At 39.4% G+C, this 50,000-nt stretch carries 41 protein-coding genes, 2 rRNA genes and 3 riboswitches (2 of these 46 running past the window's edge); of the genes, 35 read left to right on the top strand and 8 right to left on the bottom strand.

What is annotated here, in order from left to right; all coding sequences use genetic code 11:
- From MHH44_RS19435 to tsaD, 8 genes are all read left to right on the top strand, one after another.
- Positions 1–2,567, top strand: a 23S ribosomal RNA gene (locus MHH44_RS19435); it begins 362 nt to the left of the window's first position.
- 245 nt (positions 2,568–2,812) lie between these two features.
- Positions 2,813–2,928 (top strand): 5S ribosomal RNA (rrf, locus tag MHH44_RS19430).
- Between the two features lie 132 nt (positions 2,929–3,060).
- Positions 3,061–4,152 (top strand): NADH-dependent flavin oxidoreductase, encoded by a 1,092-nt coding sequence (locus MHH44_RS19425; protein WP_014822542.1) that lies wholly within the window; start codon positions 3,061–3,063, stop codon positions 4,150–4,152.
- Positions 4,153–4,302: 150 nt separating this feature from the next.
- The gene (locus tag MHH44_RS19420) at positions 4,303–4,641 is read left to right on the top strand and encodes a hypothetical protein (RefSeq protein WP_087618576.1); all 339 of its coding nucleotides are present in this window, start codon (positions 4,303–4,305) and stop codon (positions 4,639–4,641) included.
- 264 nt (positions 4,642–4,905) lie between these two features.
- The gene (gene tsaE / locus MHH44_RS19415) at positions 4,906–5,358 is read left to right on the top strand and encodes a tRNA (adenosine(37)-N6)-threonylcarbamoyltransferase complex ATPase subunit type 1 TsaE (protein WP_008408477.1); all 453 of its coding nucleotides are present in this window, start codon (positions 4,906–4,908) and stop codon (positions 5,356–5,358) included.
- Positions 5,355–6,059 (top strand): tRNA (adenosine(37)-N6)-threonylcarbamoyltransferase complex dimerization subunit type 1 TsaB, encoded by a 705-nt coding sequence (gene tsaB, locus MHH44_RS19410; RefSeq protein WP_008408478.1) that lies wholly within the window; start codon positions 5,355–5,357, stop codon positions 6,057–6,059. The genes tsaE and tsaB overlap by 4 nt, the downstream gene beginning before the upstream one ends.
- On the top strand, positions 6,059–6,502 hold the full coding sequence (rimI, locus tag MHH44_RS19405; RefSeq protein WP_008408479.1) for a ribosomal protein S18-alanine N-acetyltransferase: 444 nt from the start codon (positions 6,059–6,061) through the stop codon (positions 6,500–6,502). Before tsaB ends, rimI begins: the two co-directional genes overlap by 1 nt.
- A complete protein-coding gene (gene tsaD / locus MHH44_RS19400) occupies positions 6,502–7,515 on the top strand; it encodes a tRNA (adenosine(37)-N6)-threonylcarbamoyltransferase complex transferase subunit TsaD (RefSeq protein ID WP_014822546.1) in 1,014 nt (337 codons plus the stop codon). Before rimI ends, tsaD begins: the two co-directional genes overlap by 1 nt.
- Positions 7,516–8,090: 575 nt before the next feature.
- On the opposite strand, the gene MHH44_RS19395 is transcribed toward tsaD, so the two are convergent.
- A complete protein-coding gene (locus tag MHH44_RS19395) occupies positions 8,091–10,031 on the bottom strand; it encodes an ABC-F family ATP-binding cassette domain-containing protein (RefSeq protein ID WP_340799387.1) in 1,941 nt (646 codons plus the stop codon).
- A 245-nt stretch (positions 10,032–10,276) separates the two neighbouring features.
- Between MHH44_RS19395 and MHH44_RS19390 the strand changes: the two genes are divergently transcribed.
- From MHH44_RS19390 to tatC, 3 genes are all read left to right on the top strand, one after another.
- Positions 10,277–10,912 carry a redox-sensing transcriptional repressor Rex gene (locus tag MHH44_RS19390; protein ID WP_008408482.1) on the top strand — a complete coding sequence of 212 codons (636 nt, stop codon included), beginning with the start codon at positions 10,277–10,279 and terminating at the stop codon, positions 10,910–10,912.
- 78 nt (positions 10,913–10,990) lie between these two features.
- Positions 10,991–11,218, top strand: a complete 228-nt coding sequence (gene tatA / locus MHH44_RS19385) for a twin-arginine translocase TatA/TatE family subunit (RefSeq protein WP_008408483.1) — start codon at positions 10,991–10,993, stop codon at positions 11,216–11,218.
- Positions 11,219–11,235: 17 nt separating this feature from the next.
- The gene (tatC, locus tag MHH44_RS19380) at positions 11,236–12,060 is read left to right on the top strand and encodes a twin-arginine translocase subunit TatC (RefSeq protein WP_065216311.1); all 825 of its coding nucleotides are present in this window, start codon (positions 11,236–11,238) and stop codon (positions 12,058–12,060) included.
- A gap of 91 nt (positions 12,061–12,151) precedes the next feature.
- On the opposite strand, the gene MHH44_RS19375 is transcribed toward tatC, so the two are convergent.
- A complete protein-coding gene (locus MHH44_RS19375; RefSeq protein WP_008408485.1) occupies positions 12,152–12,880 on the bottom strand; it encodes a CPBP family intramembrane glutamic endopeptidase in 729 nt (242 codons plus the stop codon).
- A gap of 276 nt (positions 12,881–13,156) precedes the next feature.
- Between MHH44_RS19375 and groES the strand changes: the two genes are divergently transcribed.
- The 3 genes from groES (at position 13,157) to MHH44_RS19360 (ending at position 16,696) form a co-directional block, all read left to right on the top strand.
- The gene (gene groES, locus MHH44_RS19370; RefSeq protein WP_008408486.1) at positions 13,157–13,441 is read left to right on the top strand and encodes a co-chaperone GroES; all 285 of its coding nucleotides are present in this window, start codon (positions 13,157–13,159) and stop codon (positions 13,439–13,441) included.
- Positions 13,442–13,557: 116 nt separating this feature from the next.
- Positions 13,558–15,189 (top strand): chaperonin GroEL, encoded by a 1,632-nt coding sequence (gene groL / locus MHH44_RS19365; protein ID WP_008408487.1) that lies wholly within the window; start codon positions 13,558–13,560, stop codon positions 15,187–15,189.
- Between the two features lie 133 nt (positions 15,190–15,322).
- Complete coding sequence (locus MHH44_RS19360) at positions 15,323–16,696, top strand: S-layer homology domain-containing protein (protein ID WP_340799386.1); 1,374 nt, start codon at positions 15,323–15,325, stop codon at positions 16,694–16,696.
- Between the two features lie 144 nt (positions 16,697–16,840).
- Here MHH44_RS19360 and MHH44_RS19355 read toward each other — a convergent pair whose 3' ends face one another.
- Positions 16,841–17,587: an alpha/beta hydrolase gene (locus MHH44_RS19355; RefSeq protein WP_008408489.1), complete on the bottom strand. Its 747-nt coding sequence runs from the start codon at positions 17,585–17,587 to the stop codon at positions 16,841–16,843.
- A 187-nt stretch (positions 17,588–17,774) separates the two neighbouring features.
- On the opposite strand from MHH44_RS19355, the gene MHH44_RS19350 reads away from it, so the two are divergent.
- From MHH44_RS19350 to MHH44_RS19305, 10 genes are all read left to right on the top strand, one after another.
- Positions 17,775–18,662, top strand: coding sequence for a LysR family transcriptional regulator (locus MHH44_RS19350; RefSeq protein ID WP_008408490.1), 888 nt, complete (start codon positions 17,775–17,777; stop codon positions 18,660–18,662).
- Positions 18,663–18,667: 5 nt separating this feature from the next.
- Entirely contained in the window at positions 18,668–19,510 is an 843-nt protein-coding gene (locus MHH44_RS19345) for a tetratricopeptide repeat protein (protein WP_340799385.1), read from the top strand.
- Between the two features lie 142 nt (positions 19,511–19,652).
- Positions 19,653–20,144: a chemotaxis protein gene (locus MHH44_RS19340; RefSeq protein ID WP_340799384.1), complete on the top strand. Its 492-nt coding sequence runs from the start codon at positions 19,653–19,655 to the stop codon at positions 20,142–20,144.
- Between the two features lie 147 nt (positions 20,145–20,291).
- Positions 20,292–21,677 carry a protoporphyrinogen oxidase gene (hemG, locus tag MHH44_RS19335; protein ID WP_340799383.1) on the top strand — a complete coding sequence of 462 codons (1,386 nt, stop codon included), beginning with the start codon at positions 20,292–20,294 and terminating at the stop codon, positions 21,675–21,677.
- 86 nt (positions 21,678–21,763) lie between these two features.
- Positions 21,764–21,861, top strand: a riboswitch (SAM riboswitch).
- A gap of 102 nt (positions 21,862–21,963) precedes the next feature.
- Positions 21,964–23,808, top strand: a complete 1,845-nt coding sequence (locus MHH44_RS19330; protein ID WP_340799382.1) for a bifunctional homocysteine S-methyltransferase/methylenetetrahydrofolate reductase — start codon at positions 21,964–21,966, stop codon at positions 23,806–23,808.
- Positions 23,801–27,232, top strand: a complete 3,432-nt coding sequence (gene metH / locus MHH44_RS19325; RefSeq protein ID WP_340799381.1) for a methionine synthase — start codon at positions 23,801–23,803, stop codon at positions 27,230–27,232. The genes MHH44_RS19330 and metH overlap by 8 nt, the downstream gene beginning before the upstream one ends.
- A 69-nt stretch (positions 27,233–27,301) precedes the next feature.
- On the top strand, positions 27,302–27,814 hold the full coding sequence (locus tag MHH44_RS19320; RefSeq protein WP_340799532.1) for a GNAT family N-acetyltransferase: 513 nt from the start codon (positions 27,302–27,304) through the stop codon (positions 27,812–27,814).
- 129 nt (positions 27,815–27,943) lie between these two features.
- Positions 27,944–28,975 (top strand): fatty acid desaturase, encoded by a 1,032-nt coding sequence (locus MHH44_RS19315; protein WP_340799380.1) that lies wholly within the window; start codon positions 27,944–27,946, stop codon positions 28,973–28,975.
- 88 nt (positions 28,976–29,063) lie between these two features.
- A complete protein-coding gene (locus tag MHH44_RS19310) occupies positions 29,064–30,200 on the top strand; it encodes a sensor histidine kinase (protein ID WP_008408498.1) in 1,137 nt (378 codons plus the stop codon).
- A complete protein-coding gene (locus MHH44_RS19305) occupies positions 30,197–30,811 on the top strand; it encodes a response regulator transcription factor (protein WP_008408499.1) in 615 nt (204 codons plus the stop codon). Before MHH44_RS19310 ends, MHH44_RS19305 begins: the two co-directional genes overlap by 4 nt.
- A gap of 94 nt (positions 30,812–30,905) precedes the next feature.
- Here MHH44_RS19305 and MHH44_RS19300 read toward each other — a convergent pair whose 3' ends face one another.
- From MHH44_RS19300 to MHH44_RS19290, 3 genes are all read right to left on the bottom strand, one after another.
- The gene (locus MHH44_RS19300; protein WP_340799379.1) at positions 30,906–31,877 is read right to left on the bottom strand and encodes a proline dehydrogenase family protein; all 972 of its coding nucleotides are present in this window, start codon (positions 31,875–31,877) and stop codon (positions 30,906–30,908) included.
- A 358-nt stretch (positions 31,878–32,235) separates the two neighbouring features.
- The gene (locus MHH44_RS19295) at positions 32,236–33,594 is read right to left on the bottom strand and encodes an ammonium transporter (RefSeq protein ID WP_340799378.1); all 1,359 of its coding nucleotides are present in this window, start codon (positions 33,592–33,594) and stop codon (positions 32,236–32,238) included.
- 27 nt (positions 33,595–33,621) lie between these two features.
- Entirely contained in the window at positions 33,622–33,963 is a 342-nt protein-coding gene (locus MHH44_RS19290; RefSeq protein WP_008408502.1) for a P-II family nitrogen regulator, read from the bottom strand.
- Between the two features lie 360 nt (positions 33,964–34,323).
- Here MHH44_RS19290 and MHH44_RS19285 point away from each other — a divergent pair, with 360 nt between their 5' ends.
- The 9 genes from MHH44_RS19285 to MHH44_RS19245 all read left to right on the top strand — a co-directional run bounded on the left by MHH44_RS19285 (position 34,324) and on the right by MHH44_RS19245 (position 46,554).
- The gene (locus MHH44_RS19285; protein ID WP_340799377.1) at positions 34,324–35,793 is read left to right on the top strand and encodes a nicotinate phosphoribosyltransferase; all 1,470 of its coding nucleotides are present in this window, start codon (positions 34,324–34,326) and stop codon (positions 35,791–35,793) included.
- An 18-nt stretch (positions 35,794–35,811) separates the two neighbouring features.
- A complete protein-coding gene (gene nadE / locus MHH44_RS19280) occupies positions 35,812–36,636 on the top strand; it encodes an ammonia-dependent NAD(+) synthetase (RefSeq protein ID WP_340799531.1) in 825 nt (274 codons plus the stop codon).
- Positions 36,637–36,789: 153 nt separating this feature from the next.
- Complete coding sequence (locus tag MHH44_RS19275) at positions 36,790–37,731, top strand: AAA family ATPase (protein ID WP_008408505.1); 942 nt, start codon at positions 36,790–36,792, stop codon at positions 37,729–37,731.
- Entirely contained in the window at positions 37,731–38,918 is a 1,188-nt protein-coding gene (locus MHH44_RS19270; RefSeq protein ID WP_340799376.1) for a DUF58 domain-containing protein, read from the top strand. Before MHH44_RS19275 ends, MHH44_RS19270 begins: the two co-directional genes overlap by 1 nt.
- Entirely contained in the window at positions 38,915–41,065 is a 2,151-nt protein-coding gene (locus tag MHH44_RS19265; RefSeq protein WP_340799375.1) for a DUF4129 domain-containing transglutaminase family protein, read from the top strand. The genes MHH44_RS19270 and MHH44_RS19265 overlap by 4 nt, the downstream gene beginning before the upstream one ends.
- Before the next feature lie 31 nt (positions 41,066–41,096).
- A riboswitch (purine riboswitch) is annotated at positions 41,097–41,198 on the top strand.
- A gap of 118 nt (positions 41,199–41,316) precedes the next feature.
- Positions 41,317–42,870 (top strand): glutamine-hydrolyzing GMP synthase, encoded by a 1,554-nt coding sequence (gene guaA / locus MHH44_RS19260; RefSeq protein WP_041865823.1) that lies wholly within the window; start codon positions 41,317–41,319, stop codon positions 42,868–42,870.
- Positions 42,871–43,234: 364 nt separating this feature from the next.
- Entirely contained in the window at positions 43,235–45,295 is a 2,061-nt protein-coding gene (locus tag MHH44_RS19255; protein WP_340799374.1) for a bifunctional diguanylate cyclase/phosphodiesterase, read from the top strand.
- On the top strand, positions 45,273–45,422 hold the full coding sequence (locus MHH44_RS19250) for a hypothetical protein (RefSeq protein WP_008408510.1): 150 nt from the start codon (positions 45,273–45,275) through the stop codon (positions 45,420–45,422). Before MHH44_RS19255 ends, MHH44_RS19250 begins: the two co-directional genes overlap by 23 nt.
- Positions 45,423–45,666: 244 nt before the next feature.
- Positions 45,667–46,554, top strand: coding sequence for a DUF2382 domain-containing protein (locus tag MHH44_RS19245; RefSeq protein ID WP_340799373.1), 888 nt, complete (start codon positions 45,667–45,669; stop codon positions 46,552–46,554).
- Between the two features lie 287 nt (positions 46,555–46,841).
- On the opposite strand, the gene MHH44_RS19240 is transcribed toward MHH44_RS19245, so the two are convergent.
- Together MHH44_RS19240 and MHH44_RS19235 are read right to left on the bottom strand one after the other, a co-directional pair.
- On the bottom strand, positions 46,842–47,243 hold the full coding sequence (locus MHH44_RS19240) for a hypothetical protein (RefSeq protein WP_008408513.1): 402 nt from the start codon (positions 47,241–47,243) through the stop codon (positions 46,842–46,844).
- Between the two features lie 82 nt (positions 47,244–47,325).
- A complete protein-coding gene (locus MHH44_RS19235; RefSeq protein ID WP_340799372.1) occupies positions 47,326–47,733 on the bottom strand; it encodes an NUDIX hydrolase in 408 nt (135 codons plus the stop codon).
- A gap of 200 nt (positions 47,734–47,933) precedes the next feature.
- A riboswitch (purine riboswitch) is annotated at positions 47,934–48,035 on the top strand.
- A 143-nt stretch (positions 48,036–48,178) separates the two neighbouring features.
- Between MHH44_RS19235 and MHH44_RS19230 the strand changes: the two genes are divergently transcribed.
- Both MHH44_RS19230 and MHH44_RS19225 read left to right on the top strand, forming a co-directional pair.
- Positions 48,179–49,513, top strand: a complete 1,335-nt coding sequence (locus tag MHH44_RS19230; protein WP_014822570.1) for an NCS2 family permease — start codon at positions 48,179–48,181, stop codon at positions 49,511–49,513.
- Positions 49,514–49,610: 97 nt separating this feature from the next.
- Positions 49,611–50,000, top strand: partial view of a GNAT family N-acetyltransferase gene (locus tag MHH44_RS19225; RefSeq protein WP_065216324.1) — the 5' portion only. 87 nt of this gene lie beyond the right edge of the window; only the first 390 of its 477 coding nucleotides appear in the window; its start codon is at positions 49,611–49,613; its stop codon lies off the right edge, out of view.

The following is a 50,000-nucleotide window of genomic DNA, read 5'->3' as shown; positions in this document are numbered from 1 at the left end:
AAACAAGGTAAAAGCCCTGTAGTCAAAAGTTCATTCCCTCCAGAGTGGATCCTGAGTACGGCGGAACACGTGAAATTCCGTCGGAATCCGGGAGGACCATCTCCCAAGGCTAAATACTACCTAGTGACCGATAGTGAACCAGTACCGTGAGGGAAAGGTGAAAAGCACCCCGGAAGGGGAGTGAAATAGATCCTGAAACCGTGTGCCTACAAGTAGTTAGAGCCCGTTAATGGGTGATAGCGTGCCTTTTGTAGAATGAACCGGCGAGTTACGATTACGTGCGAGGTTAAGTTGAGAAGACGGAGCCGCAGCGAAAGCGAGTCTGAATAGGGCGAATTAGTACGTGGTCGTAGACCCGAAACCAGGTGATCTACCCATGTCCAGGGTGAAGGTGAGGTAACACTCACTGGAGGCCCGAACCCACGCACGTTGAAAAGTGCGGGGATGAGGTGTGGGTAGCGGAGAAATTCCAATCGAACCTGGAGATAGCTGGTTCTCTCCGAAATAGCTTTAGGGCTAGCCTCGTGATTGAGAATACCGGAGGTAGAGCACTGTTTGGACTAGGGGGGCATCTCGCTTTACCGAATTCAGACAAACTCCGAATGCCGGATATTTATACACGGGAGTCAGACTGCGAGTGATAAGATCCGTAGTCAAGAGGGAAACAGCCCAGACCACCAGCTAAGGTCCCCAAGTAATCGTTAAGTGGAAAAGGATGTGGCGTTGCTTAGACAACCAGGATGTTGGCTTAGAAGCAGCCATCATTTAAAGAGTGCGTAATAGCTCACTGGTCGAGTGACGCTGCGCCGAAAATGTATCGGGGCTAAACGATTCACCGAAGCTGTGGATGCATACTTTGAGTATGCGTGGTAGGAGAGCGTTCTAACAGCGTTGAAGTCAGACCGGAAGGACTGGTGGAGCGGTTAGAAGTGAGAATGCCGGTATGAGTAGCGAAACATGGGTGAGAATCCCATGCACCGTATGACTAAGGTTTCCTGAGGAAGGCTCGTCCGCTCAGGGTTAGTCGGGACCTAAGCCGAGGCCGATAGGCGTAGGCGATGGACAACAGGTTGATATTCCTGTACCACCTCCTCACCGTTTGAGAAATGGGGGGACGCAGTAGGATAGGGTAAGCACGCCGTTGGTTGCGCGTGTTCAAGCAGTAAGGCGTGTATGTAGGCAAATCCGCATACTATAACGTTGAGCTGTGATGACGAGCTCGTATGAGCGAAGTTCCTGATTTCACACTGCCAAGAAAAGCCTCTATCGAGGTGAGAGGTGCCCGTACCGCAAACCGACACAGGTAGTCGAGGAGAGAATCCTAAGGTGTGCGAGAGAACTCTCGTTAAGGAACTCGGCAAAATGACCCCGTAACTTCGGGAGAAGGGGTGCTTCTTTGGGTGCATAGCCTAGAGAAGCCGCAGTGAATAGGCCCAGGCGACTGTTTAGCAAAAACACAGGTCTCTGCAAAACCGTAAGGTGACGTATAGGGGCTGACGCCTGCCCGGTGCTGGAAGGTTAAGAGGAGCGGTTAGCGCAAGCGAAGCTGTGAATTGAAGCCCCAGTAAACGGCGGCCGTAACTATAACGGTCCTAAGGTAGCGAAATTCCTTGTCGGGTAAGTTCCGACCCGCACGAAAGGCGTAACGATCTGGGCACTGTCTCAACGAGAGACTCGGTGAAATTATAGTACCTGTGAAGATGCAGGTTACCCGCGACAGGACGGAAAGACCCCGTGGAGCTTTACTGTAGCCTGATATTGAATTTTGGTACAACTTGTACAGGATAGGTAGGAGCCAGAGATCTCGGAGCGCCAGCTTCGAAGGAGGCGTCGGTGGGATACTACCCTGGTTGTATTGAACTTCTAACCCATGCCCCTTAGCGGGGTAGGAGACAGTGTCAGGCGGACAGTTTGACTGGGGCGGTCGCCTCCTAAAGAGTAACGGAGGCGCCCAAAGGTTCCCTCAGAATGGTTGGAAATCATTCGTAGAGTGTAAAGGCATAAGGGAGCTTGACTGCGAGACCTACAAGTCGAGCAGGGTCGAAAGACGGGCTTAGTGATCCGGTGGTTCCGCATGGAAGGGCCATCGCTCAACGGATAAAAGCTACCCCGGGGATAACAGGCTTATCTCCCCCAAGAGTCCACATCGACGGGGAGGTTTGGCACCTCGATGTCGGCTCATCGCATCCTGGGGCTGTAGTCGGTCCCAAGGGTTGGGCTGTTCGCCCATTAAAGCGGTACGCGAGCTGGGTTCAGAACGTCGTGAGACAGTTCGGTCCCTATCCGTCGTGGGCGTAGGAAATTTGAGAGGAGCTGTCCTTAGTACGAGAGGACCGGGATGGACATACCGCTGGTGTACCAGTTGTCTTGCCAAAGGCATCGCTGGGTAGCTATGTATGGACGGGATAAGTGCTGAAAGCATCTAAGCATGAAGCCCCCCTCAAGATGAGATTTCCCATTACGCAAGTAAGTAAGACCCCTGAAAGACGATCAGGTAGATAGGTTCGAGGTGGAAGTGCGGTGACGCATGCAGCTGACGAATACTAATCGGTCGAGGACTTAACCACATTTTATTGCTCAATTCAATGAAACGTTTATCCAGTTTTGAAAGAATGATCTTTCTAAGGGTTTCAAGACACAAGCTAGTCGAGGAAACGACTGAGTGATTGAAGGAGCGTACTTAAGTACGTGACTGAAAGAACGAGGGAAGTTGACGAAGGATAGCGCCGTGAATTGGAAGCCGAATTAAGGAACGTCTACTAAAAGCACCACGTCCTGTGGTAACGTAGACGCCAGCACATCCATGTGCAAGTGAAGTGATGATGGCAAAGAGGTCACACCCGTTCCCATACCGAACACGGAAGTTAAGCTCTTTAGCGCCGATGGTAGTTGGGGGCTTCCCCCTGTGAGAGTAGGACGTCGCTTCGCACACGCAAAACCACTGAGGAATCAGTGGTTTTTTTTGTTTTAAAAACCTCATTTAAATTTATGAGGAGCTCTAACTTGAAAATAAAATGCAGTTTCGTTAAAGTACATACATAGCAAAAGGGAGGAATTGTAATGAAAGCACTTTTTGAAAAGTTTAAATTGAATGAACAGGTTGAGTTACGTAATCGTTTAGTAATGGCACCTATGACAACTTACTCTGCAAATGAAGATGATACAGTTTCCGATGAGGAAATCACATATTATAAAGAACGTGCTGAAGGAGCAGGAATGATCATTACAGCATGCGCATATGTTGCAGCAAACGGAAAAGCATTCCCAGGACAAATCGCCGCTCATGAAGATCGCTATATTCCAAGCTTGCGAAGAATTGCACAGGCTATTCAACAAGGCGGTGCTAAAGCGGTTTTACAAATTCATCATGGAGGCCGACAATCACTACAACATTTAGTACCAAATGGAGATGTTGTTAGTGCAAGTACAGCTGTTACAATTGAGAAAAAAGAAGCACGTGCATTAACTCTTGAAGAAACAAAAGAAATGGTTAAAGCATATGCTGAAGCAACAAGAAGAGCTGTTGAAGCAGGTTTTGACGGCGTTGAAATCCATGGTGCAAATACGTATTTAATTCAACAGTATTTCTCTGCGTTTACAAATAAAAGAACAGATGAATACGGGGGAACATTTGAAAATAGATTGCGTTTCCCATTGGAAGTTGTAGAGGAAGTAATTAAAGTAAAAAACAAATATGCTGATGAAAAATTTATTGTCGGTTACCGTTTCAGCCCGGAAGAGCCTGAAGAAGATGGTATTACGATGGATGATACAGTAAGATTAGTAGACGAATTAGCGAAAACAGCGCTAACATATTTGCATATTTCACTTGGAGATTTTAAATCTGAAACACATCGTTATAAAAACGGCCAACAAAATCGTATTTCTGTAATTCACAGCTTGTTAAATGGCCGTAAACCATTAATTGGTGTAGGATCAATTTATACTCGTGAAGAAGCAGATCAGGCATTACAGTTAGGAGCAGATTTAGTAGCACTTGGTCGTGCCTTATTAATTGAACCTCATTGGGTGGAAAAGGTACAGAATGGGGAAAGTGTAGTAACAGCTTATGATAAGAAAATCGATACTGTAATTCCAGGTCCTTTAATGGAGAAAATACTGTCAAGACCAGGTTGGATTCCCGGTATATAAGTTAATAAAGGCTAGTTGATGAATACAAGAATTTAAGTTTATTTAAATAAGGAGGATGCGAATACGTTCGTATTCTCCTTTTCATTTTAGTAATGTTTGAACCACTTAATTTCGGGAATGGTTTTATAAGGATAATTGAGGGGGATACAAATGAATAAAAAGGGTTTTTATGTCTTCCTATCTATTTGTCTCGTTATGTTGCTGACAATGCTAATAACAGCTTGTCATGATGAAGTTTTAGAGATAGAAGAAAGCAATACATACGTATGGCAAAAATACATGAATGAAGAAGAGTATAAAGAAGTAAAAGAAGGGATGTCTTATTTAGACGTAGTACGTATTTCCGGGGGTGCCGGTCAGCAAATTAATAACGGTACTTATGAATGGAATGATGAAATTCTTCTGACGAAAGGATATCGCCTAAAATTTGAGGATGATGTATTGGTAAAAAAAGAAATAGTGGAACGCAAAGGAAAATCAAAGCGTTAGTGATTACAGCAAATGAGGTTAAATGTATGTATTCTCATAATACTTCTTAACTATCCTTATTGTTCCAGATAATGAAAATCAAATAAAGGGAAGTTCAGGAACATTCACTTTTTCTCAGAAAAAATGAGTGTTTTTCTTTTTTTCGCAGCTACTTTATACTAACGTTATTGAGTATGGTCAATATAAAAGTGATACATTTTGAACAATTGCCTCAGTTCAAGTAAACTAGAGATAATGGATTTTTTTGTGGAAGGAAGCAATCAAATGATATTTGAAAAAGATATAAATACGCTGGAAGAAACGCAAGCACTTGCGATGAGACTGGCAGAATTAGTCGAGCCACAATATACGATTACACTTGAAGGTGATTTAGGGGCGGGCAAAACGACATTTACACAGAGCTTTGCAAAAGGGCTTGGAGTAAAACGAACGGTCAATAGCCCGACATTTACGATTATGAAGCAATATGTAGGACGTATTCCACTTAATCACCTGGATGTATATCGTCTGGAAGATAGCGATGAAGATTTAGGCTGGGAAGAAATTTTTTATGGGGATGCTGTAACAGTTGTGGAATGGGCACATCTTATTCAGGAAGATTTGCCTGAAGAGCGTTTAGCAATTGAAATTATACGCATCGACGAAACGAAACGTAAATTTGTATTGAAACCGATAGGCGAAAAATATGTTCGTCTTTGTAAGGAGTTATTAAAATGATTTGGTTAGGAATAGAGACAGCAAATGCACCGCTTTCTGTCGCCATAGTACAAGATAATAAAGTAATTGCAGAAGTCGTGCAAAATATAAAATTAACACATTCGGTTGGTGCCATGCCGGCAATTGAAGAAGTAATGAACAAGGCAGGCATTACACCGGTACAGATTGATGCAATTGCCGTTTCTGAAGGTCCCGGCTCTTATACAGGAGTGCGTATTGGTGTCACTCTTGCCAAAACTTTGGCATGGTCACTGCAAAAACCATTGGTAGGCGTATCAAGCTTGAAAGCATTGGCTGCGAATGCCCGTACTGCTAATTATGCAATCTGTTCAATAATCGATGCCCGTCGTCAAAATGTATATGCCGGTATATATAAAGCAGATACTATGGAACCGATTATTGAAGATCACCATGATCATATAGACGGATTATTACAGAAGCTTCAGCAATTACAACAGCCAATATTCTTTGTCGGAACAGATGTCGATTTGTACATGGGAAAAATTCAGCAAGTATTAGGTGATTTCGCTATCCGTGCTCCATTTACGATGGATTTACCGCGTGCGTCCGAATTAATTGCTTTGGCACAACAAATGCCATTACCGACAATTGAGGCTGTTCATGCTTTTGTTCCCCAATATCGCCGTATTGCAGAAGCAGAAGCGAATTGGATAAAGGAACAGAAAAAGGAGCAACTTTAATGGTACGGTATCGCAGAATGACAATAGATGATGTTCAGGCCGTTCATAAAATTGAGCTCGCATCATTTCCTACACCATGGACATTGGATTCGTTTTATTACGAAATGACGGAAAACCAGTATGCACATTATTTAGTCGCTGAAGACGAAACAGGTGAAATTATCGGCTTCTGTGGAATTTGGCTTGTTATTGATGCAGCACAAATTACAAATGTAGCGGTTGTAAAGTCTGTACGTGGTCAAGGCATTGGTGAAACACTTATGCGTGAAGCCATGCGAGTAGCGAAAGAAGCTAATATGGATGTCATGAGTTTAGAAGTACGTGTAACGAATACTGTTGCACAAAATTTATATCGCAAACTTGGTTTCCTAGACGGAGGTCTTCGTAAAGGCTACTATACGGATAACCAGGAAGATGCGTTAGTAATGTGGGTGAATTTATAATGGATAACTATATATTAGCAATTGAGACAAGTTGTGATGAAACAGCAGCGGCCATCATTAAAAATGGCACGGAGATTATTTCGAATGTAGTATCATCGCAAATTGAGAGTCATAAGCGTTTTGGCGGGGTTGTCCCGGAAATCGCATCACGTCATCATGTTGAACAAATGACAATTGTTTTAGAAGAAGCATTAAAACAGGCAAATATGGAACCGAAAGATTTAACCGCTGTTGCCGTAACAGAAGGGCCGGGGTTAGTCGGTGCATTGTTAATCGGTATTAATGCGGCTAAGGCTTTCGCTTTTGTACACGGATTGCCATTGATCGGGACACATCATATTGCCGGGCATATTTATGCGAATAATCTAGTACAGCCAATGGAATTTCCGCTGTTGGCACTCGTTGTATCAGGTGGACATACAGAGCTTGTCCTAATGCGTGAACATGGTTCTTTTGAAGTTATTGGTGAAACGCGTGATGATGCGGCAGGTGAAGCATATGACAAAGTAGCCCGTGTCTTGAATATGCCATATCCAGGTGGTCCTCATATTGATCGTCTTGCCCATGAAGCAACAGAAGCCGTGCCTTTCCCTCGTGTATGGTTAGAGGAGGATTCATACGACTTTAGTTTCAGTGGCTTAAAATCTGCAGTGATTAACTATAAACACAATATGGACCAGCGCGGTGAAGAAATTATTGCCGAGCATGTTGCAAAAGGCTTCCAAGACAGTGTAGTGGAAGTATTGACGGGTAAAACAGTACGAGCAGCACGTGAGTTTCAGGTAAAACAAGTAATTGCAGCTGGCGGTGTATCAGCGAATAAAGGATTACGGACAGCATTGGAAAAAGCCTTTAAAGAAGAAGGTATTCCATTTTATGTGCCACCTTTAAAATTATGTACAGATAATGCTGCAATGATTGGTGCAGCTGCGTATGAAATGTATGAAGCAGGGATTCGTGGGAATTTAGCAATGAATGGGCGACCTGGGATGGAGCTCATGAGCTGGAAATAGGGTATAGAAGCATGGTGAAAGGATGTAGCAGTATATCCTTTCACCATGCTTTTTTTATAGAGAAAATAAAAAATTATTTAATTTGTTTTCTTTCAATAATATAAAAAAGTCGAATCTAGTAATTTATGATGGATAAATCTCATTTATAACAAGTTTTTATTGACTGTTCAACTTTTCTGAAAATTATCCACAGATAAAGTTAAATACCCACAAAAAAACTTGCGAACATGCGTACTTATACACAAAGTGTGAATAACTTGTGGGTAACATGTGACTTATCTATATATAGTAGTGTCTTTTTCACACAGCAATGTGCATAACTTTGATTTTAAATGTGGATAATGTGGAAAACTATGTTGATATGTTGATATTACTAGATTTATATTGTGAATAAAATTGTGGAGAAATTTGTTGAAATTTGGCGTATTGACCTATATATATGATTATTATGTAGATTGGATGATAGAAAGGGTTAATATTATACAATAGCAATACAAAACATAAGTTTTTGGAGAAACAAGCTTTTCGTCTGCCTCTAAAAAAAGAGTGCCCATATGTTGATGGACACTCCAAAATTATAGCTGTTCGAGCTCTTCGTTTAGTTCAAGCCATTCCATTTCAAATGATTCATGCTGTTCTTTCAAATCATTCAGCTCAGATTGAATCGATAATGTCTTTTCATGATCTGAAAAAATGGCAGGATCACAAAGTTGTTCTTCAAAGACGGCGATTTTTTCATCTAAAGCCCCCATCTGCTTTTCAATATCTTCAATAGCACGACGAATTTGACGTTCTCTTTTTTTCGCGTCCTTATCAATCATCGATGTAGACTTTGATTGAACGGTCGATTCAGTAGTATTTTTTTCAATGGCTGCTGCTTTCATTGCAGCTAATTCTTCAAGTTCCTCTTTCTTTTCAACATAATAATCATAGTCACCTAAATATTCGAACGAACCCGTGCTTGATAGTTCAACAACTTTAGTGGCAATACGATTAATGAAATAACGGTCATGTGAAACGAATAGCAACGTTCCAGGATAATCAATTAAAGCATTTTCCAATATTTCTTTACTATCCAAGTCTAAATGGTTCGTCGGCTCATCAAGTACTAGGAAATTTGATTTTTGCATCATTAATTTTGCAAGTGCAAGACGTGCTTTTTCTCCACCAGATAGGGAGCTCACTGTTTTTGACACATCATCCCCGCTAAAAAGGAAGCGGCCTAAGATGTTGCGGATATCCTTTTCATTTAATAACGGCCATTCATCCCAAAGTTCATTAAGAACAGGTTTATTTGAATGAAGTTTCGCCTGTTCCTGGTCATAGTAGCCAATTTGCACATTCGTACCGTAACGGATATCTCCGGCAAGTGCCTCGATATCTTGAACGATTGTTTTCAATAAAGTAGATTTCCCAACACCGTTTGGACCGACAAGTGCAATACGGTCTTCTCTAAAGGCACGCATTCCAATATTTTCGGAAATCGCCTTGTTCGTGAACCCAATTGTTAAATCATCCACCGACAGTACATCATTTCCGCTTTGGCGCTCAATTGTAAAGCCGAAGTTGGCACTTTTTTCATCGCCATCAGGAGATTCCATCCAACTAGTCTTTTCCAACACTTTGCGACGTGACTGTGCCATCTTTGTAGTTGAAGCCCGGGCAAGGTTTTTTTGAATAAACGTTTCGAGCTTGGCTTTTTCATCCATTTGACGTTCATACATTTTTAAATCACGTTCATAGTTCTTCGCCTTTTCATCTAGATAAGCACTGTAGTTCCCTGCATATTTCGACACTTTTGTTCTGGATACTTCATAAACGATCGACACGACCTGATCTAGGAAATAACGGTCATGTGAGACGATTAAAATAGCTCCATCATAACCTTTTAAATAGCCTTCCAGCCATGACAGTGTTTCAATATCAAGATGGTTGGTCGGCTCATCTAAAATAAGGAGGTCGGGCTTTGACAAAAGAAGCTTTGCGAGGGCCAGTCGTGTCCGTTGTCCCCCGGATAGAGAACGAATCGGCTTTTGATAATCTTCAGGGAAAAATTGCATACCATGCAAAACAGAACGGGTATCGGCTTCATACTGATAACCGCCTGCATCTTTGAAATCATGCTGCAACTGGTCATACTCTGCCATGATACGTGCATATTGTTCGCTATCTTCATAAATGGCAGGATCGGCCATTTGCTGTTCAAGTTGACGCAGCGTTTGTTCCTGGTTTTGCAAGTTTGCGAAAATTGTCATCATTTCGTCCCAAATTGAAAGTTCAGAGTCGATACCTGCATGCTGCTCCAAATAGCCGACTTGAATATCTTTTGGAATAATAATTTCACCAGAGTCGTAGCTCATTTGTCCGGCAATTATTTTTAATAATGTGGACTTGCCGGCACCGTTTCGCCCTACTAATGCCACACGATCACGGTGCTGAACTTCTAATTTTACACCGCTTAATATTTCATCTGTAATAAAGGATTTATATAATTGATTTACTTGTAAGACAATCATTGTTTACACCTCAGTTTCTCCTATTTAGTTTAATGGATGGGAACATTGTACGCAACGATGGATACTTTACTTGTCGCTCCTTGTTTAGTAAGATTAACTTGCTTCTGCACAAAGAGTGGAGTTTATGTTAAGCGTGCCATATCGCTTGGCGACAACTACTTGATCAAATCGAGCAGGTCATCTCGACACGTTATACAGAGGCATTATTTGAAAAAGATTTCCAAATGTACATAGGAGGAGAATGTGTGAAACAAGAAGTAAAAATTCCACAAGCAACAACAAAAAGACTTCCTCTTTATTATCGATTTTTGAAAAACTTCGCAACTGAAGGTAAAAAGCGTATTTCTTCACAGGAATTAAGTGATGCGATGAAAATAGATTCTGCTACGATTCGACGTGACTTTTCTTACTTTGGGGCACTCGGTAAAAAGGGGTATGGATATGATGTCCAGTACTTACTGGAGTTTTTCCGACAAACTTTAGACCAGGACGAGGTAATGAATGTTGCATTAATAGGAGTCGGGAATCTGGGGAATGGCTTACTAAAGTATAACTTCCAAAAAAATCACAACACGCGTATCGTTGTTGCATTTGATTCGAAAGCACCGATGGAAGGAACGACGATAAGTGATATTCCAGTATTCCATCCAGATCGTTTGGAGGAAATGTATGAGGAATTTGGCGCGGAGTTAGCAATATTAACGGTTTCTTCCCGCTCAGCACAAATGATGACAGACCGACTCGTTAAAATAAATGCAAAAGGTATATTAAATTTCACACCAGTACGATTATCTGTTCCTGACACGATTAAAGTGATGAACATAGATCTATCGGTAGAATTACAGGCACTTACGTATTTAGTACGAAACTCAGGTAAGTAACAAAATGTTCATTACTATAAATAGCAAATTCTAGTTAATTAATGTAAAATATACATAATAATAGAGGAGGTGGCTATAGTGATTGTACATTTAAATGCGATTACACCTGTGAGCCTAATAATCATTGGACTGATTGCTTTGCTAATATTCGGTCCCAAAAAATTGCCATCATTAGGTCGTGCAATGGGGACAACTTTACGTGAATTCCGTAGCGCTACGAAAGGCTTGACAGACGACGACGACGATTTTGATACAAAGAAAAAAGTGATTGAACATAAAGAGAACGAAAAAAACGAAGTTAAGTAAAATAAGGATGTATTGCTATGAATTCAAGAGAATTAACCGTAGTTGAACATATGGAAGAGCTTAGAAAGCGCTTATTTTTCGTGGCGATTTTCTTCGTGATGGCTCTTTTCGTCGGATTCTATACGGCGAAACCACTTATTCGATACATTCAACGCAGCGATTTAGCTGCCAGTTTTTCGATGAATGCATTTAGTCCGGCAGATCCTTTAACCGTGTATTTACAAGTTACATTTATTGTAGCTGCCGTTATTGTATCGCCAATACTGCTATACCAGCTATGGGCTTTTATAACACCTGGTTTGCATGAGGCTGAACGTAAGGCAACATTGAAATATATTCCGTATGCTTTTGCACTGTGTATAGGGGGAATAGCCTTTGCTTATTTTGTGTTATTTCCATTTATTATGCGCTTTATGACGGATTTATCCAATGATTTGAATATTACGCAAACAATTGGTATTAATGAATTCTTCTCATTTTTAATTAAGTTAATAGTGCCTTTTGCGGTGCTGTTTCAATTGCCTGTTGTAACACTGTTTCTTTCACGTCTCGGAATTATTAATCCGAAACTCATGGTGAAATTCCGAAAATATGCGTATTTTGTATTAATCGTGATTTCGGTATTGCTCGCGCCGCCTGATTTAGTATCGAATATCATTATTGCAATACCACTATTTATTTTATATGAAGTAAGTATTGTCATTGCACGTCTTGGTTATCGAAAATATGAAGTGGCAGAAAAAGAGCGAATTTTAGCAGAAGAGGAACGAGAGCGTGAGCTGCAGGTAGAAGAGCTACTCGAAATGCAGCGTCGGCAAATGGAGCAGATGAATAACAGTTAATGGTAACGCTATCGAATTTGGTAGCGTTTTTTTAGTTTCCTTTTAAAGAAGGTTATCTAAAAAACCCGCTATGTAAAATAGCGGGTAAAAGTTATATTTGAAACTTATCGGCATTCATTTGGATAAATGTGACGAAACCATTTAATAGAATATGCGCGATAATCGGTGTGAGAAGGCGCTTTGTTTTATGATATAAAAATGCGAAGATCATACCGCAAATTGTATACAGTAAAATATGTGTAAAATCCATATGAATCGCAGCAAATACAATTGCACTAATAATGCTCGCAATCCAGAAATTATAGTTTTGTATAATTGAACCGAAAATTACACGACGGAATACAAGCTCTTCCAAGATTGGTCCTAATAAGACAGTCGCAATAATCATAATCGGCGCTACCTTTGTGACACTCATAATGGCTTCGGTATTTTCCGAGCCCATATCAATTCCTAAAGCAAGCTCAATGTATGCGCCGATTGTCTGCCCTAAAAAGACAAGGAAGAAACCGATGATACCCCAACCAATAGAAGCACCAATTGATGCCTTTTCCCCTTTAAATACATCCCAAAATTGCTTATTGCGGGAGATTAATATAAAACTCACAATAAAGGCAACCGCAAATGAAATAGTTGACCACCAAGCAGATAATTTTATAAGTTGATCCTGCTCAGACATACCAGAAAATAGTTGTAAAAGGGAATCTTTTAAGCCTGGGATGAATATAAGTAATAAGACTGATAACTGACAGATGATATAAGTTATTAACACATAGAATGCGGTCTTCTGCGTTTTGAACTTATCTGATGAACGGGAAGTCACGGATGAAAAACCTTCTTTCTCTTACTGACTAGTAGAATTACACATCCCAAAAAAGTATGTGGAATGCTGTACCTTCTATTATAGAGTTTAATATGGGCTATTATGATAGCCCACTGTTATACATTTAACATTATTGTAGAGGAATTTGCCAATAAATCAAAATTTTTTAGTGCACATACTTGCAAAAAAATATGGAATTCATTAAACTAATAAATGTGTTAGCACTCGACAAACGAGAGTGCTAAAAATAGAAAATTTCTTAGGAGGTTGTTTCAATTGTTAAGACCATTAGGAGATCGCATCATTATCGAACTTGTTGAGGTAGAGGAAAAAACTGCATTTGGTATTGTTTTACCCGACTCAGCAAAAGAAAAACCACAAACTGGTAAAGTAGTGGCAGTAGGTACAGGTCGTGTTCTTGACAACGGCACTCGTCTTGAGCTTGACGTAAAAGAAGGCGACGAAATTATCTTCTCTAAATTCTCTGGTACGGAAGTGAAGTACGACGGCGTAGAATATTTAATCCTGCGTGAGAGCGATGTACTTGCAATTGTCGGATAATTACAAAATCAAAAGAAAATTGCAGCTAGTTATACATACTAAGCTTTGCTAGCTGCACATCTTCATAAACAATAAATCAAAAAAATAGATCGTAAAATTTAGGAGGAAAATGAATTATGGCAAAAGATATTAAGTTTTCAGAAGAAGCACGTTCATTAATGGCATCTGGTGTAGATAAATTAGCTAACGCTGTAAAAGTAACTTTAGGACCTAAAGGACGTAACGTTGTTTTAGAGAAAAAATTCGGTTCTCCACTTATTACAAATGACGGTGTATCCATCGCAAAAGAAATTGAGTTAGAAAACGCATATGAAAATATGGGTGCAAAATTAGTAGCGGAAGTAGCTTCTAAAACGAATGAAATCGCAGGTGATGGTACAACAACTGCAACAGTACTTGCTCAAGCTATGATTCGTGAAGGACTTAAAAACGTAACAGCTGGTGCTAACCCAGTAGGTATTCGTAAAGGTATGGATAAAGCGGTTGCTGCTGCATTAACAGAGCTTCAGGCAATTGCACGTCCAGTTGAAAATAAAGAATCTATCGCACAAGTAGCGGCAATTTCTTCGGCTGATGAAGAAATCGGTCAATACATTGCGGATGCGATGGAGCGCGTAGGAAACGACGGCGTTATTACAATTGAAGAATCAAAAGGTTTTACAACAGAATTAGATGTAGTAGAAGGTATGCAATTTGACCGTGGTTATGCATCACACTATATGGTAACAGATACGGATAAAATGGAAGCAGTACTTGATAATCCATTCGTTTTAATTACAGACAAAAAAATCTCAAACATTCAGGAGATTTTACCAGTATTAGAACAAGTGGTTCAACAAGGTCGCCCAATCTTAATTATTGCTGAAGATGTTGAAGGTGAAGCACTTGCAACATTGGTAGTAAATAAATTACGTGGTACATTCAACGCTGTAGCAGTAAAAGCTCCAGGTTTCGGTGACCGTCGTAAAGCAATGTTAGAGGATATTGCTGTATTAACTGGGGGTCAAGTAATTACACAAGATCTTGGCTTAGATTTAAAATCAGCTGACTTATCAACTTTAGGTCGTGCTGCTAAAGTTATCGTATCAAAAGATAACACAACAATCGTTGAAGGTGCTGGTAACACTGATGCAGTAGCTGGTCGTGTAAACCAAATCCGTGCGCAACTTGCTGAAACAACTTCTGAATTTGATAAAGAAAAACTACAAGAGCGCTTAGCGAAGTTAGCTGGCGGTGTTGCAGTTATAAAAGTTGGTGCTGCAACAGAAACAGAATTAAAAGAGCGCAAATTACGTATTGAAGACGCATTGAACTCAACTCGTGCAGCAGTAGAAGAAGGTATCGTATCAGGTGGTGGTACAGCACTTCTAAATGTTTATGCGGCAGTTGAAAGAGTATTGGATCAAGTAGAAGGCGATGTAGCAACAGGTGTACGTATTATTTTACGTGCTTTAGAAGAACCAGTTCGTCAAATTGCTGAAAACGCTGGTTTAGAAGGTTCAATTATCGTTGACCGTTTAAAACGTGAAGAAGTAGGTATTGGCTTCAATGCGGCAACAGGCGAGTGGGTAAACATGGTTGATGCAGGCGTAGTTGACCCAGCGAAAGTTACACGTTCAGCATTACAAAACGCAGCTTCTGTAGCTTCACTGTTCTTAACAACAGAAGCAGTAGTTGCAGATATTCCAGAACCAGCAGGCAGCGGTATGCCGGACATGGGTGGCATGGGTATGCCAGGAATGATGTAATCCGATAAGTATCCGACTTATTTATAAAAATCGATTGTTTTGTTCTTTGCAAAGCAATCGATTTTTTATTGTTTTGTATTTTAATAATCGATAAATTATAATATAGAAATGTTCCAAAATAAGGGGGAATTGGATGAAAAAGTTTTCGGTTTTACTGGCACTTGTGCTCGTTTTACAACTCGTTTTACCATTCACGAATATAGTGCAGGCAGAAGATGAAAGTAAGTCGTTTCATTATGTAGCGCTTGGTGACTCACTGGCAGCGGGAATGAATGAAAACGGTGAAATTGGTTTTGGTTATGCTGACTTACTTGCTAAACAGTACCAAGATCAGAAAAGCCAGATTGTATTCAATAAAGGTTTTTCTTATCCAGGATATACAACAGTCGACGTTTTAAAGGGTATTGAAGAAAATGTCACTAAACCTATTTACGATTTAAGTGGTGTTTCGGAAAAATCAGCAGCAATCCAGGAAGCGATTCATCAGGCAGACCTGATTACATTAAGTGTTGGAGCAAATGATATTTTAAAGAATGTAAATCGCTCTGAAACGGGTGAGTTGAGTTTTGATACAGCAGGTGTTATTAAGAGCATTCAGGATGTTGCGGTAAACTATAAAAAGATTTTCGACAACATATATAAAATTAATCCTGAAGTTGATATGATCGTCATGGGACTTTACAATCCGTTTCCTTATATTGAAGATCCGGCAATTCAGAAACAGCTAAACATGCTAGTAACGAATTTGAATAATTCAATGAAGCGTATTGTAGAAGATAATGGTGGTATATTTACTGAAGTGGCAGCACAGATTGCAACGGACGCAAAAACGTATTTACCGAACCCTAAAAATATTCATTTAAGTGAAGCAGGTTATCAAGTCGTTGCGGATGCGATGATGAAGGATTATTTGAATGCCTTGTTTAAAGAAACAGAAGAAAATACAACAGATAGCGAGATTGTAAAAGCGCCATTTACTGATATTCAAAACCATTGGGGCAAAGATTATATTGATGTTGTCTATGCAAAGGGTATTATGAATGGGTATGAGGATGGTACATTTAAGCCGAATGCCAATATGACGCGTGCTCAAGTAATATCTGTCATTTCACAGGCCTTTGGATTAACTGCAAAAAATAAAGCACCTTTTAATGATATTAGTCATTATGCACAGCAAACTCAAAATGGGATTGCCGCTGCATATGAAGCGGGGCTAATTAAAGAAAACAACGGAAATTTTAATCCGCAGGGCAAAATTACACGTTCACAGTTAGCATTAATTTTAATGCGTTTTTCAACTGTTCAAGCTGGGCAGCAATACGAACCGGCAAAACTGGCGCCTTTCCGAGATATAGCGAACTATGATCGTGAAGCACAGTTAGCGATTACTTTTTTATATGATACGGGCGTAGTGCAGGGAACAAGTGCTACAACATTTTCACCTAAAGGCAATGTCACACGTGCTCAAATAGCGAAAATTTTAGTGCTGGCAATAAATAAACAATAAAAAACAAGCGTTAAATGGACGGGGATCCATTTAACGCTCGTTTTTTGCTGACGAGTAAACAAAAGCAAACTCGTCTATATCATTGCAAAAACGGGGATTTTTGCAAGGGGACACAATGTCAATTATCAGCTAAAGTGGTGATAATTATTCCTTCCACTTTAACCCTTCAAAGAAACGGTAAATTTCTTCAAACACTAATTCACGTTCTTTACCTAATGTTAATATATGTCCGGAATTAATGAAAGTTTTAACTGATTTAATTCGTGAATTTACTGAACTATAAATTAGATCTGCACTTTCACAATAATATTCATCATCTTCCAAGCCACGTAAAATGTGGACCGGAGTGTTGATAACATTTAGTTTTTCACTTGTTTCATTAATCATATTTTGTAAATAGTTTAATGAAGGCATTTTCACAAGTTCCGCAATTTTATTACGGCTATCAACTGATTCATCATAAGTGCCCGATAACTTTTTATAGTTAATAGCATAGTCAATAATCCGATTTTGTAAACTATCTGTTGATTTGGCTGTTGCTGGAGCAGACATTGTAACAATCGCTTTTGTCGGACGTTCTTCGCCAAGCTTTAAAGAGAAGATGCCGCCTAGAGAAACACCTGCTACTGCAATTTCTTCATAGCCACGATTACGCAATTCATCATAGCCTTCTATAACACTGTCCCACCATTCAGCGGGTTGAGATTGAATTAATAAGTCAGGGCCACCACCATGGCCTTTATATAATGGTGCATGTACTGTATAGTTACGATCCGCTAAATATTTTCCTAAACGTTTTACATCATTTGTATTGCCGGTAAAGCCATGCAGCAATAATACGGCACGTTTTCCGGATTCAATTGTAAAAGGTTTCGGCGCGATGAGTTTCATTGTCAATTAGACTCCTTTTTTTATGTCAATTTTACAAAACTTCAAAAAAACACTTGAAATTTAAAAATAATTTTGATATGAAAACCTGTTGTTATCGACTATTATAAAGAGTATAAACATATAAGTACAATTTATTATTTTTATTATATTGATGCAAAAAAGTTATGAATGATGTGAGGTATGTAAAATGGAGATTGAACAGCTTCAATATTTCAAAACCGTTGCTACAATGCAACATATGACACGTGCGGCAGAGGTTTTAGCCATTTCCCAACCGGCGTTAAGTAAATCGATTGCGAACATCGAACAACATTTAGGTGTACCGCTTTTTAACCGTGAAGGAAGATCGATTTATCTCAACCGTTTTGGCGAGCTTTTTCTGCAAAGTGTCAATGTCATTTTGGATGAATACGATCGGATTAAAGAAGAATTTGAAGATATTATCAAACCGGGTTCTGGAGAAGTGTCATTTGGCTTTATTCATACACTAGGTATGGAAATAGTGCCAGAACTGATTGCTTCAACGAGCGAGGCGTTTCCGAACATGCAGTTTTCTTTAACGCAGGCGACTTCGTTAAGCTTATTAAAGCGGCTTGAAGAGGGGGCCATCGATTTATGTCTTTCGCAAAAAATAGAATCAAGGGTAATTGAAATAGAGACGGAAGAATTATTTGTGGAAGAGCTTTTTGTCATTGTCCCCACAACACATCCGTTAGCACAGCAAGATGCTGTTAAATATGATGAAGTGAAGAATGAACCGTTTATTGCGATTAAAAAGGGAAATTCGCTCCGTCAATTAGTGGATGAGCTGTTTTTAGAGCAGGGCATCGTGTTGAATACAACATTTGCTGCTGAAGAAATGCATACAGTTGCAGGATTTGTTGGTGCCGGAATGGGCATATCCGTAATTCCGAATATTAAAGGGCTAGATCACTATAAAGTAAAACGTTTGAAGTTGGATCCGCCTTGCTACCGCTCCGTTTGTGTTTCATGGGCAAAAAATCGTTATTTGCCTCCAGCAGCATCTGAGTTTAAACAATATTTACTGCAGTATTTTCAGCAAAGAGAAGAGTGAACAATATGGAGCAAAGTCAATTTAGAATATGGCTTAAACAACATGAAATAGAGCATGAGGAAAAGTGGCTAGAGCAGTTTATCTCAGCATGTAATGGAGACGAACAGGCGATGGTTAATACTGCCTTATTATATAAAGAGTATGGGCTATATGACGAAATGTACGGATTGCTGTGCAAGGCGAGTGAGCAGCAGAACAGAGAAGCTATGTATGAACTGGGAAACTGCTATTTTGAGGAGCTTGGTGAAAAAGGGAGTGAGCAGCAGGCATTTTTACTTTATAAAAGTGCTGCACATTTAGGCCACCCTGATGCAATGAATAATTTAGCAGATATGTATTTGAACGGTGAGGGAACAGCAGTCGACGAGCAACAAGCGCTCAGCTGGTTTAAGATGGCTGCGCAATTCGGTATTGCTGAAGCAATGTTTACACTCGGTATCATGTATGAAAAAGGATTGGGTACCGAATGTGATGAATCACAAGCCTTTGCTTACTATTCCCGCAGTGCAGAAAAGCAAGATGAAGAAGCAATGTACCGAATGGGTATGATTTATTTTTCAGGAGAGCTCGGTCAACAGCAAGATAATGAAAAAGCGTTGGAATGGTTTTTAAAAGCGAGCGGACAGTTTCATGTTGATGCAACATTTAATATCGGCTACTGCTATGAAAATGGTCATGGGGTAGCACGAAATAATGAAAAAGCAATCCATTACTATAAAAAAGCAAGCTTGCTGGGAGACATGGAAGCAACAAAAAAAGTAGTAAGATACTACGAACAGAGGGATATAGCAGAAGCTGCCAAGTGGCAAGAAAAGCTAAAAGTTCTAAATAACGATATATATGAATAATAATGTAATAGATACTAAAAAGTTTTGATTTTCTATTTCCTTGTCATAAATTAGACCTATTTCATTGATAAATATAGGTTTAATTTTAATGGAAAATAGGAAATATATTATAAGGGGAAAGTATTAAGAAGGGGGAATTTTTATGTATATGTTTACAGTCCAACAATTCTCTTCTGATCATAATGAGGATAGTATTCAAAAACTACAACAAATGCTATTAGAACAGCGAGAGAATCTGACGACGCTAGGTACAATTGTCGAATATTTAAAAAGCTATGTCCAAACTGGATTAGACCATAAAGATGTTATTAAATACAAACAAAAAATTCAAATGATGACTGATAAACAAAACAAACGTTACGATCAAATTGATGAGCTTATTAATATGAATATTTTGGAATTGAAAAAAGGTAAAACAACAGACAATACCGCACTTGTATATGGAAAAGAAGTTCGGAAAATTGAATCTGGTGTTCGTACTTTAAAGCTATTTGCCAGCGACGCTGTAAATATGCTAGATCTTAACAAACATTTAGAAAACCGCAGCAATGAACGTATACGCTATTTTGATAAACGTTCTACATCTTTGGAAGCAGAAATAATTTCCCTGACAAAGCAACTTTCTTATAAGTAAAATAGAGGCCATCCTACCTGGGAATATGTCGAGGGAGGGTGGCTTTTCTTATGAGGTTCTGAAAATTGTAATACCCAGCTGACCATATTTCGTATGAAAAAGTTTATACTATAAGAAGAGAAGCGAACGAAATAGGAGAGAATGGATATGAAAACAGTAGTAGTTGTAGGTGGAGGAATTACCGGGCTATGTACGATGCATTATCTGAAAAATAAAATGCATGAGCAAAACGTGGAAGCACGGTTAATACTGATTGAAAAGAACGCATATTTAGGCGGAAAAATTCATTCCGAATACGATAAAGGTTTTATTATGGAAACAGGGGCTGATTCAATTGTAGCACGCCATTCAGGGGTATTGGAGCTTGTTAAGGAGCTTAATTTTGAATCAGAGCTTGTCTATAACGAAACAGGTATTTCCTACATTCATACGAATAGCGAGCTGTATGCTATTCCGGCAGGTTCGACATTCGGTATTCCGATGAGTGTAGAATCGCTCATGTCGAGTACGTTAATTTCAGAAGAAGGAAAGAAGAGGGCCCTTCAAGATTTAGAAATCCCGAATACTAAATTTACTAAAGAAAGCTCTATCGGTACGTTTTTAGAATATTTTTTAGGTGAAGAAATTGTTCGAAAGCAAATTGCCCCAGTATTGGCAGGAGTTTATTCAGGCGATTTATATCAATTAAGCCTGGCATCTACATTGCCGTATTTAGTGGATTATAAAAACAACTACGGATCGATTATTAAAGGCTTCGAGGCACATCGCGAGCAATTCGAAAAAGCTGCGAATAAGAAGTTTATTTCTTTCCGTCCGGGTTTATCAGCATTAATCAATCGTATAGAAGAACAGCTGCCGGAAGTTGAATTCATGAGAAAGACAGTAACAAAGCAAATTCTAAAAAAAGGTGAGCAATATGAAGTCGTGCTGGAAGATGAAATAATATTGGCAGATATTGTTGTACTGGCCGTTCCAAATGAGACGGTACGTCATGTAATACAGGATGATTCATTAGAGGAACAGCTGAAAAAGTTCACGACGGCATCTACTTTAACGATGTATGTTGGCTTTGATGTACCGGACGATATATTACCGGCTGATGGTACCGGCTTTATCGTTTCGCATAATAGTGATTTAGTTTGTAATGCATCGACATGGACGAGCCGTAAATGGAAGCATACGTCAGCAGAAGGCAATTTACTCGTTCGCTTGTTTTATAAAGATATTAATCCGCGCTATGAAGAGTTGGCAGCCATGTCAGATGAAGAACTGACAAAAGTTGCATTGGAAGACATTCGTCTCAGCTTAGGTGTTGAAGCGGATCCAACTGTCATTAATGTAACAAAGTGGATTGACCAAATGCCGCGCTATGATTTGGCGCATAATGAAGCCTTATCAAAAGTTATACAGCAACTGGCAACGGATTACCCGAATGTTCTATTAGCGGGATGTGCCTATTTCGGAGTAGGAATCGGTGCTTGTATTCAAAACGGCAAAAAAACAGCTGAACACATTATTAGTCGAATTATGTAAAGAAATACTTCATTCAGCTAAAGGGTATTGACGGACGTATTAGATAACGTTATGATTCATTTAAATATTTCAAAAATTCATATTATTTCTTATCAAGAGAAGTCGAGGGACTGGCCCGATGAAACTTCAGCAACCAACATTAAGTCAGGTGCTAAATCCAGTGGCGAATGCCAGAAGATGAGAAGGGATTAAGTCGATAACTACTATGCCTTCTTTTCTTTAATGAAAGAAGGCTTTTTTGTATCGTTAAAATACTGAAAATACTGTAAATGATGGAGTGAAGGCAATGGGTTTACTTGAAGAATTACAAACACGGGTTTTAACAGCCGACGGAGCAATCGGGACACTTCTTTATTCATATGGGTTGGATTATTGCCATGAAGAAATGAATATTGCCCGTCCTGATATTATAGAGAAAATTCATAGTGAATATATTGCGGCAGGTGCAGATATTATTCAGACCAATACATATGGAGCTAACCGTATTAAGCTTGCACGTTATGGCTATGAAAGTCGTGTGAAGGAGTTTAATGAAGCAGCGTTAAAGATCGCAAAGCGGGCAGCTTCCCTGGATGGGCAATATGTTCTGGCAACAATCGGTGGTATTCGGGGAATTCGTAAAAGTGATGCAACATTAGATGAAATTTTAGCTGCGTTCCAAGAACAGGCGGAAGTATTACTAGCAGGTGAACCGGATGGATTTTTATTGGAAACGTATTACGATTTTGAAGAATTATCGCATTGTGTCCATCTATTACGTTCGATGACCGATTTGCCGATCATTGCTCAAGTGACGATGCAGGAACCGGGTGTCCTTCAAAATTTAATGACGTTAAATGAAGCGTTTCAAGACTTGGAAAGGTTAGGTGCAGATATTGTTGGGAGTAACTGCCGATTAGGTCCTTTCCATACAATTCAGGCATTTGAAGGGGTTAATTTACCGAATAAAGCTTTTTTATCAGCTTATCCGAATGCATCATTATTGGACATTGAAGATGGTCGAGTAGTTTATGAGTCGGAAACCGATTATTTCGCACGTGCAGCAGTTGAACTCGTAAACCAAGGTGTCCGTTTAATTGGCGGATGCTGCGGGACGACACCGAAGCATATTGCAGCCGTAAAAAAACGTTTGGCGAATATGCAGCCAATTGAAACAAAAGAAGAAAAACCCGGCCATACACAATTTGTCCGAATTCCGGAGCCACGTAAACAGGAGCCGCTCCACGAAAAAGCAAAACGTGAACGTTCAGTTATAGTGGAACTGGATACGCCACGTCATCTGGAAATTGACGGATTTGTAGAAGGGGCAAAACAGTTATCTAAAGCAGGAGCCGATGTCATTATGATGGCTGATAACTCACTTGCTTCACCGCGCATCAGTAATATCGCGATGGCTGCGATTTTAAAAGAGCAAGGAATTCGTTCATTGCCGCATTTGACATGCCGTGACCGAAATTTAATTGGGCTTCAGTCACATTTAATGGGACTTGATGCACTGGAACTTCATGATATTCTTGTCGTGACAGGGGACCCGACAAAAGTAGGGGATTTCCCGGGGGCGACGAGCGTATATGATGTTTCATCAATGGAACTGATTTCTCTAATTAAGCAGTTAAATAAAGGTGGTTCTTTTACTGGGAAATCGCTGCGTAAACAGGCAAATTTCTCGGTAGCCGCTGCCTTTAATCCGAATGTTCGTGTACTGGACCGTGCTGTAGCCCGTTTAGAAAAGAAAATCGAGCATGGAGCAGATTACTTTATTTCACAGCCGGTTTATACGAAAGAAAAGATTATCGAAATCTATGAGGCGACGAAGCATTTGGAAACACCGATTTATATCGGGATTATGCCACTAACATCTTCACGCAGCGCGGAATTTTTACATCATGAAGTACCGGGCATTAAACTGTCCGATGAAGTACTTGCGCGCATGGCTGCCTGTGGGGATGACAAGGAAGCATCGACAGCAGAAGGAATCGCGATTGCTAAAGAGCTGCTCGATACAGCATGTGAATACTTTAACGGTATTTATTTAATTACACCGTTTTTACGCTATGATATGACGCTGGAATTAATGGACTATGTAAAACAATATGATGTGGAAAGTAAAGGAGTTCAGTCGAATGTATAATCACCCGATTCATGAGCAATTACAAAAAAGAATACTTATCATCGATGGTGCCATGGGGACGATGCTTCAGGCAGAAAACCTAACATATGAAGATTTTGGCGGAGAAGACTTAGACGGTTGTAATGAAAACCTGGTACTGACAAGACCTGATGTATTGAGTAAAATTCATCGTGCCTATTTAGCTGCAGGCGCTGATATTATTTGTACCAATACGTTTGGTGGAACACCACTCGTGTTGGATGAATATGACTTAGGTGACAAGGCAGTTGAAATTAATAAGCGGGCGGTTGAAATTGCACTAGAGGCTGCAAAAGAGTTTTCGACACCAGAATGGCCGCGCTTTGTCGCAGGTGCAATCGGGCCAACGACTAAAACATTGTCGGTAACAGGCGGTATAACATTTGAAGAGCTGGAAGAAAACTTTTATATCCAGGCAAAAGCACTAATTGAAGCGGGAGCGGATTTGCTCTTAATGGAAACTTCCCAGGATATGCTTAATGTTAAAGCAGGAACGATTGCCATTCACCGTGCATTTGAGGAACTTGGCAAAGAGCTGCCTGTCATGATTTCAGGAACAATTGAGCCAATGGGAACAACGCTTGCCGGGCAATCAATTGAAGCATTTTATATTTCTATTGAGCATATTAAGCCGTTGTCTGTCGGACTGAACTGTGCAACAGGTCCGGAATTTATGACCGATCATATCCGTTCATTGGCAGAGCTTTCAAATGGTTATATTAGCTGTTATCCGAATGCCGGTTTACCGGACGAGGAAGGCTGCTATCATGAAACACCGGAGTCATTATCGAAAAAACTGCAAGGCTTTGCAGAAAAAGGCTGGTTGAACATCGTCGGCGGCTGCTGTGGTACAACGCCAGCACATATCGCGGCGATCCGTGAAGCTGTAGATGGCTATAAACCACGCGAGCCGAAAGATGTAACGCACGGACATGTCGTATCAGGTATCGAGCCATTGCAATATGATGAATCGATGCGTCCATTATTTATCGGGGAGCGTACGAATGTAATTGGCTCACGTAAATTCAAAAACCTGATTGTTGACGGAAAGTTTGAAGAAGCTGCAGAAATTGCACGTGCACAAGTAAAAAACGGGGCACATGTCATCGATATTTGTTTAGCAAACCCTGACCGCGATGAAGTAGAAGATATGAAAAACTTTATGCAGGAAGTTGTAAAAAAAGTTAAAGTACCGCTTGTAATTGACTCTACAGATGAAAAAGTAATGGAAGTCGCACTGAAGTTTTCGCAAGGGAAGGCCATTATTAACTCGATTAACTTGGAAGATGGAGAAGAGCGTTTCGATGCTGTTATGCCACTTGTGAAAAAATATGGGGCTTCACTTGTTGTCGGTACGATTGATGAAACTGGAATGGCTATTACACGTGAGCAAAAGCTTGAAGTAGCGAAGCGTTCTTTTCAGCTTTTAACAGAAAAATGGGGCATGTCAGCAGAAGACATTATCTTTGACCCGTTAATGTTCCCGGTAGGTACAGGTGATGAGCAATATATTGGTGCCGCTGAAGAAACAATCGAAGGAATTCGCCTCATTAAAGAACATTTACCTGGCTGCTTAACAGTGCTCGGTGTAAGTAATGTTTCGTTCGGCTTACCGCCAGTTGGACGTGAAGTATTAAATGCAGTGTACTTATATCACTGTACACAAGCAGGCTTGGACTATGCGATTGTAAATACTGAAAAACTGGAGCGCTATGCATCGATTCCTGAAGAAGAAATCAAGCTGGCGAACGATTTAATCTTCAATACAAATGATGAAACACTCGCTGTATTTACTGACTTTTACCGTGATAAAAAGAAAGATGCAGTCGTAAAAGAATTACCGGCGACAGTGGAAGAACGTCTTGCGTATTACATATTGGAAGGTACGAAGGAAGGGTTAATTGAAGATTTAAATGCAGCACTCGAAAAATTCGATACACCGCTTGATATTATTAATGGACCATTAATGGCAGGGATGGCGGAAGTCGGCAAGCTGTTTAACGAAAACCAGTTGATTGTAGCGGAAGTGCTACAAAGTGCCGGTGTCATGAAAGCAGCGGTCGCTCATCTAGAGCAGTTTATGGAGAAGGGCGATACGAGTGCCAATAAAGGGACAATGGTTTTGGCGACAGTAAAAGGCGATGTTCATGATATCGGGAAAAACCTGGTCGACATTATTTTAAGCAATAACGGCTATCGTGTTGTAGATTTAGGGATTAAAGTAACACCTGCACAGCTGATTGAAACAATTCGAAGAGAAAAACCCGACTTTATTGGATTGTCAGGTTTACTTGTAAAATCGGCTCAGCAAATGGTCATTACGGCACAAGACTTTAAAGAAGCCGGTATTGATATTCCGATATTAGTAGGAGGCGCGGCATTGTCACGTCGCTTTACTGAGACGAAAATTGCCGATCAGTATGATGGACCGGTAATCTATTCAAAAGATGCAATGCAAGGTTTAGAACAGGCGAATCGCTTAATGAATACTAACGAGCGTCATGTATTCATAGAAGAACTGCGCGATGCACGAGAAAAGCGTCTGGAATCAGATGCGAAACGTGCGGCACGTCCAGCGGTGGCGGTTCTCGAAAAGCCGGTACGAACAGTTGGGGATGCGGCGGTATGGAAGCCAAAAGATTTAGTACCGCATATTAAACCGGATTATTCGGTAGCCCATTTACATCCGTATGTGAATATGCGTACATTGATCGGACACCATTTAGGGCTTAAAGGGAACTTGGAACAATTGCTTGCAGACCAAGATGAACGCGCGATTTTATTAACGGATTTAGTAAATGGTTATTTAACAAGCGGCGGATTAAGTGCTTCTGGAATGTATCAATTTTTCCCGGCGCAATCCGATGGCGATGATGTTGTCGTATACAGCCCGGACGATGCAAAAACTGAAATCAAACGCTTTACATTCCCTCGCCAGCAAGCAGCCCCATTTTTATGTTTGTCGGATTATTTAAAGCCGGTAGACAGCGGTGAAATGGACTATATTGCGTTAATGGTCGTTACAGCAGGTAAAGGGGTAAGTGAAAAAGCAAATGAACTGAAACAAGCAGGAAAGTTCTTGGAAAGCCATGCATTACAAGCGACTGCACTTGAACTTGCGGAAGGATTTGCGGAGCGTATCCACCAGGAAATCCGTGACCAGTGGGGCTTCCCGGATGCAACAGACTTTACGATGCGTGATCGATTTGCGGCAAAATACCAAGGGCAGCGATTCAGCTTTGGCTATCCGGCGTGTCCGAACCTGGAAGATCAGGAGAAGCTGTTCTCTTTATTAAAACCGGAAAAGATTGGCGTACATTTAACAGAAGGCTTTATGATGGAGCCGGAAGCAAGTGTATCAGCTATTGTATTTGCCCACCCGGATGCTCGTTATTTTAATGTATAATTGATTTAAAAATACCGCTTTACCTTATTAGAGGTAAGGCGGTTTTGCGACCTTTAGGAGGAAGAAATGATGATTCGACGTGCAACAAAAGAAGATATACCGACTATTTTGGAAATATTTAACGATAATATTCTTAATTCCACAGCGATTTACATGTACAAGGAACAGACATTGGAAGACCGTTTGCGATGGTTTGAAGAAAAGCAGGCTTCAGATTATCCGCTATTCGTATTTGAAGAAGACGGAGAGGTTGCAGGCTATGCGACATACGGAAGTTTCCGTGCCTATCCAGCCAACCAATATACAGTAGAGCATTCAGTATACGTTCATAAAAATCATTATAAAAAAGGGATTGCGAGTAAACTAATGAATGCAATTATTGAAGAAGCAAAAGTAAAAGGTGTAAAGACGATGGTTGGCTGTATTGATAAAGAAAATATCGCCAGTATTAAAATACATGAGAAATTCGGATTTTTATATAGCGGAACAATCCGCAATGCGGGTTATAAATTCGGGAATTGGCTGGATCTGGTGTTTTACCAGTTAGATTTGGATGGACCAAAAATTCCACAGGAGAATTAGAAGGAACACTTGTTGTTACCAGGTCATATGACAACTGTCATAAAAAAAATATGATGTTTGAGCATTTTATCATGATTCTCCTTTTTATATGATTAGGTTAATAATTTTTGTGGAAAGAGGGATCGACACATGGTAAGCACACATGCAGATAAAACAAAGCAGCTGAGAAAAGATGTTGCACCGTTCGCAAAGTCAGAAACGCGACTTAGTATTCAACAAATATTAAATACGCTTGTACCACTTGTATTAATTTGGGGGGCGGGTTATATATTGCTCCAGTACTCTCCATGGTATACGGCGTTATGTAGTATCCTTGCTTCAGGATTTGTTATTCGTGCATTTATTATTTTCCATGACTGTACACACGGTTCATTCTTCAAAAGCAAAAAGGCGAATGCCATTATCGGTAATATTACAGGTATTGTGACATCTTTCCCTTACGAAAAGTGGAAACGTGAGCATACGATTCACCACGCAACAAGTTCAAATTTGGATAAGCGCGGGATTGGCGATATCGATATGCTGACAGTTGATGAATACCTTGAAAAGTCAAAATTAGGTCGTTTAGGTTATCGTTTATATCGTAACCCGATTGTCCTGTTCGGTTTAGGACCACTATTTATGGTACTTATACTGAATCGTTTTAATCGTAAAGATGCAAAGCGTAAAGAGCGCTTAAACACGTATTTCAATAACATCGCATTATTAGTTATTTGTACAACCCTTATTTTAATATTTGGTTGGTCAACATTCTTATTAGTACATGGTTTAACATTGTTTATTGCAGGTTCATTAGGGATCTGGCTGTTCTATATTCAGCATACTTACGAAGATTCATACTTTGAAGTTGATTCGGAGTGGGATTATGTAAAAGCTGCAGTAGAAGGAAGTTCATACTACAAATTACCGAAAGTACTACAATGGATTACAGGAAATATCGGATTCCACCACGTACACCATTTGTCACCGCGTGTACCGAACTATAAGCTGGAAGATGCACATGAGTCGATCAAGCCGCTTCAACAGGCAACGACGATTACAATAAAGACAAGCTTAGAATCAATTCGCTACAAATTATACGATGCCGAAAATTACCGCTTTATTACATTTAAAGAAGCGGCAGAACTTGAGGCAACGCGTGACCGAACTGTTACAAACTAACTTTATACAAAAATTAAGGTACCTCAATTTATAGCTTGAGGTACCTGTTTTATTATAGAATATAGGTAAAAAGAGAATCGAGGCAATTATGCAAACATGGTATAGTATCATCCCGAAAAGTCCGATGTTGAGTATTTATATATGGATAATATTTTGTATTATGCCATTTTTCTTCATTATACAATCGTTCACATTATGGCAGATTATTTTAGGGATCACTTTAATTTTAAGTTATTTCTTATGTCATTATTTTTCATTCAGTGCTAGACCTGGGCTGAAATATATGTGGATCAGCTTTCAAATGTTGCTGAATATCGCAATGACACTTGTATTTGGCTACGTATATTTGGCATTGTTTACCGCGTTTTTCATCGGTAATATTAAACAGCCAGTTGGATTTTATATTATGTATGGCTTACATATAGGCTTTACCGTTCTTTCTATTGTCGGGGGGTATTTCATTTTCCTTGACTTATTTTTATCGCAAACACCGTTTATTATTATTAATATGCTAGGTGTTGTGCTATTACCGTTTACACTCTATTCAAGAACAAAAAGGGAAAATTTGGAAGGTGAGCTGGAAACGGCGCGGGAACGCATTTCTGAATTGACGGTGTTTGAAGAACGCCAGCGTATTGCACGTGATTTACACGATACACTTGGTCAAAAACTTTCAATGATTGGATTGAAAAGTGATTTAGCTGCACGATTAATTGAAAAAAATCCAGAACAAGCCATTTTGGAAATAAAGGATATTCGTCAAACCGCGAGTGTCGCGCTAAAAGAAGTACGTGAGCTTGTAGCCGATATGCGGACTGTAAGGATTGAGGAAGAGCTTTACCGTGTAGAACAAATTTTAAAAGCTGCACAGATTAAACTGCGGTTAAATGGCGATAAAAGTGAAATTCAAATGCCGATTTTAGCAGAAAATGTTATTAGTATGTGCTTGAAGGAAGCAGTTACAAATATCGTCAAACATAGTAAAGCGACGATTTGCCGTATTAGCTTTTATCAAAGTGATGATGAATTCAAAATGACGATTCAAGATAATGGGGTTGGCTTTGAACGCTTCAATACATTAATCAGCGGAAATGGTTTAAAAGGGATGCAGGAGCGTGTTGAATTTATCAATGGTTCACTTGAAATAGAGAGTGATGAAGGGACGACGGTTGTGCTGAAAATACCGTTGGCGATCACGCATCAAAAGGGAGAGAACGTGAAATGATTCGAATTGTAATTGCAGAAGATCAAGGGATGCTGCTTGGGGCAATGAAGTCACTGCTTAGCATGGAAGAGGATATTGAAGTAGTCGGCCTTGCCAAAAATGGGGAAGAAGCCATCGAGATGGTGACAGAACTGAATCCGGACATTTGTATTATGGATATAGAAATGCCGATCAAAACTGGGTTGGATGCTGCCGAAGCGTTAAGAGGAAGCGAATGTAAAATAATTATTTTAACGACGTTTGCGCGACCAGGTTATTTTGAACGTGCAAGAAAAGCGGGAGTGCGCGGTTATTTATTGAAGGACAGTCCGATTGAGGAACTTGTCAATTCCATTCGGATCATTATGGATGGACGTCGCATTTACGCGCCGGAGCTAGTGGATTTTGTTTATGAAGACGACAGTGAAAATCCGCTGACGGAACGAGAAAGCCAAGTGCTGGAACTTGTTGCGGAAGGGAAGACAACAAAGGAAATTGCCGCTGAGCTCTATTTATCGGCAGGTACTGTGCGAAACTATATTTCCGTCATACTTGATAAGCTTGGTGTCGGCAACCGAATCGAAGCAATCGCCCGCTTCAAAGAAAAAGGCTGGAATAAAAAGAAAATGTGATTGTTGTAAGCGCATGAAACTAATTCACTACTAAATAACCCCTCGTTTTGTCTCTGAACAAAATGAGGGGTCTTTTTAAATTGAGGCAAGGCAGTTATTTCTTTTTCGTTAATCGTCCAAGGAGGTATGCTCCAGCTGCTACTGCCAGTAAAGTGTTTGTCTTTTTATTGAATACTTGTTTTGTCACTAGGCTAATATTTTGTGGACGTTCAGCTAAGCGACGCATGAAATAGCCGTACCAGTCTTTTCCGTAGGGTACATACACACATACTTGATAACCTTCGCGTGCAAGTTCCAGCTGCAAGTCTTTACGGAACCCATAAAGCATCTGAAATTCCAATTTTTCTTTCGGAATATCATATTGCTCGACGTAATACTTCACATGCTTAATAATATTGTGGTCATGTGTGGCAATCGATGTAAAATGTCCGTGTGCCAAATGGTATTCAATCAGCTCAATAAAGTTAATATCAATATCAAGCTTATCCTGGTACGCTACTTCTTCCGATTCTTTATAGGCACCCTTTACAACTCGAAGGCGGTAATTCTTAAAGTTTTCTATATCGTCCTTTGCACGGTGGAAGTATGCTTGAATAACTGTTCCGACATTATCGAATGACTTTGCAAGTTCCTCCAGTATATCGAAGGATGGCTGAAGTCGCTTATAATCTTCCATATCAAAATTGACGAAGATTCCATATTCATGGGCGCGTTCTACAATTTCATACAAGTTGTCGTAGCAGAAATCGATATCGATATCCAACCCTAGCTGTGAAGGTTTCAAGGAAATATGTGCATCCAATTCTTCAACCTGAATGGCTTCGATCATAGCTAAAATTTCTTCTTTTGCTTGTGTTGCCTCTGATTCATCAGTAACATATTCGCCTAGATTATCGACGGTGCAAGAAATTCCTTGCTCGTTTAATTTTCGAATGCTTTCGATTACTTCTTCAATTGTTGTCCCTGCAACAACGCTTTGTGCGCCTAATTTTAAACCGTATTGCCCTGCTGCATTGCTAAGAGTTTGGTTTTCAGATAATGAAATGAAAAAGTCACGTAATGCCATAAAAAACATCTCCTTAAAATTCGTCATTTTCTTAAAATTATACCATAGCGCTATTCTCGTAAATTACTCGAAGTGGTCTTAGTCTATACCCCTTTTGATTTTTTGCATGCGATTATAAAATAATTAGGATGAATAGTTTTTGATTGATTCACTTCAAACGATACATTGTTAAAGTAAATAGCTAGTTCTATTATATGTTGCTCCTTCACTGTCAATTTCTATATATCTATTAAGTGTAGAAAGCAAAATAACAAGGAGCCGCCTGAAAAAAACTTTCAGAACAGCTCCTTGTTCAGCTGATAATCTATTGAAAGAATGGTTCGAAAATGTGTGGGGGAAAGGGGCACACATTTCGCTTTTAGCTCTTAGTTGAGCTTAAAGAATTCGGGAACCCAGTTTTAGCTTTATTTTTAGTCCCGCTATCCTGTACATTGGAAGTAGATGATACTTTTCCTAGGTTCGTTAGACGTTGGGCAAAACTGTCATTTGTTTTTGAAAGACCTTTAAAAGTTTCCTGCATTTCATAAGCGTATGCGCCATGTTCGGAAATATCCAAACCTTGGACTTCTTCTTCATGTGTAACACGTAGAGGAATAAATGCTTTAATAATGTACGTTGCAATGGCAACAGTACTTGCAGTCCATGCGATTACTGCGACTACACCTAATGCCTGCACGCCTAGTAATTCAGCACCGCCGCCGTAAAATAGACCACCGCCAGCAGTATCGAATAATCCGACTGCTAATGTACCCCAAATACCAGCAACACCGTGTACAGCAACAGCACCAACCGGATCATCCACTTTTAGTTTGTGTTCAATAAAGCGGACGGCTTCTACTAACACAGCACCACCTACAGCTCCTGCGATAATAGATCCGACGATGCTTAAGTTAGCAGCGCCGGCGGTAATACTTACTAAACCGGCTAGGGCACCGTTTAATGTTAAAGAACCATCGATAAAGCCGTAACGAAGTCTTGTATAAAGGGCGGTAGCAATTACACCGGCAGATGCGGATAAGAAAGTATTTGCAATAACGCCTGGAACTAATGCCGGATCTGCTGCCAATGTTGATGCACCATTAAAGCCGTACCAACCTAACCAAAGGATGAAAACACCTAATGCGCCAAGTGGAATGGAGTGACCTGGGATAACGTTTACGACACCTTTAGCATATTTCCCGATACGAGGACCAACGATTGCTGCGACTACTAGAGCACCAACAGCGCCGGTTAAATGTACTACTGTTGATCCGGCAAAATCGACGAAGCCTAAAGAAGTTAACCATCCATCACCTTGCCATACCCAATGTCCGACAACAGGATAAATAATAGCTGTCATGATAACGACCAATGCGATATACGCCGTAATATTTGTACGTTCAGCAACAGCACCTGAGATGATTGTTGCACATGTCGCAGCAAACATTGCCTGGAAAACGAAAAATGCAATATCATCTACACCGTTTAAAGCAAAACCGGAAGAACCAATCAATCCGCCTGAACTTTCACCGAACATAATGGCATATCCGACTGCAAAGTAGACAAGGCCTCCGATTGAAATCGTTAAAATGTTTTTCATTAAAATATTGACTGCATTTTTTGAGCGTGTAAACCCTGCCTCTACCATCGCGAATCCCGCATGCATGAAGAATACGAAAAACGCCCCGAGCATTACCCAAACTAGGTTAATCGATAATTCCAATGCTTCATTCGTCATTAAAAACTCCTCCTTTTAGGAACATTTTTAGTCAATTGCAATTGAACCAAGTTCTTTAGTGCGGATACGTATCGCCTGTTCTACAGGGTATATAAAAATCTTACCGTCACCAACTTCCCCTGTAGAAGCTTCGCGCAATAATACATCAATAATCGGTTGAACTTTGGCATTGTCAACAACCATTTCGAGTTTGAGCTTTTGCGAAAATTCCATTGAGAAAGAATTTCCGCGAAACAATCCGATTTTACCTTCCTGTCGCCCAGCTCCAGCAATCTCAGAAATACTTAAACCATCAATTCCTTCAAGAGCCAACCCTTCTCGAACTTGTGGAAACACCTCAGGTCGAATAATCGCTTCAATCTTTTTCATGCTCAACAACTCCTTGTGTTATGTTATCTAACATGATAAATTGAATTTTAAGATAAATCAATAACTAATGTTAGGAAAATTAACATGTATTTTCGATTGGTTTTATCGCATTGTGAGATGATGTCAAAAAAAGGAAGGAGAAATAGGGCTTTTAAGCGGGTGAAATCCGGTAGTAGGCTGCCCGACACAATTCCGAAACGTTTTTTATTTAGTCAATTGGGGAAAACTATATAACCAGCACAGCAAAATTAACTGCCATGTAAAAGTAGATAACATGGAAGAAAGAATCTTCATACTTCGAATTAATTCAAGATGGTGTATACTATGACTAAATTATGTTTTGGAAGAAGGGAACTTACGATGAACGAAAAGTATGTAGATGACAGTTTTGCTTTGCATACCGATTTATATCAAATCAATATGGCAGAAAGCTATTGGGCAGACGGGATGCATAACCGTAAAGCTGTATTTGAGTTGTATTTCAGACAATTACCGTTTGGGAATGGCTATGCAATTTTTGCGGGTTTGGAGCGCATGCTGAATTATTTAAAAGACTTTCGTTTCAGTGAAACAGATATCGCTTATTTACGTGATGAACTCCATTATAAAGAGGATTTTATTGAATACTTAAAAACAATTCGTTTTACGGGTTCTATGTATTCGATGGAAGAAGGGGAACTTGTTTTTGCGAATGAACCAATTGTACGAATCGAAGCACCGCTAGTGGAAGCCCAGCTGATTGAAACAGCTCTATTGAACATTGTAAACTACCAAACACTGATTGCGACAAAAGCAAGCCGTATCAAGCAAGTTGTCCAAAAGGAAATTGCGATGGAATTCGGTACACGTCGTGCGCAAGAGATGGATGCAGCTGTTTGGGGAGCACGTGCAGCAGTGATCGGCGGTTTTGAATCGACTTCAAATGTTCGCGCTGGGAAGCTGTTTAATATTCCTGTATCAGGTACACATGCACATGCATTGGTTCAAGCGTATAAAAACGATTATGATGCATTTCATTCTTATGCGAAGCGTCATAAAGACTGTGTGTTTTTGGTGGATACGTACAATACATTAAAGTCAGGTGTCCCGACGGCGATACAGGTAGCTAAAGAACTTGGTGATAAGATTAACTTTATCGGAATTCGTTTAGATAGCGGGGATATTGCCTTCCTTTCAAAAGAGTCACGCCGAATGCTTGATGAAGCAGGGTTCCCGGATGCAAAAATTATCGTTTCAAATGACTTGGATGAATATACAATTTTAAACCTAAAAGCGCAGGGTGCCCGAGTGGATATGTGGGGAATTGGTACAAAACTCATCACTGCATATGACCAGCCTGCTTTAGGTGCTGTCTATAAAATGGTTTCCATTGAAAATGATCATGGTGAAGTGGAAGATACGATCAAAATTTCAGCCAATGCTGAAAAAGTAACGACACCTGGTTTAAAAAGAGTTTACCGGATTATTAATAAGAAAAGCGGGAAATCAGAAGGGGACTATATCGCAATGGCTGATGAAAATCCTGCTGCTGAAGAACGAATTAAAATGTTCCATCCGGTGCATACATTTGTCTCGAAATTCGTAACAAACTTTGAAGCGAAGGAATTGCATCGGAAAGTGATTGACAAGGGTGAGATTGTTTATGAAAATCCAACCTTAATGGAGATCCGTGAATATGCGTCCAATAACTTGGATTTACTTTGGGATGAGTATAAACGTTCATTAAATCCTGAGGAATATCCGGTCGATTTAAGCCAAAAATGCTGGGATAATAAAATGCGAAATATCCAGGAAGTGCGCGATATGGTAACAGAACTCGAAGAACGATAAGGAGTGAGGACATTGGCTATGTTGCAACAACAAATTATTGAAGAGTTAAAAGTACAGCCGACAATCGATGTAGAACAGGAAATCCGTAAGTCCATTGATTTTTTAAAGGAATATGCAAAATATCATCCTTTCTTAAAAGGATTTGTGCTTGGAATTAGCGGTGGGCAAGACTCAACGTTAACGGGTAAGCTTGCGCAAATGGCTATCGATGAGCTGAACGAAGAAGCGGGAGCATCCGCTTACTCTTTTTGGGCGGTAAGATTACCTTATGGCAAACAATTTGATGAAAAGGATTGCCAAGATGCACTCGATTTCATTCAGCCGACAAAAGTGTATACGGTTAATATCAAAAATGCTGTAGATGCAAGTGTAAATGCACTTTTGGATGCAGGAATTACGTTGAGTGATTTTGCCAAAGGAAATGAAAAAGCGCGTGAACGAATGAAAGTACAATATTCGATTGCAGCATCGAATGATGGTGTCGTACTTGGTACAGATCATGCTGCAGAAGCAGTAACAGGCTTTTATACAAAGTATGGCGACGGTGGTGCAGATTTAATGCCGATTTTCCGTTTAAATAAACGCCAAGGTCGTGCGATTTTAAAACATTTAAACTGTCCTGTACATTTATATGAAAAAGTTCCGACTGCAGATTTAGAGGAAAACCGCCCTGCATTGCCGGATGAAGTGGCGCTTGGTGTAACATACGAACAAATTGATGATTATTTGGAAGGTAAGGAAATCCCGGAGCAGGCTCGTGAAAAGCTTGAAGGACATTACTTGCGCTCCATGCATAAACGCAATATGCCGATTACAGTTTTCGATGATTTCTGGAAACAATAGTATTAGATAAAATCTGATAAATCACCTTACTTCTCTCTGGAAAAGTAAGGTGATTTTCCAATTTCCGGGTAAACTAGTTGTGCTCGCATTTTGTTTTCGTTATGCTTAAACTATATGCCAAAGATGCAACGATTTCAGGTGGGGGGACTATTCATGAATGAGCAGATCGAGGGAATAATTAAAAATATCGAAAAAGTAATGATAGGAAAAAGAGAGATTGCCGAGCTAAGTATTGTTTCGTTATTAGCAGGAGGGCATGTATTACTGGAAGACGTGCCGGGCGTTGGGAAAACAATGATGGTACGTGCGCTTTCAAAGTCACTGGGTGCAAGCTTTAAACGTATTCAATTTACACCGGATTTACTGCCATCTGATGTAATTGGCGTTTCTATATATAATCCGAAAACATTACAGTTTGAGTTCCGTCCGGGGCCGATTGTCGGCAATATTGTGTTAGCGGATGAAATTAACCGTACATCACCAAAAACACAGGCCGCTCTGTTGGAAAGTATGGAAGAGGGGTCAATTACGGTGGACGGTGAAACGATTCAGCTGCCAAAGCCTTTTTTTGTAATGGCAACACAAAACCCGATTGAATATGAGGGGACATATCCGCTTCCGGAAGCGCAACTAGACCGCTTTTTACTGAAAATAAAGATGGGCTATCCTACGAAAGAAGAGGAAATTGAAGTGCTGAATCGTGCCGAAAAATCGGTTCCGATAGATGATCTTTTCCCGGTATTAACAATCGAGCAGTTGAACGATTTAAGAGAACAAGCAAAACAAGTACATGTAGAAAATAATATTAAAGAGTATATTGTGTCCATCGCACAACATACACGTCATCATGAAAATGTGTATTTAGGTGTAAGTCCTCGTGCTTCCATCGCATTAATGCGTGCTGCGCAAAGCTATGCCTTTATGAAAGGGAGAGATTACGTTATTCCGGATGATGTTCAATATTTAGTGAAATTCGTTTTCGGCCACCGAATTATTTTAAAACCAGAAACACGCTATGAAGGAATTACGGAAGAACAAGTGATTGAAAGTGTTCTTCGTTATGTCCATGTTCCAGTAAAAAGGTACGTGCCGTAATGAAGGGAATCAAGCAGTTTCTAAAGCATGGCGGGCGTTTAATTACCGTTGTTTCGTTGTTTATAATTACGTATTGCTATGCAATGTTCCAAGGGGGCTTTGTTAGCTGGTTTGTTTTCTTCACGATTTTACCGTTTTTGGTCTATTCGATTTTACTGGCAATTATTCCGATTCGTTTTAAAGAAATATCCCGTACTTTATCGAAAGAACGAGTTGAACGTGGGGGCAATGTTCAAGTTACCGTAACATTCCGCAATACGAGCTGGTTTCCGTTTGTTTTTATGATGGTCCGAGAATTACCTATGAGGGAGGAACATTTTGAAAAACCGAACGGAAATGTAACGAAACTATTTTTGGTTGGGTGGAAGCGCGAGTTTAAGTGGACTTATGAATTGAAGGAGTTAAAACGAGGAGAGCATCATTTTAGAGGATTGCTGTTTACATGTACGGACTTTTTTGGATGGACAATACGGAATGTTGTAATGAATCACCCGCAGCTGTTTTTAGTATATCCCAAAGTATCCGATGTCAAATTATTGCCGATTGGAATGCAATATGACCAAGGTACAAGTCAATCGCGCTATTCTTTAATTAAGGATACGACGGTTGCGACTGGTGTCCGCGAATATGTACCGGGTGACCGCTTTTCTTGGATTCACTGGAAATCCTTTGCAAAAAATGGGGAACTGCGTACAAAGGAATTTGAAGATCAAAAATCACAAAATACATTTGTGCTAATTGATCGCGCAGTGCAGAAGAACTTCGATGATGTTGTCGATTACACGGCATCCTATATTAATAAAATTGTAAAAAAACAGGGCGATGTTTCATTTTTAAGTGTCGGGGTCGACCGTTATTTTACGCCGGTGATTAAAACAGGTAAACAGTATGAAACGGTCCTGCAGCATTTAGCAACGGTCGTACCGGATGCGCAGTTTGGTGTAGAACGTTTATTGTTTGAAGAACAGAAAATGATGAGCCGCTCTGTTGTTGTTATCATTACTGGTGAAATGACTCCTGAACTGCAGGAAGTATTAAATGCCGGAACGAAATATGCTCGTAAAATTATATGTTTTGTCGTAAGTGACCAAAAAGATCCGGTGCAGCATATAAGCCAAAATAATGAATTGCATTATGTCGGTATGGACGAGTTACAGCGAACGTATTCGGAGGTGAAGCACGCATGAGACGCAGCACAGCCGAAAAAATAGAACTCGCTATTTTTTATTTTATTGTTTTTCTGATTTTACGAGAATGGTTAATACCGGTAATGGAGTTAACGAACACAGGCTACTTTACGCAGTTTGTATTATTCATAGGGATATGTTTAGTACTGGGGATTTTTTCGCTGCCGTTTATTGTTAATTGGTTTATTAAGTTAGCATACATTACATGGTTTGTTGTCAGTGTGTATAAAGATGAAGCATTGACGACGACGCAATTTTTATCGGAAGAACTGAAATACAATTTGGATATATTGCTTGCAGGTGAGTGGATTTATGTGAGTGATCCATTTCGGACAAGTTTGTTTTTTATATTGATCTGGATGCTTATTTACTTAATTCAGCATTGGGTAAGTGTGCGCTATAGCATTTACTATTTCCTGCTGCTTACAGTATTTTTCATCGGGACACTCGATACTTTTACAGAATACGATGGCACAGCGGCGATTGTTAAAGTAATGTTACTAGGTCTTGTGCTTACATCGTTGCTATTTATAAAACGACTTATGCAGGCCGCGGAAATGCAAAAAGATTGGATGAACTACTTGAAATATGCGACTACGATTATCATTTTTGTTATGATTGCAGGAATTGTTGCAACAGTCATGCCGAAAGCAGAGCCTCAATGGTCGGACCCGGTTCCATATGTAAAAAATATTGCAGGTATTGGGGGTAATGCCAGTCAATCGGTTGCAACAGTTGGTTACGGGGAAAATGATGAGCGACTGGGTGGACCGTTTGCGGGGGATAATACGATTGTCTATGAAATAAAAACACCGATCCGTCAATATTGGCGTGTTGAGACGAAAGATTTTTATACGTCTAAAGGTTGGGAGCAATCAGATGATGAGTCATTGCAACAAACGCTTCAGTTTGCAGATCCTCTCCCGCTTTCAATCAAGCCTGGAAGTGAAGAGCCTCAGTCGGTGGAAGTGCAGGCTATAAATGAAGAATACTTGTTTTTATTGCAGGCATATGGCATTACTTCTTATAATCTAGACGGTACACAAACTGGATTGAGATTTAATACAGGCAATGAAAAAATTCTGCCTCTTATAAACAGCGATGTTGTAGCTCCTGCATCATACGAGATGACATTTCAACAGCCGGAATATAGTTACGTTGCTTTGAAAGAATCATTATCCTCAACTGAAAATGATTCGCGCTATTTACAGCTTCCGGATAATTTGCCGCAGCGTGTAACTGATTTAGCTCTTGAAATTACCGACATGTATGACAGTGTATATGACAAGGCTCGTGCAATTGAAGGTTACTTTGCGCGTAGTGGCTTTCAATATGAAACGACAAATGTACATGTTCCATCAGCAGATCAAGACTATGTAGATCAGTTTTTGTTTGAAACAAGGCTTGGATATTGTGATAACTTCTCTACTTCGATGGTCGTCATGCTTCGTTCGATAGGGATTCAGGCACGTTGGGTAAAAGGTTTTTCAAGTGGAGACCGAATCGATTCACAAGACGGTATGGTTACGTATCAAGTGACGAATAATGATGCCCATTCATGGGTGGAAGCGTATATTGACGGTATTGGATGGATGCCGTTTGAGCCGACAATTGGCTTTAGTAATCCGATGAATATTAATTATGATGTAGATTTCGAAGCTCCCGAAGAAGAGCAGCTACCTGATATGGAAGAACCAGAAGCACCAAAGCCGGAGTTGGAAGAACAAGATACAACTAAGCAATCAACTAATGGGACAAGTAGAATGGACTGGTCAAAATTTAAATGGGTGCTGTACGGATTACTGGCTCTTGTTGTGATTGGGTTAATTATTGCTTGGAAAAAACGCGGAAAATGGCAACCAAAACTTGCAGTTCAAATGAACAAATCGAAATTAGATAAAGCAGCAACATTTGAAGAAGCATATTTTGTGTTATTAAAACAGTTGGAGCGGGTTCATTTGAAACGAGGACAAGACGAAACATTGCAACAGTTTGCAATGCGTGTTGATCGACAGCTGGATACCACTAAAATGAGTGAGTTGACGGCATTTTATGAGCGACTTATTTATGCAAAACAGACCGACCAAATGAACACGACTGAAATGAAAGAAATTTGGGAATATTTAATCAATCGTACGAGTGGTTGATTTTAACTCGACGAAAGAGTAAAATTTAGAAAAATAAATAGTATTGTGCCTTCATATAAGTCTGGTAATATGGTCCAGATGTTTCTACTAAGTTACCCTAAATAACTTATCTATGACGGTGGGTCCCACTATATCCTTATAAGGGATAGGTTTACCCACTTGAAGAAGAGATGAAATATGAACGCGTAGAAATTATTTTCTTACGCGTTTTTTTTCTTAATATAGGCCGCAAAAAATTAGAAGAGGTGGAAATAGTGTCAACTCCTTTGTTAAAAGAACAAGAAAAGATTGTCGTTCTTGATTTCGGTAGTCAGTTCAACCAATTAATCACTCGTCGTATTCGTGAATTCGGTGTATTCTCTGAATTACATCCACATACGATTACTGCTGAAGAAATTAAAGAAATGAATGCTGTAGGTATTGTATTTTCAGGTGGTCCAAACTCTGTATATGATGAATCAGCATTCCATGTAGATCCGGCGATTTTTGAATTAGGTTTACCGATTTTAGGTATTTGCTATGGCATGCAGTTAATGGCCCAAACACATGGCGGTAAAGTGGAAGGCGCAGCAACTCGTGAGTACGGGAAAGCTGAAATTAACATTACTTCAGATAATAAATTATTTGCGGAATTACCAAAAAATCAAGTTGTATGGATGAGCCACGGTGACCATGTAACAGCAGTGCCAGAAGGTTTTGAAGTAATTGCGACAAGCCCTGCATGCCCGATCGCGGCAATGGCTGATGCTTCTCGTAAATTTTATGCAGTACAATTCCATCCGGAAGTACGCCACTCTGTATACGGAAATGATTTACTGAAAAATTTCGTATTCAATGTTTGTGAAGCAAAAGGCGACTGGTCGATGGCGAACTTCATTGAAATCGAGATTGCGAAAATCCGTGAGCAAGTTGGAGATAAGCAAGTACTTTGTGCATTATCAGGCGGAGTTGATTCATCTGTAGTAGCAGTGTTAATCCACAAAGCAATCGGTGACCAATTAACTTGTATGTTCGTGGACCACAACTTAAACCGTAAAGGTGAAGTTGAACAGGTAATGAAAACATTCACAGAAGATTTCGATATGAAACTGATCAAAATCGATGCTCGTGAGCGTTTCATGAATAAACTTGCCGGTGTTTCTGACCCAGAGCAAAAACGTAAAATTATAGGTAATGAGTTCATTTACGTATTTGATGAAGAGTCATCAAAGCTAAAAGATATGGACTTCTTAGCGCAAGGTACCCTTTACACAGATATTATTGAATCAGGTACAGCAACTGCCCAAACAATTAAATCACACCATAATGTTGGTGGTTTACCGGAAGATATGAAGTTTGAATTAATCGAACCATTAAATACACTATTCAAAGACGAAGTACGCGCTTTAGGCCTTGAATTAGGTCTACCTGAAGAAGTTGTATGGCGTCAGCCTTTCCCGGGTCCTGGTTTAGGTATCCGTGTACTTGGTGAAGTAACAGAAGAAAAGCTGGAAATCGTTCGAGAAGCAGACTACATCCTGCGCGAAGAGATTAAAAATGCCGGCCTGGAGCGCGACATTTGGCAATACTTCGCTGTATTACCTGACATCCGTTCAGTAGGTGTAATGGGCGATGGCCGTACGTACGACTACGCAATCGGTATCCGCGGTGTAACATCAATCGACGGTATGACATCTGATTGGGCACGTATCCCTTACGATGTACTAGAGAAGATTTCTGTACGTATTGTAAACGAAGTGAAGCACGTTAACCGCGTGCTGTATGATATTACTTCTAAGCCACCAGCAACGATTGAGTGGGAATAGTACTAGTTGTCTAATGTCTCATTCATCATTCTAGTCCTATTACATTTACAAAAAAACATTCTTTTAATGATAATGCCCCTGGAAGTTAGAAAAAATCTAACCTCCAGGGGTTTTTATGTCTCGGTAATGCTTAAGAACAGGGAGACATACTTCAATTGTGCTAGTGTATATCGGATGTGAAAGAAAAGAATTTGTTCGCAAAGATTAGCTTTAAAAAAAAGAATTATTTTTATTCTGTTCAATTTAAATTGGATGTATTAAACTTTATGAAGCCAACATGCACTTCTTATCAAGATGCAGCAATTGAGGTCAACATGAATAATTGGAACATTAATTACCAATCAGATAAGGGGAGCGAATTTCTTTGTTTACAAAACCTGACTTGGAAAGCATGCATATTATTGAAGGAACATATGATCCCTTAGTAATGCTATTGTCTTTCATTATCGCTTTTGGTGCATCCTATACAGCGATTTATATTAATCGGCGCATCAATGGAAAGGGTTTTTTTCATAAAAATATATGGTTAGTGTTGGCTTCACTGGCAATGGGGCTTGGAATTTGGTCAATGCACTATGTTGGAATGAGTGCGTTCGTCATATCCATACCTATGAAGCATAATTTGGTACTGACGATTATATCTGTCATCCCTGCTATTGGTGCATCGTATATGGCATTTTATTTAACCAATAGCGACTATAAAAAAGTTCAAACCTTTATCGCAGCTGGTTTCTTTATGGGATGCGGTATAGCACTTATGCATTATATAGGTATGGCTGCTATGGAAATGGATGCAAAGGTTGTTTATAATCCGGTCCTGTTTGGCTTTTCGATCTTGATAGCAATTGTGGCATCGTTTGCCTCTTTGTACATCTTTTCGATTACTGATACTAAAATGGAAAAGGTTTTGGTGAAAAGTATCGCCGCTTTTTTAATGGCTATCGCTGTAACAAGCATGCACTATACAGGTATGTTAGCGATGAGTTTTTATGTGGAGGGGCCGATCCGTGTACATACGCATGATTCCAATATGATTGAAGTCGCGTTGTTTGTGACAATTGGAATTGGCAGTTTGTTTGGACTTGCAATTTTAGCCAGTCGCCTAGATAGCTATGTTGACTTCCGTATGAAATATTTTGATGCGTTGACACAATTGCCAAACCATAATCAATTTACAGAAGACCAGCATATTAAAAAGAATACGAAAATGGTGGCCATTGTTCATTTAAACAACGTAGAGAAGTATATATTAGCTTATGGCTATTCTTTTGGGGATGCAATTGTGAAAAGTGTAATAGAAATAATGCAAACCAGTCTGCCAAAGGAGACGAAATTGTATCGCACGGAAGCTAATCGCTTTACGGTGATACATGCACCTGCTGAAAGTGTGCAAAATACAATCAATGGATTGCGGAGTATTTGTCTTTTGTTAGAGCGTCCGTTAAATATCGATGAACGTATGGTTTCGATAGAAGCAGTTTTTGCTGTTTCGCAGTCAGATGAAAAAAAGGCGGTTCATGAACATTTTACCAATGCAATTGCGGTATTACATGCTCCGTCGACACAATCCAGGCATGGAATAATTAAGTACGATCCAAAAATTCATACGTTTAATTTTGAACGTCAATTAAGCCTTGATATTCAACGGGCGATGGATGAAAATGAATTGTTCATTGTATATCAGCCGAAAGTGCATCCGGAGCAAAATAGTGTAGTAGGAATAGAGGCACTTATGCGTTGGAAGCATCCGGTGTACGGAATAATATCTCCGGCGGTATTTATACCGATATTAGAAAATGCTAATCGTATTTCAGATGTGACAGATTGGCTAATCGAGAGAGTTTGCCAACAATTAGCCGCATGGACTAATATAGGGATAGAGCTGCCACAAATATCGATTAATATTCCGGGTATGTATTTGACATCACCGCGTTTAAATAAAGTAATCAATAGGAGTTTGCTTAAGTATAAAATTCAAGCATCTAAAATTGAATTGGAAATTACTGAAACAAGTGTCATTCATGATATTCATAATGCTATATCAGCAGTAAGAACTTTCAGGGAAAAGGGCTTGTCTGTAGCACTGGATGATTTTGGAACAGGTTTATCGTCTCTATCTTATTTGAAAGAAATACCGATATCCACTATTAAGATTGATAAATCATTTATAGATGGTGTGCCCAATTCCGCAAAAGATGCCTCAATCCTAAAATCGATTATTCACTTGTGCTATTCACTTGATTTAAATGTTCTGGTAGAAGGTGTCGAAACGAAGGAGCAAGTTCAGTTTATTATGGGCTTGGAGAAAGTGCCGATCGTCCAAGGCTACTATTATTCAAAGCCATTGACAGTTGAAGAGTACGAACATTGGTGGAAAAAGCGAAAAGAAGTAGGTGAACAAAATGGGGAAATATCAATTGGATAGTAAAGGTAAGGCAGCTGTTGCGAAGTATCATGAAAAAAACAAGCCTGCCCAATTCGATAAAAAGCAGCAACTTGAAAAATTGCGTGCACAGTATTTGGAAAAGAAACAAAAGCAAAACGATGAATAGGTTGAATGGCAACATAGGAAGAGTAACATCTTTCTATGTTTTTTTGTGCTCTGATTTCGCCTTACCCTTATTAATAATAAATTATTGTCATAGCAGTGTATCTTTTTCTTTCATTTTTATTACAGAATGTTAAATTTACTATCCTCACGTTTATTATTTAGGAGGAAAGGTATTGTATAGTATGCCAAACAAGTATAGACAGTAGGTATACAAAATTAAATTAATGAAACTGGAGGAATGAAACATGGAAACACGTGATAACAAATTATATGGTATTTATGATAATGAAGCAGAATTACAGGCAGAAATGGATCGCCTTCGTGCACAAGGTTATGGTGAAGAGGATATGTATATTGTATCTAATCGCAATGATCAACTATCGATGTACCGAAACTCAAAAGGTTACAGCACTAACACGGATGGCTATGGCACTGATTACAAAGAAGGTTCTTGGTGGGATCGCTTTAAAGCATTCATGATGGGTGAAGACTTAGTACGCGATCAGCACTTTACGCAAATGGGTATCTCTGAGGACGAACGAAATCGTTACTATGATGAATTACAGGCTGGGAAATACTTATTGTATGTAGATAAAGATTATGGTACTTATTTTGATGAAGGTACTAAAAATTATGGCTTGAATGATCATTATGAGCGTGATTATGAGAAAACGGATGAAGAACGTTTAGCGCTTCATGAAGAACGCTTGCAAGTAGATAAAAAACGCGTGCAAACGGGTGAGGTGCAGGTCGATAAACATGTAGTCGAAGAGCAGCAAACGATTGAGGTGCCGGTAGAACATGAAGAAGTTTATGTGGAAAGACGTCCTGTTAATGAGGACACAACACTTAATGCAAATGGTCAGCTGCGTGACGGAATCACTCATGCTTATGAAGAGCAGGGGAAAATCCATATCCCTGTAACTGAAGAACAGGTAGAGGTTACGAAAAAAGATGTCGTGACAGAAGAAATTGTTGTCGGCAAACGAAAAGTAACAGATACGGAAACTGTATCAGATACGGTTCGTCGTGAAGAAGCGGATGTTAAAGATACGACTAATACTATGAATCATTTAAATGATGTGGACCATTTAGATGATGATCCGTTAAAACGTACTAACCGCGGATTATAAGATAACCATAAAAAGGAAGCCTATTTAGCGTAGGCTTCCTTTTTTGTATGTTAGTTACATTATAGTAAGTCGTTTAAGCTTAAATTATTTTTCAACTGTGGCTTTTTCGCGAGATTTCCACTCAATTCCACTAGTAACACATCCAAAAGTAACGATTATTAAAAGTACAAATAATGTGTTATGTAACCAATAGGGCATTTAAAAACCTCCTTTAACATTTTCGATGTTACTTTTATTATTTTAACATATTAAAGGAAAATGCACTTAATTAATAGAGCTAGATATAATTAATTTTCTTTCTTTTCGACAAAAAATGTCACAATTATAAATAGGAAAAATGCGATTAGTAAAAGAGTGCCGCCTACGATGAAGAACACCATGTTCAATGTTTCATTTGTGTCCAGCGGGTTTAAATAATGTAACCACATTCCTACACATAAACCAAAAGCTCCGATCATGCCTAAAATACTTTGGATTTTAACTAAGATTAGCTTGCGGACAGGTACTGAATAATAGAAAATCCCCCAAGCAAAGACTGATAACCAACCTACTAATACAATGTGTGCGTGGACTGGCCGTAAAGCGAAGTTCATGTTACCGCTCATAATTGATCCGATTAATACACCGATAAAACCGGAAACAGCTGCAAAGCGAATTAAATGCATTGCCCACTTTCGTTGCTGGTGCAAAAAAATCCCCCCTCTATTTGTTCAAACTTTACTATAGAGGAGTTATATAACATTTCTATAAACTTTTTATAAAATTATTTTATTAGTTTAATAAATCTAATACATTATGCTGGGAGAAGTCTTCGATAATCTCTTGCGGCAATAAAGTGAGCAGATCATTCTTTGTCGCCCATAAATATTGTTCGTGTTCATCGGACACCGTAATGTGCTCTTCTTTTGTATCACATAAAAAAGTGAGTAGTACAATTTGGCGTGTTTTGCTCGTATGGAATGTTGTTGAAAATAATTGATTTTTAACAGTAATATTCAGTCCTACTTCTTCTGAAAATTCCCTCTTTAGTGCAGTTTCAAATGACTCGCCGAAATGAAGATTCCCACCGACAGTCTCCCATGTGCCGGCACCGACAGTTTCAATTTGAGAACGCTGCACGATGAGTAATCTATTATTTTTAATAAGAACACCCTTTACAACAACCTTAATTTCATTCAAGTTAAAGTCCCCCTATTTTGTATGAATATACTAGAATTTTAGATTGAATCTTTGATTATGCCAAGTTTATTAATAACAAATAAATACACATCAATAGAAGAAATGGCTAATTTACGGATGTTTTTACGAACTATGATCTAAAATATATAAAAAACGTTCGGAAATAGCTTGTAATTTAAAAATTGAAATGATATATTACTAACGTAAATTAAATACGTCGTCGTATAATGTCGGGAATATGGCCCGTGAGTTTCTACCGAATCACCGTAAATGATTCGACTACGATTTATAAATAAGTTGTTACAACACTGCTGTAATGGGAGTGTAATATACTTATTTTCCTTAAATCGTGGACATGCGGCATTTATGCTTTGCGTGTCTTTTTTGTTTTTAAGGTTAAGTGTTCTTTAGATGTTGAAGACGACAACACGGAGGAAAGTTTCTTATGAAAAAGTATTTCGAGTTCGATAAACTTGGAACTAATTATCGCCGAGAAATTTTAGGTGGCTTTACAACATTCTTGGCAATGGCTTACATTTTAGTAGTAAACCCTAGCATTTTAACGCTATCTGATATTGAAGGTTTACCAGATGCACTACGCATGGATTACGGTGCGGTATTTGTGGCAACAGCTGTTTCGGCAGCAATTGGATGTTTCGTTATGGGGATTGTTGCAAGGTATCCTTTAGCTTTAGCACCGGGTCTAGGCTTAAACGCATTTTTTGCTTATACGGTTGTATTAACAAACGGAAGCCCTTGGCAACATGCTTTGGCTGCAGTATTTGTATCAGGCGTATTCTTCTTACTATTAACAGTTACAGGATTACGTGAAAAATTAATCAATGCCATCCCAATGGAGCTTAAAATTGCTGTTGGAGCGGGAATCGGATTATTTGTTTCATTCATCGGTTTAAAAAACGCGGGTATTATCGTTGCAAGTGAGGCAACAGTTGTCGGTTTAGGTAACTTGCACGATGCTGAAGTATTGTTAGCTATTTTTGGTATTCTGCTTACAGTCATTTTCTTAGTTCGTGGAATGAAAGCTGGCGTATTTATAGCAATGGCCATTACAGCAATAGCCGGTATGATTTTTGGTTTAGTTGATTTACCATCTCAGATTGTTTCGGCACCTCCAAGTGTTGAACCAACTTTCGGTAAATTATTCTCAGCATTCACTGATCCTGAATTCTATACGCTAACAATGGTATCAGTTATTCTATCATTCCTATTCGTAGACTTCTTTGATAACGCGGGTACTTTAATGGCTGTTGCCAACCAAGCGGGATTTGTAAAAAATAATAAATTACCTCGTGCAGGTAAAGCGTTAATCTCAGATTCAATCGCTTCTATTTCAGGCTCGATCTTTGGGACTTCAACAGTAACATCTTATGTAGAATCTTCAGCAGGGGTTGGAGCAGGCGCACGTACAGGGTTCGCTTCAATCGTTACAGGGATCTGTTTCTTGTTGGCACTATTCTTATCACCAGTATTAAGTGTTGTAACAAACGCAGTTACTGCACCGGCATTAATCGTTGTAGGGATTTTAATGGTATCTTCGCTTGGACAAATTGAGTGGAATAAATTCGAAGTAGCTGTACCAGCATTCTTCACAATGTTAATGATGCCATTAACATCATCAATCGCAACGGGTCTTGCAGTAGGTTTCGTATTCTACCCATTAACAATGGTGTTAAAAGGTAAAGCGAAAGAAGTAAACCCGATTATGTATATTTTCGCAGTACTCTTCCTGATTTATTTAGGTACGGTCGGTTCAATGTAAAATCATTCACCAGTCAACTATTGTTGACTGGTTTTTTTATTTTTGCAGGAAAATATAATTTTGGATCGAACTGAATTAAGTAAAGGAGGAGAGTTTAATGGGTATTAAAATTGAAGAGGCAACGGAACAACACTATATAGAAGTAAATCGTTTAGTAAGGCAAGGACATGATGATCATGTTAAAGGGGATGGTAAGGTATTTCGCCAAGTAGAGAGTGTTATGCCAGAAGAATATTATATGGAATTGCTTGAACAAGAGCAAAGTACAGTATTAATTGCACGGGAAGAAAATAAAGTGATAGGCTTTGCGGTCATGAGTATAGAAGATTCTCCAAAATTCCCTTCATTAGTTCATAGAAGATTTGCATACATTCATGACTTTGGTGTAGACCAGTCAGAAAAACGAAAAGGAATCGGATCGCTGTTATTTGAAGCTTGTCTGAAGTGGGCAAAGGGGATGCATGTTGATGAAGTGGAGTTAAATGTA

The sequence above is a fragment of the Solibacillus sp. FSL K6-1126 genome, from assembly GCF_038003445.1.
Taxonomy (GTDB): Bacteria; Bacillota; Bacilli; order Bacillales_A; family Planococcaceae; genus Solibacillus; species Solibacillus silvestris.
This window is presented reverse-complemented; position numbering and strand designations above follow the sequence as displayed.

Coding starts and splice junctions, on each gene's coding strand:
- MHH44_RS19425 (WP_014822542.1), top strand. CDS start 3,061: ATGAAAGCACTTTTTGAAAAGTTTAAATTGAATGAACAGGTTGAGTTA.
- MHH44_RS19420 (WP_087618576.1), top strand. CDS start 4,303: ATGAATAAAAAGGGTTTTTATGTCTTCCTATCTATTTGTCTCGTTATG.
- tsaE (WP_008408477.1), top strand. CDS start 4,906: ATGATATTTGAAAAAGATATAAATACGCTGGAAGAAACGCAAGCACTT.
- tsaB (WP_008408478.1), top strand. CDS start 5,355: ATGATTTGGTTAGGAATAGAGACAGCAAATGCACCGCTTTCTGTCGCC.
- rimI (WP_008408479.1), top strand. CDS start 6,059: ATGGTACGGTATCGCAGAATGACAATAGATGATGTTCAGGCCGTTCAT.
- tsaD (WP_014822546.1), top strand. CDS start 6,502: ATGGATAACTATATATTAGCAATTGAGACAAGTTGTGATGAAACAGCA.
- MHH44_RS19395 (WP_340799387.1), bottom strand. CDS start 10,031: ATGATTGTCTTACAAGTAAATCAATTATATAAATCCTTTATTACAGAT.
- tatC (WP_065216311.1), top strand. CDS start 11,236: ATGAATTCAAGAGAATTAACCGTAGTTGAACATATGGAAGAGCTTAGA.
- groL (WP_008408487.1), top strand. CDS start 13,558: ATGGCAAAAGATATTAAGTTTTCAGAAGAAGCACGTTCATTAATGGCA.
- MHH44_RS19360 (WP_340799386.1), top strand. CDS start 15,323: ATGAAAAAGTTTTCGGTTTTACTGGCACTTGTGCTCGTTTTACAACTC.
- MHH44_RS19355 (WP_008408489.1), bottom strand. CDS start 17,587: ATGAAACTCATCGCGCCGAAACCTTTTACAATTGAATCCGGAAAACGT.
- MHH44_RS19350 (WP_008408490.1), top strand. CDS start 17,775: ATGGAGATTGAACAGCTTCAATATTTCAAAACCGTTGCTACAATGCAA.
- MHH44_RS19345 (WP_340799385.1), top strand. CDS start 18,668: ATGGAGCAAAGTCAATTTAGAATATGGCTTAAACAACATGAAATAGAG.
- MHH44_RS19340 (WP_340799384.1), top strand. CDS start 19,653: ATGTATATGTTTACAGTCCAACAATTCTCTTCTGATCATAATGAGGAT.
- hemG (WP_340799383.1), top strand. CDS start 20,292: ATGAAAACAGTAGTAGTTGTAGGTGGAGGAATTACCGGGCTATGTACG.
- MHH44_RS19330 (WP_340799382.1), top strand. CDS start 21,964: ATGGGTTTACTTGAAGAATTACAAACACGGGTTTTAACAGCCGACGGA.
- metH (WP_340799381.1), top strand. CDS start 23,801: ATGTATAATCACCCGATTCATGAGCAATTACAAAAAAGAATACTTATC.
- MHH44_RS19320 (WP_340799532.1), top strand. CDS start 27,302: ATGATTCGACGTGCAACAAAAGAAGATATACCGACTATTTTGGAAATA.
- MHH44_RS19315 (WP_340799380.1), top strand. CDS start 27,944: ATGGTAAGCACACATGCAGATAAAACAAAGCAGCTGAGAAAAGATGTT.
- MHH44_RS19310 (WP_008408498.1), top strand. CDS start 29,064: ATGCAAACATGGTATAGTATCATCCCGAAAAGTCCGATGTTGAGTATT.
- MHH44_RS19305 (WP_008408499.1), top strand. CDS start 30,197: ATGATTCGAATTGTAATTGCAGAAGATCAAGGGATGCTGCTTGGGGCA.
- MHH44_RS19300 (WP_340799379.1), bottom strand. CDS start 31,877: ATGGCATTACGTGACTTTTTCATTTCATTATCTGAAAACCAAACTCTT.
- MHH44_RS19295 (WP_340799378.1), bottom strand. CDS start 33,594: ATGACGAATGAAGCATTGGAATTATCGATTAACCTAGTTTGGGTAATG.
- MHH44_RS19290 (WP_008408502.1), bottom strand. CDS start 33,963: ATGAAAAAGATTGAAGCGATTATTCGACCTGAGGTGTTTCCACAAGTT.
- MHH44_RS19285 (WP_340799377.1), top strand. CDS start 34,324: ATGAACGAAAAGTATGTAGATGACAGTTTTGCTTTGCATACCGATTTA.
- nadE (WP_340799531.1), top strand. CDS start 35,812: ATGTTGCAACAACAAATTATTGAAGAGTTAAAAGTACAGCCGACAATC.
- MHH44_RS19275 (WP_008408505.1), top strand. CDS start 36,790: ATGAATGAGCAGATCGAGGGAATAATTAAAAATATCGAAAAAGTAATG.
- MHH44_RS19270 (WP_340799376.1), top strand. CDS start 37,731: ATGAAGGGAATCAAGCAGTTTCTAAAGCATGGCGGGCGTTTAATTACC.
- MHH44_RS19265 (WP_340799375.1), top strand. CDS start 38,915: ATGAGACGCAGCACAGCCGAAAAAATAGAACTCGCTATTTTTTATTTT.
- MHH44_RS19250 (WP_008408510.1), top strand. CDS start 45,273: ATGGGGAAATATCAATTGGATAGTAAAGGTAAGGCAGCTGTTGCGAAG.
- MHH44_RS19245 (WP_340799373.1), top strand. CDS start 45,667: ATGGAAACACGTGATAACAAATTATATGGTATTTATGATAATGAAGCA.
- MHH44_RS19230 (WP_014822570.1), top strand. CDS start 48,179: ATGAAAAAGTATTTCGAGTTCGATAAACTTGGAACTAATTATCGCCGA.